General features: G+C 64.7%; 54 protein-coding genes, 1 tRNA gene, 1 pseudogene and 1 riboswitch (2 of these 57 running past the window's edge). Of the genes and pseudogenes, 30 read left to right on the forward strand and 26 right to left on the reverse strand.

Annotated features, from left to right (window positions below; genetic code table 11):
* From RFM98_RS14540 to RFM98_RS14560, 5 genes are all read left to right on the forward strand, one after another.
* Positions 1–1,296, forward strand: the 3' portion of a protein-coding gene (locus tag RFM98_RS14540; protein WP_320309520.1) for an efflux RND transporter permease subunit. Its footprint begins 1,863 nt before the window's first position; only the last 1,296 of its 3,159 coding nucleotides appear in the window; its start codon lies off the left edge, out of view; the stop codon is at positions 1,294–1,296.
* Positions 1,297–1,361: 65 nt separating this feature from the next.
* Positions 1,362–1,967 (forward strand): nitrile hydratase subunit alpha, encoded by a 606-nt coding sequence (nthA, locus tag RFM98_RS14545; protein WP_320309521.1) that lies wholly within the window; start codon positions 1,362–1,364, stop codon positions 1,965–1,967.
* A complete protein-coding gene (gene nthB, locus RFM98_RS14550; protein ID WP_320309522.1) occupies positions 1,964–2,623 on the forward strand; it encodes a nitrile hydratase subunit beta in 660 nt (219 codons plus the stop codon). Before nthA ends, nthB begins: the two co-directional genes overlap by 4 nt.
* On the forward strand, positions 2,610–2,960 hold the full coding sequence (locus RFM98_RS14555; protein ID WP_320309523.1) for a nitrile hydratase accessory protein: 351 nt from the start codon (positions 2,610–2,612) through the stop codon (positions 2,958–2,960). The genes nthB and RFM98_RS14555 overlap by 14 nt, the downstream gene beginning before the upstream one ends.
* A gap of 141 nt (positions 2,961–3,101) precedes the next feature.
* Complete coding sequence (locus tag RFM98_RS14560) at positions 3,102–4,229, forward strand: ATP-dependent DNA helicase (RefSeq protein WP_140807136.1); 1,128 nt, start codon at positions 3,102–3,104, stop codon at positions 4,227–4,229.
* Positions 4,230–4,277: 48 nt separating this feature from the next.
* Here RFM98_RS14560 and RFM98_RS14565 read toward each other — a convergent pair whose 3' ends face one another.
* Entirely contained in the window at positions 4,278–4,676 is a 399-nt protein-coding gene (locus tag RFM98_RS14565; RefSeq protein ID WP_320213228.1) for a SpoIIAA family protein, read from the reverse strand.
* A gap of 174 nt (positions 4,677–4,850) precedes the next feature.
* On the opposite strand from RFM98_RS14565, the gene RFM98_RS14570 reads away from it, so the two are divergent.
* The 4 genes from RFM98_RS14570 (at position 4,851) to RFM98_RS14585 (ending at position 10,728) form a co-directional block, all read left to right on the forward strand.
* On the forward strand, positions 4,851–5,591 hold the full coding sequence (locus RFM98_RS14570; protein ID WP_320309524.1) for a pyridoxine 5'-phosphate synthase: 741 nt from the start codon (positions 4,851–4,853) through the stop codon (positions 5,589–5,591).
* Between the two features lie 86 nt (positions 5,592–5,677).
* On the forward strand, positions 5,678–7,591 hold the full coding sequence (locus RFM98_RS14575) for a potassium transporter Kup (RefSeq protein ID WP_320309525.1): 1,914 nt from the start codon (positions 5,678–5,680) through the stop codon (positions 7,589–7,591).
* A gap of 146 nt (positions 7,592–7,737) precedes the next feature.
* Positions 7,738–9,654, forward strand: coding sequence for a potassium transporter Kup (locus RFM98_RS14580; RefSeq protein WP_320309526.1), 1,917 nt, complete (start codon positions 7,738–7,740; stop codon positions 9,652–9,654).
* Between the two features lie 33 nt (positions 9,655–9,687).
* On the forward strand, positions 9,688–10,728 hold the full coding sequence (locus tag RFM98_RS14585) for an SDR family oxidoreductase (protein ID WP_320309527.1): 1,041 nt from the start codon (positions 9,688–9,690) through the stop codon (positions 10,726–10,728).
* Positions 10,729–10,763: 35 nt separating this feature from the next.
* Here the strand turns inward: RFM98_RS14585 and RFM98_RS14590 are convergent, their stop codons facing one another.
* Positions 10,764–11,657 (reverse strand): SDR family oxidoreductase, encoded by an 894-nt coding sequence (locus RFM98_RS14590; RefSeq protein WP_320309528.1) that lies wholly within the window; start codon positions 11,655–11,657, stop codon positions 10,764–10,766.
* A 134-nt stretch (positions 11,658–11,791) separates the two neighbouring features.
* Between RFM98_RS14590 and RFM98_RS14595 the strand changes: the two genes are divergently transcribed.
* Both RFM98_RS14595 and RFM98_RS14600 read left to right on the forward strand, forming a co-directional pair.
* Positions 11,792–12,199: a winged helix-turn-helix transcriptional regulator gene (locus tag RFM98_RS14595; protein WP_320309603.1), complete on the forward strand. Its 408-nt coding sequence runs from the start codon at positions 11,792–11,794 to the stop codon at positions 12,197–12,199.
* Between the two features lie 126 nt (positions 12,200–12,325).
* Positions 12,326–13,555 (forward strand): FAD-dependent oxidoreductase, encoded by a 1,230-nt coding sequence (locus tag RFM98_RS14600; RefSeq protein ID WP_320309529.1) that lies wholly within the window; start codon positions 12,326–12,328, stop codon positions 13,553–13,555.
* Here the strand turns inward: RFM98_RS14600 and RFM98_RS14605 are convergent.
* Together RFM98_RS14605 and RFM98_RS14610 are read right to left on the reverse strand one after the other, a co-directional pair.
* Positions 13,509–14,228, reverse strand: a complete 720-nt coding sequence (locus tag RFM98_RS14605) for a glutathione S-transferase family protein (protein ID WP_320309530.1) — start codon at positions 14,226–14,228, stop codon at positions 13,509–13,511. The genes RFM98_RS14600 and RFM98_RS14605 overlap by 47 nt on opposite strands.
* Position 14,229: 1 nt before the next feature.
* Entirely contained in the window at positions 14,230–14,535 is a 306-nt protein-coding gene (locus RFM98_RS14610) for a Rieske (2Fe-2S) protein (RefSeq protein ID WP_320309531.1), read from the reverse strand.
* A 96-nt stretch (positions 14,536–14,631) separates the two neighbouring features.
* Between RFM98_RS14610 and RFM98_RS14615 the strand changes: the two genes are divergently transcribed.
* Positions 14,632–15,087 (forward strand): MarR family winged helix-turn-helix transcriptional regulator, encoded by a 456-nt coding sequence (locus RFM98_RS14615; protein WP_320309532.1) that lies wholly within the window; start codon positions 14,632–14,634, stop codon positions 15,085–15,087.
* A 21-nt stretch (positions 15,088–15,108) separates the two neighbouring features.
* On the opposite strand, the pseudogene RFM98_RS14620 reads toward RFM98_RS14615, so the two are convergent.
* Positions 15,109–15,402: pseudogene (locus RFM98_RS14620) on the reverse strand (anthrone oxygenase family protein); the annotation flags it as partial.
* 260 nt (positions 15,403–15,662) lie between these two features.
* Between RFM98_RS14620 and RFM98_RS14625 the strand changes: the two are divergent.
* Together RFM98_RS14625 and ilvC are read left to right on the forward strand one after the other, a co-directional pair.
* Entirely contained in the window at positions 15,663–16,316 is a 654-nt protein-coding gene (locus RFM98_RS14625) for a TetR/AcrR family transcriptional regulator (protein ID WP_320309533.1), read from the forward strand.
* A gap of 137 nt (positions 16,317–16,453) precedes the next feature.
* Positions 16,454–17,473, forward strand: a complete 1,020-nt coding sequence (ilvC, locus tag RFM98_RS14630) for a ketol-acid reductoisomerase (protein WP_320309534.1) — start codon at positions 16,454–16,456, stop codon at positions 17,471–17,473.
* Positions 17,474–17,713: 240 nt separating this feature from the next.
* On the opposite strand, the gene RFM98_RS14635 is transcribed toward ilvC, so the two are convergent.
* The gene (locus tag RFM98_RS14635) at positions 17,714–17,998 is read right to left on the reverse strand and encodes a PilZ domain-containing protein (RefSeq protein WP_320309535.1); all 285 of its coding nucleotides are present in this window, start codon (positions 17,996–17,998) and stop codon (positions 17,714–17,716) included.
* Between the two features lie 170 nt (positions 17,999–18,168).
* Positions 18,169–18,765: a BA14K family protein gene (locus tag RFM98_RS14640; RefSeq protein ID WP_320309536.1), complete on the reverse strand. Its 597-nt coding sequence runs from the start codon at positions 18,763–18,765 to the stop codon at positions 18,169–18,171.
* 163 nt (positions 18,766–18,928) lie between these two features.
* On the opposite strand from RFM98_RS14640, the gene RFM98_RS14645 reads away from it, so the two are divergent.
* A complete protein-coding gene (locus RFM98_RS14645) occupies positions 18,929–20,041 on the forward strand; it encodes an endonuclease/exonuclease/phosphatase family protein (RefSeq protein WP_320309537.1) in 1,113 nt (370 codons plus the stop codon).
* Between the two features lie 5 nt (positions 20,042–20,046).
* A complete protein-coding gene (locus tag RFM98_RS14650; protein ID WP_320309604.1) occupies positions 20,047–20,772 on the forward strand; it encodes a hypothetical protein in 726 nt (241 codons plus the stop codon).
* Positions 20,773–20,801: 29 nt separating this feature from the next.
* Here the strand turns inward: RFM98_RS14650 and RFM98_RS14655 are convergent, their stop codons facing one another.
* Entirely contained in the window at positions 20,802–21,875 is a 1,074-nt protein-coding gene (locus tag RFM98_RS14655) for a 1-aminocyclopropane-1-carboxylate deaminase (RefSeq protein ID WP_320213210.1), read from the reverse strand.
* Positions 21,876–22,022: 147 nt separating this feature from the next.
* On the opposite strand from RFM98_RS14655, the gene RFM98_RS14660 reads away from it, so the two are divergent.
* Complete coding sequence (locus RFM98_RS14660; RefSeq protein WP_320309538.1) at positions 22,023–22,499, forward strand: Lrp/AsnC family transcriptional regulator; 477 nt, start codon at positions 22,023–22,025, stop codon at positions 22,497–22,499.
* Between the two features lie 42 nt (positions 22,500–22,541).
* Here the strand turns inward: RFM98_RS14660 and RFM98_RS14665 are convergent, their stop codons facing one another.
* The 3 genes from RFM98_RS14665 to RFM98_RS14675 are packed head-to-tail and all read right to left on the reverse strand — an operon-like array spanning position 22,542 to position 25,753.
* On the reverse strand, positions 22,542–23,759 hold the full coding sequence (locus tag RFM98_RS14665) for an ABC transporter permease (RefSeq protein WP_320309539.1): 1,218 nt from the start codon (positions 23,757–23,759) through the stop codon (positions 22,542–22,544).
* Positions 23,756–24,463: an ABC transporter ATP-binding protein gene (locus RFM98_RS14670; RefSeq protein ID WP_320309540.1), complete on the reverse strand. Its 708-nt coding sequence runs from the start codon at positions 24,461–24,463 to the stop codon at positions 23,756–23,758. Before RFM98_RS14670 ends, RFM98_RS14665 begins: the two co-directional genes overlap by 4 nt.
* Before the next feature lie 3 nt (positions 24,464–24,466).
* Positions 24,467–25,753: an efflux RND transporter periplasmic adaptor subunit gene (locus tag RFM98_RS14675; protein WP_320309541.1), complete on the reverse strand. Its 1,287-nt coding sequence runs from the start codon at positions 25,751–25,753 to the stop codon at positions 24,467–24,469.
* Positions 25,754–25,885: 132 nt separating this feature from the next.
* Here RFM98_RS14675 and RFM98_RS14680 point away from each other — a divergent pair, with 132 nt between their 5' ends.
* The 3 genes from RFM98_RS14680 (at position 25,886) to RFM98_RS14690 (ending at position 28,234) form a co-directional block, all read left to right on the forward strand.
* Complete coding sequence (locus tag RFM98_RS14680; RefSeq protein ID WP_320309542.1) at positions 25,886–26,788, forward strand: PhzF family phenazine biosynthesis protein; 903 nt, start codon at positions 25,886–25,888, stop codon at positions 26,786–26,788.
* Positions 26,789–26,950: 162 nt separating this feature from the next.
* A tRNA-Lys gene (locus RFM98_RS14685) sits at positions 26,951–27,026 on the forward strand.
* 371 nt (positions 27,027–27,397) lie between these two features.
* Positions 27,398–28,234 carry a hypothetical protein gene (locus RFM98_RS14690; protein ID WP_320309543.1) on the forward strand — a complete coding sequence of 279 codons (837 nt, stop codon included), beginning with the start codon at positions 27,398–27,400 and terminating at the stop codon, positions 28,232–28,234.
* Between the two features lie 218 nt (positions 28,235–28,452).
* Here the strand turns inward: RFM98_RS14690 and cobT are convergent, their stop codons facing one another.
* Genes cobT through cbiE form a run of 7 tightly spaced genes read right to left on the reverse strand, consistent with a single transcriptional unit; the run spans position 28,453 to position 34,771 of the window.
* Positions 28,453–29,478 carry a nicotinate-nucleotide--dimethylbenzimidazole phosphoribosyltransferase gene (gene cobT, locus RFM98_RS14695; RefSeq protein WP_320309544.1) on the reverse strand — a complete coding sequence of 342 codons (1,026 nt, stop codon included), beginning with the start codon at positions 29,476–29,478 and terminating at the stop codon, positions 28,453–28,455.
* 24 nt (positions 29,479–29,502) lie between these two features.
* Complete coding sequence (gene cobS / locus RFM98_RS14700) at positions 29,503–30,270, reverse strand: adenosylcobinamide-GDP ribazoletransferase (RefSeq protein ID WP_320309545.1); 768 nt, start codon at positions 30,268–30,270, stop codon at positions 29,503–29,505.
* Positions 30,267–31,583, reverse strand: a complete 1,317-nt coding sequence (locus tag RFM98_RS14705) for a cobyrinic acid a,c-diamide synthase CobB (RefSeq protein WP_320309546.1) — start codon at positions 31,581–31,583, stop codon at positions 30,267–30,269. Before RFM98_RS14705 ends, cobS begins: the two co-directional genes overlap by 4 nt.
* Positions 31,580–32,395, reverse strand: a complete 816-nt coding sequence (gene cobA, locus RFM98_RS14710; protein ID WP_320309547.1) for a uroporphyrinogen-III C-methyltransferase — start codon at positions 32,393–32,395, stop codon at positions 31,580–31,582. The genes RFM98_RS14705 and cobA overlap by 4 nt, the downstream gene beginning before the upstream one ends.
* The gene (gene cobM / locus RFM98_RS14715) at positions 32,392–33,156 is read right to left on the reverse strand and encodes a precorrin-4 C(11)-methyltransferase (RefSeq protein ID WP_320309548.1); all 765 of its coding nucleotides are present in this window, start codon (positions 33,154–33,156) and stop codon (positions 32,392–32,394) included. Before cobM ends, cobA begins: the two co-directional genes overlap by 4 nt.
* Positions 33,153–33,539 (reverse strand): cobalamin biosynthesis protein, encoded by a 387-nt coding sequence (locus tag RFM98_RS14720; protein ID WP_320309549.1) that lies wholly within the window; start codon positions 33,537–33,539, stop codon positions 33,153–33,155. Before RFM98_RS14720 ends, cobM begins: the two co-directional genes overlap by 4 nt.
* A complete protein-coding gene (gene cbiE / locus RFM98_RS14725; RefSeq protein WP_320309550.1) occupies positions 33,536–34,771 on the reverse strand; it encodes a precorrin-6y C5,15-methyltransferase (decarboxylating) subunit CbiE in 1,236 nt (411 codons plus the stop codon). The genes RFM98_RS14720 and cbiE overlap by 4 nt, the downstream gene beginning before the upstream one ends.
* Position 34,772: 1 nt before the next feature.
* Between cbiE and RFM98_RS14730 the strand changes: the two genes are divergently transcribed.
* Entirely contained in the window at positions 34,773–35,540 is a 768-nt protein-coding gene (locus RFM98_RS14730; protein WP_320309551.1) for a cobalt-precorrin-6A reductase, read from the forward strand.
* Here the strand turns inward: RFM98_RS14730 and RFM98_RS14735 are convergent.
* The 8 genes from RFM98_RS14735 to RFM98_RS14770 form a co-directional block, all read right to left on the reverse strand.
* Positions 35,504–36,268: a precorrin-3B C(17)-methyltransferase gene (locus RFM98_RS14735; RefSeq protein ID WP_320309552.1), complete on the reverse strand. Its 765-nt coding sequence runs from the start codon at positions 36,266–36,268 to the stop codon at positions 35,504–35,506. The two genes, RFM98_RS14730 and RFM98_RS14735, sit on opposite strands and share 37 nt — an antisense overlap.
* Entirely contained in the window at positions 36,265–37,014 is a 750-nt protein-coding gene (locus RFM98_RS14740; RefSeq protein WP_430682310.1) for a precorrin-2 C(20)-methyltransferase, read from the reverse strand. Before RFM98_RS14740 ends, RFM98_RS14735 begins: the two co-directional genes overlap by 4 nt.
* Positions 37,015–37,034: 20 nt before the next feature.
* Positions 37,035–37,667, reverse strand: a complete 633-nt coding sequence (locus tag RFM98_RS14745; RefSeq protein WP_320309554.1) for a precorrin-8X methylmutase — start codon at positions 37,665–37,667, stop codon at positions 37,035–37,037.
* A complete protein-coding gene (gene cobG / locus RFM98_RS14750) occupies positions 37,668–39,164 on the reverse strand; it encodes a precorrin-3B synthase (protein WP_320309555.1) in 1,497 nt (498 codons plus the stop codon).
* Positions 39,161–42,754: a cobaltochelatase subunit CobN gene (locus RFM98_RS14755; RefSeq protein WP_320309556.1), complete on the reverse strand. Its 3,594-nt coding sequence runs from the start codon at positions 42,752–42,754 to the stop codon at positions 39,161–39,163. Before RFM98_RS14755 ends, cobG begins: the two co-directional genes overlap by 4 nt.
* Before the next feature lie 17 nt (positions 42,755–42,771).
* Positions 42,772–43,809, reverse strand: coding sequence for a cobalamin biosynthesis protein CobW (cobW, locus tag RFM98_RS14760; protein ID WP_320309557.1), 1,038 nt, complete (start codon positions 43,807–43,809; stop codon positions 42,772–42,774).
* A gap of 2 nt (positions 43,810–43,811) precedes the next feature.
* Positions 43,812–44,240, reverse strand: coding sequence for a DUF1636 family protein (locus RFM98_RS14765; RefSeq protein WP_320309558.1), 429 nt, complete (start codon positions 44,238–44,240; stop codon positions 43,812–43,814).
* 41 nt (positions 44,241–44,281) lie between these two features.
* Positions 44,282–44,485: riboswitch (cobalamin riboswitch) on the reverse strand.
* Positions 44,486–44,514: 29 nt separating this feature from the next.
* Positions 44,515–45,714, reverse strand: coding sequence for a winged helix-turn-helix domain-containing protein (locus tag RFM98_RS14770; RefSeq protein WP_320309559.1), 1,200 nt, complete (start codon positions 45,712–45,714; stop codon positions 44,515–44,517).
* Positions 45,715–46,046: 332 nt separating this feature from the next.
* On the opposite strand from RFM98_RS14770, the gene RFM98_RS14775 reads away from it, so the two are divergent.
* The 9 genes from RFM98_RS14775 to nuoH all read left to right on the forward strand — a co-directional run.
* Positions 46,047–46,412 (forward strand): NADH-quinone oxidoreductase subunit A, encoded by a 366-nt coding sequence (locus tag RFM98_RS14775; protein WP_320213181.1) that lies wholly within the window; start codon positions 46,047–46,049, stop codon positions 46,410–46,412.
* Complete coding sequence (locus RFM98_RS14780; RefSeq protein ID WP_013531090.1) at positions 46,403–46,984, forward strand: NuoB/complex I 20 kDa subunit family protein; 582 nt, start codon at positions 46,403–46,405, stop codon at positions 46,982–46,984. Before RFM98_RS14775 ends, RFM98_RS14780 begins: the two co-directional genes overlap by 10 nt.
* Before the next feature lie 4 nt (positions 46,985–46,988).
* Positions 46,989–47,594, forward strand: coding sequence for an NADH-quinone oxidoreductase subunit C (locus RFM98_RS14785; RefSeq protein WP_320309560.1), 606 nt, complete (start codon positions 46,989–46,991; stop codon positions 47,592–47,594).
* Positions 47,595–47,603: 9 nt separating this feature from the next.
* Positions 47,604–48,794 carry an NADH-quinone oxidoreductase subunit D gene (locus tag RFM98_RS14790; RefSeq protein ID WP_320213169.1) on the forward strand — a complete coding sequence of 397 codons (1,191 nt, stop codon included), beginning with the start codon at positions 47,604–47,606 and terminating at the stop codon, positions 48,792–48,794.
* On the forward strand, positions 48,795–50,135 hold the full coding sequence (locus RFM98_RS14795; RefSeq protein ID WP_320309561.1) for an NADH-quinone oxidoreductase subunit E: 1,341 nt from the start codon (positions 48,795–48,797) through the stop codon (positions 50,133–50,135).
* Positions 50,136–50,145: 10 nt separating this feature from the next.
* Positions 50,146–51,450 carry an NADH-quinone oxidoreductase subunit NuoF gene (nuoF, locus tag RFM98_RS14800; protein ID WP_320213167.1) on the forward strand — a complete coding sequence of 435 codons (1,305 nt, stop codon included), beginning with the start codon at positions 50,146–50,148 and terminating at the stop codon, positions 51,448–51,450.
* A 75-nt stretch (positions 51,451–51,525) separates the two neighbouring features.
* Positions 51,526–52,200: a helix-hairpin-helix domain-containing protein gene (locus tag RFM98_RS14805; protein WP_320309562.1), complete on the forward strand. Its 675-nt coding sequence runs from the start codon at positions 51,526–51,528 to the stop codon at positions 52,198–52,200.
* A gap of 74 nt (positions 52,201–52,274) precedes the next feature.
* Positions 52,275–54,356, forward strand: a complete 2,082-nt coding sequence (gene nuoG / locus RFM98_RS14810) for an NADH-quinone oxidoreductase subunit NuoG (protein ID WP_320309563.1) — start codon at positions 52,275–52,277, stop codon at positions 54,354–54,356.
* A gap of 2 nt (positions 54,357–54,358) precedes the next feature.
* Positions 54,359–55,153, forward strand: partial view of an NADH-quinone oxidoreductase subunit NuoH gene (gene nuoH / locus RFM98_RS14815; protein WP_320309564.1) — the 5' portion only. Its footprint extends 249 nt past the window's final position; 795 of the gene's 1,044 nt are visible here — the first part of the coding sequence; it begins with the start codon at positions 54,359–54,361; its stop codon lies beyond the right edge, outside the window.

Genomic DNA, 55,153 nt, shown 5'->3' on the forward strand with positions numbered 1-55,153 from the left:
ATCGAGAAGGTGCTGTCGGATCTGAGGCGCCAGCTGGCGGGCGTGGCGGGCATCGAGACCTATATGCAACCGGTGCAGAACCTGCGGCTCGGGTCGCGGTCGTCGGCCAGCGCCTACCAGCTCGTGGTTCAGGGGCTCGATACCGGCCAGACCGATATCTGGGCGCAGAAGCTCAATGACGCGATGGCGGCGGACCATACCAACTTCACGGATGTCACCAGCGATCTGCAGAACAATTCCCTGCAGGCGTCGCTTGTGGTCGACCGCGACAAGGCCGCCCAGCTCGGCATCGACACCGACACGCTGCGCTCCGCCCTCTATGGTGGCTTCGGCACCGACCAGGTCTCGACGATCTTCGGTTCGGCCGACAGCTATCAGGTCATCACCGAGCTCGATCCCAAGATCGAATGGTCGCCCGAGCGGATGCTCGCCATCCAGGTGAGGACGGCGAGCGGCAGTCTGGTGCCGCTTGGCGCCTTCGCCCGTGTCGACCGCACCGCCGGCGCCTTGACGGTCAACCAGCTTGGACAGCTGCCCGCGGTGACGATCTCCTACAATCTGCCGCAGGGTGTTTCGCTCGGTGATACGGTGACCCGCATCGATCGGCTCAAGGAACAGATCGGCATGCCGACGGCGATCTCGACCAGCTTTGCCGGCACCGCCAAGACCTTCCAGGATTCGCTGGCCAACCAGGGCCTGCTGATCGGCGGGGCCATCCTGACGATCTATATCGTGCTCGGCATGCTCTATGAGAGCTTCATCCACCCGCTCACCATCCTCACCGGCCTGCCTTCGGCGGTGCTGGGCGCGGTGGTGGCGCTGCGCTTCGCCGGGATGGACCTTTCGGTGATCGCGGTGATCGGCATCCTGATGCTGATCGGCATCGTCAAGAAGAACGGCATCATGATGGTCGACGTCGCGCTGGAGCTCAGGCGACAGGGCATGTCGGCGAAGGAGTCCATCCACAAGGCCTGCCTGATGCGTTTCCGGCCGATCATGATGACGACACTTGCCGCGTTGATGGGCACGTTCCCGATCGCGCTCGGCACCGGCGCCAGCGCCGAATTGCGGCAGCCGCTCGGCGTCGCGGTGGTCGGCGGCCTGCTCGCCTCGCAAGCGCTGACGCTGTTCGTCACGCCGGTCATCTACGTCTATTTCGAAAACTTCTCCGGCTGGCTGCTCAGCTTCTCGTCCAAGAATAGCCGGCCGACACTGCATGCGGTCGAAAGCAGCGAGCAGCCCTCGCTGTTCGACGCCGAGGAAGAGGCCGAACCGAAAAAGGTGGCCGCCGAATAGGCCGCTGTTTTCTGGCCCAAGGCGTCGTACTTGCGACGGTGCGCCGGCAATCCTAGTCTGTGGCCATGTCCCGCGACCATGACCACGACAACGAGCTCGATCCGTTCGCGGCGCGCGTGCGCGCGCTAGAAACGATCCTGACCCAGAAAGGCCTGATCGATCCGGCAGCCATCGACGTCATCGTCGACACCTATGAGACGAAGATCGGTCCACGCAACGGCGCCAGGGTGGTGGCGAAGGCCTGGAACGATTCGGCTTATGCCGACTGGCTCAAGCGTGATGCGACGGCGGCGATCGAGAAGCTCTCCTATTCCGGCCGCCAGGGCGAGCACATGCAGGCCGTGTTCAACACCGAGGAGACGCACAACCTCGTCGTCTGCACGCTCTGCTCCTGCTATCCGTGGTCGGTGCTCGGCCTGCCGCCGGTCTGGTACAAGGCGCCGCCTTACCGCTCGCGGGCAGTGATCGATCCGCGCGGCGTGCTCGAGGAGTTCGGACTGACGCTGCCGAGGACCAAGAAGATCCGCGTCTGGGATTCCACCGCCGAGCTTCGCTACCTCGTGGTGCCGATGCGGCCGAAGGGGACCGAAGGCTGGAGCGAGGAGCAACTCGCCGAACTGGTCAGCCGCGATGCGATGATCGGCACGGCATTGGCGAGGCAGCCGACATGAACGGGCCGCAGGATCTCGGCGGGCAGATGGGTTTCGGGCCGGTCGCGCCCGAGAAGGATGAGCCCTATTTCCATGCCGCCTGGGAAAGGCGGGCGCTCGGCGTCACGCTGACGGCCGGCGGCATGGGCGCCTGGAACATCGACGAAAGCCGCCATGCGCGGGAATCGCTGCATCCCGCAGACTATTATTCATCGAGCTACTACCAGATCTGGATCAAGGCGCTGGAAACGCTGCTGAAGCGCCACGGCTTCGTCACCGAGCGCGATCTTGCCGCCGGCAAGGCGGTCGACGCGGCCGCGACGCCGAAAAGGGTGCTGAAGGCGGCGGATGTGCCGGCCGTGCTCGCCAAGGGCGGGCCATGCGACCGGCCGGTCGCCACACCGGCGCGTTTCCGGGCGGGCGATCGCGTACGGACGAAGAATTTCAACCCGACCGGACATACGCGGCTGCCGCGCTATGCGCGCGGCAAGACCGGGACGATCGAGGCCGTGCGCGACGGCTTCGTCTTTCCCGACAGCAACGCGCATGGCAAGGGCGAGAACCCGCAATGGGTCTACACCGTGGTCTTCGACGGGAGCGAGATCTGGGGCGAGGGCGCCGACCCGACGCTGACCGTCTCGATCGACGCCTGGGAGAGCTATCTTGAGCCGGCCTGACGGCGCGTTGCCGGCCGGCTTCGACGAGCCGGTCTTCGCCGAGCCGTGGCAGGCGGAAGCCTTTGCCATGACCGTGGCGTTGCATGACAAGGGCTTGTTTTCGTGGAGCGAATGGGCGGAGGCTCTGTCCGTCGAGGTGAAGAAGCCGGGCGCTGCCAGCGACGGCCATGACTATTACGAGCATTGGCTGGCGGCGCTGGAGACACTGCTCTCGCAAAAAGGGGTTGCCGGCAAGAATGATGTCGATGCGCTCGCCGCCGCCTGGGAACGCGCCGCGCATGCCACTCCGCACGGCAAGCCGATCCTGCTGGAAAACGATCCAGCCGCAGGCACATAGATAGTCACCAGGTTTGTTCTCTTTACGTTCTCGTTTGTGGATGATAGCCTGAGCTGTCGGCGGCGCTTAATGCGCGGCCGATGACGTTGAGATGATGGCGGCAGTCTTGTCTTTCCCTTGCGAATCCGGTCTCTCGCGCTGATGGAATTCTCTCCCCAACAGGACGAGGCTCTGAAAGCGGTCGGGCGCTGGCTCAAGGAGGGCCGGCCGCAGGTCTTCCGGCTGTTCGGCTATGCCGGCACCGGCAAGACGACGCTGGCGCGCTATTTCGCCGAGCATGTCGACGGGCAGGTGCAGTTCGCCGCCTTCACCGGCAAGGCGGCGCAAGTGCTGCGCTCGAAGGGCGCGACCAACGCCCGCACCATCCATTCGCTGATCTATAGGCCGAAGGGCGAGGAATCGGTTGCCGACGAGGTGACCGGCAAGACCTCGATGTCACCGACCTTTTCGCTCAACCGGCAAAGCCCGATCTCGCGCGCCAAGCTCGTCGTCATCGACGAATGCTCGATGGTCGACGAGCAGCTCGGCCGCGACCTGCAGAGTTTTGGCACGCCGATCCTGGTGCTGGGCGATCCGGCGCAGCTGCCGCCGATCTCGGGCGGCGGCTTCTTCACCGAGCACGAGCCGGATGTGCTGTTGACCGAGATCCACCGGCAGGCGCGCGACAATCCGATCATCCGGCTGGCGCTCGACGTGCGCGAAGGCCGCGAATTCATGCATGGCGATTACGGCACGGCGCAGGTGATCGGCAGGGAAGGCGTCAACCAGGATCTGGTGCTCAAGGCCGACCAGGTGCTGGTCGGCACCAACCGCACGCGCCGGCGCTATAATCAAAGGCTACGCGAGCTGAAGGGGTTCAACGCCGACTTCCCGCAGGCGGGCGACAAGCTGGTCTGCCTGCGCAACGATCCGGCCAAGGGGCTGCTCAACGGCTCGCTGTGGAAGGTGATGACCTCGTCGCGCGAGACCGTGAAGCCCGGCATCAACCTTCTGGTTTCGCCGGAAGAGGATGATCCAGACCGCGGCGTCGCCAAGATCAAGCTGCTCAAGGCGGCTTTCGAGGATCCGGATGCCGAGATTCCCTGGCAGCAGAAGAAGCGTTTCGACGATTTCGACTATGGTTATGCGCTGACCGTGCACAAGGCGCAGGGCTCGCAGTGGAACGACGTCGTGCTGTTTGACGAGAGCTGGGCGTTCAAGGAGACCCGGCAGCGCTGGCTCTATACCGCCATCACGCGCGCCGCCGAGCGGCTGACGGTCGTGCGCTAGGGTTGTTGGAATTCAGGTGAGGCCGGCCTGACCTTAATCTCAACAACCCTAATCCGTCGGCCTTGCGCCAAGCCATTGCCAGGCTGCATCTTCGTCGTCGGCGTCAAAGCGTTTGAATTCGAAAGGCAGCGCCTTCGGGAAGACGCCGGTGACGAGAGAAGCCCATTTCGGCTTGCCGATGACCGCGCAGCGCACGACGTGTTCCATCGCGTCGGCCATGCCCTGCTTGAGCGTATCTTGCGAAATGTTTGCCCAATCCACGCTCTCATGGTCCGTCAACCGCACCAATACGTCGATCCTCGGATGGAGCGCATAGGCGGCCTCCAGCAGGCCGAACAGATTTTCCGCGTCGGCCGGTGAGACATCACCGACGACATCGATGGCGAAAAGCGCGTCGCGGTTGGTTTCGATGCGACGGATCGCCGGCACGGCTTCGAGGAAATTCACTGGCAAATCCTTGTGTTAGAGCAATTCCAGGAAAAGTGCGAAGCGGTTTTCCGTCCGGAATTGCGTTAAAACAGAGAGCCTTAGCCACGATCCATCCCTTGGAACACTCGAAACCCTCTATCTGTTCCCTTTAAAGGCGGTATAGATGCCCGCCGACCCACTGGACCTCCGTTCATGCCTGCGAAGCTTTCGGTCAATCTCAATGCCGTCGCCATGCTGCGCAACCGTCGCGACCTGCCATGGCCGAGCGTTGCCGGACTTGGCCGCATCGCGCTTGCCGCCGGTGCGCACGGGCTGACAGTGCATCCCAGGCCCGACGAGCGGCATACCAGGCACTCCGACCTGCCCGAGATCAGGGCGCTGATCGACGATGAGTTTCCCAAGGCGGAGTTCAACATCGAGGGCTATCCGACCGAGGATTTCCTGGCGCTTGTCGAGAAGAGCCAGCCCGAGCAGGTGACGCTGGTGCCGGACGACCCGGCGCAGGCAACCTCGGACCATGGCTGGAACTTCGTCGCCCAGGCGGCGTTCCTGACACCGATCGTCAAGCGGTTGAAGAAGGAGGGGTTTCGCGTGTCGCTGTTTTCCGATGCCGACCCTGCGGGCGTGAATGCGGCTCGCGATACCGGCGCCGACCGCATCGAGCTCTATACCGGCCCCTATGGCGGCTTCCATTCCGATTCCGAAAAGGCGGCGAAAGAACTGGAAAGATTGGGAAAAACCGCGGACGCCGCATTCGCGGCCGGGCTTGGCGTCAATGCCGGCCACGATCTCACGGTGAAGAACCTGCCGGCATTGGCCAGACGCATCCCGGCATTGGCCGAAGTATCGATCGGACATGGGTTGACAGCGGATGCGCTGGAGTATGGCATGGCTGGCACGGTCGGGCGGTTCTTGAAGGCCTGCGGATGGTAGGGCGCCTTGCGTAGTTTCTGCACTTTTGGTGCGTCCCGCGCGTTGCGCCGAACTCGGAGCGTGGCGAATCGGGTGAAGTGGTGCTCATGGTGCTAGCCAACGCCAGCGAAACGGAATCCCTCGAACGTTCGAGCCATGCCGAAAGCGAGCGGCAGCACAGCACCAAGGTTCTCATGCTTGGCGCGCTGGGCGTCGTCTATGGCGATATCGGCACGAGCCCGATCTATGCCTTCCGCGAGGCGTTGCATGCCTCGTCGAGTTCGGTTGCCCGCCATGATGTGCTTGGCGTGCTGTCGCTGATCGTCTGGGCGCTGACGATCATCGTCACGATCAAATATGTCGCCTTCGTGCTCAGGGCCGACAACAAGGGCGAGGGCGGCACGCTGTCGCTGATGTCGCTGGCCCGCAGCGCCTATCCCCCGGGCGCAAGGCTCATCCTGGTGATCGGTCTGTGCGGCGCAGCATTGTTCTTCGGGGATTCGATCATCACGCCGGCGATCTCCGTGCTGTCGGCGGTCGAAGGCCTGGAGGTCATCACGCCGGCGCTCGATGCCTATGTGGTTCCGATCACGCTGGTCATCCTGGCGGTGCTTTTCGCCGTGCAGCGCTTCGGCACGGGCAAGGTGGCGGCGGTGTTCGGGCCGGTGACCGCGACATGGTTCGTGGCGATCGGCGCGGCCGGCCTCTACCACATTGTCGATGATCCATCGGTTTTCCTGGCGATCAATCCGTATTACGCGGTCTATTATCTGGCCACAACGCCGACAGGCGCCTTCGTCACCGTAGGCGCCGTTTTCCTGGCGGTTACCGGCGCCGAGGCGCTCTATGTCGACCTTGGACATTTCGGTCGCAAGCCGATCGTGATTGCCTGGTTCGCAATCGTTTTCCCGTGCCTGCTGCTCAATTATTTCGGGCAAGGCGCCTTCGTGCTCTCGCATGGCGGCAAGCCCACCAACCCGTTCTTCCAGATGCTGCCCGAATGGGCGCTGATGCCGATGGTCGGCCTGGCGACGGCAGCCACCGTCATCGCCAGCCAAGCCGTCATTTCCGGCGCCTTCTCGCTGACCAGGCAGGCCGTGCAGCTCAACCTGTTGCCCCGCATCGAGGTGCAGCATACCTCCGAGATGCAGAGCGGCCAGATCTATATGCCGAGGGTCAATCTACTGGTCGCGCTCGGCGTGATGCTTTTGGTTGTCGGTTTCGGCAGCTCGAGCGCGCTGGCGTCGGCCTACGGCATTTCGGTGACCGGCGAGATGCTGATGACGACGGTGCTCTTGTTCGTCGTCATGCGCTGGCTCTGGAAATGGCAGTTGGCGCTCGCTTTGGCGCTGGTGGTGCCTTTCGGCGTCATCGATCTCGGCTTCTTCTCGGCCAATGTCGTCAAGATCGTCGAAGGCGGCTGGGTTTCGATCACGGTCGCCTCTCTGATGGGGCTGATCATGTGGACCTGGATCCGCGGCACCCGCTATCTGTTCGACAAGACGCGACGCAACGAGATCCCGCTCGACTTCCTTGCGGTCAATCTGTTGAAGAAGAAGCCTCAGCTGGTGTCGGGCACCGCCGTGTTCCTGACGAGCGATCCGTCGAGCGCGCCGACGGCGCTGATGCACAGCCTCAAACACTACAAGGTGCTGCACGAAAAGAACGTCATCCTGTCGGTGGTGACGGCGCCGCAGCCAGTGGTGCCCGACAGCGAACGCGTCAAGATGGAGACGGTCAACGAGCTGTTCATGCGCGTGACGCTGACTTTCGGCTATATGGAGCAGCCCAACATTCCGCGTGCTTTGGCCATCTGTCGCAAGCAGGGCTGGAAGTTCGACATCATGACGACGTCGTTCTTCCTGTCGAGGCGCTCGCTGAAGGCTTCGCCCAATTCCGGCATGCCGGTCTGGCAGGACCGGCTGTTCATCGGCCTGGCTCGCTCGGCGGCGGACGCGACGGAGTATTTCCAGATTCCGACCGGACGCGTGGTCGAGATCGGCACGCAGGTCGCTATCTGACCTTCAAGCCGGCACTTGGCGCGATAGATCGAATGGACCGGGCAGGCCTAGCCCTGCGGTGGCGGCATGGGAGCCCTAACGCTAGGGCACTTGATATTGCACTGCAGCAAGCGTAGAGCACCGCGCGTTTTATCGGAGTGTCGTCCATGGCCCTTGCCAATGGTGCTGAGGCAGAATCCGCCGACCAATCGAGCCACGCGGAAGTTGAACAGCACAGCACCAAGGTGCTTATGCTGGGGGCGCTCGGTGTCGTCTATGGCGATATCGGCACCAGCCCGATCTACGCGTTCCGCGAGGCATTGCATGCTTCGTCGGGTGGCGATGTCGCCAATCGGGCCGACATTCTCGGCGTTCTCTCGCTGATCATCTGGTCGCTCACCATCACGGTCACCATAAAATACATCATGTTCGTGCTGCGCGCCGACAACCGCGGCGAGGGCGGCGTGCTGTCGCTGATGGCGCTGGCGCGCAGCAGTTTCGCGACACGTTCCGCGATTATCCTGGCCATCGGTATCGTCGGCGCCTCGCTCTTCTTCGGCGATGCGGTCATCACGCCAGCCATCTCGGTGCTATCGGCGGTCGAAGGCATGAATGTCGTCACGCCGGCCTTCCAGCCTTACGTCGTTCCGCTGACGCTGCTCATTCTCGCCATGGTGTTTGCCGTGCAGAGGTTCGGTACTGGTGGCGTCGGTCTGGTATTCGGCCCGGTGACGGCGGTCTGGTTTCTGGCCATCGGCCTGTCCGGCCTCAATCACATCATCGACGATCCGGAAATCCTGTGGGCCATCAGCCCGCATTATATCGTGGCTTTCCTGATCAATTCACCCGACGTGTCCTTTGTCACCATCGGCGCCGTCTTCCTGGCCGTCACCGGAGCCGAGGCGCTCTATGCCGATCTTGGTCATTTCGGCCGCAAGCCGATCGTGCTGGCATGGCTGGCGATCGTGTTTCCGTGCCTGCTTTTGAACTATGCGGGGCAGGGCGCCTTTGTGCTCGCCAAGGGCGGCGTGGTCGGCCACCCGTTTTTCGAAATGAACGAGGGCTGGGCGCTCATCCCGATGGTGGTGCTGGCTACGGCGGCGACCGTCATTGCCAGCCAGGCTGTCATCTCCGGCGCCTATTCGCTGACGAGGCAGGCGGTGCAGCTCAACATGCTGCCTCGGCTCGAAATCCTGCATACGTCGGAAAAGCAGTCCGGGCAGGTTTACATGCCGCGCGTCAACATGCTCTTGGCGCTTGTGGTGATGCTGCTGGTGGTCGGTTTCGGTGAGTCCAGCAAGCTGGCTTCGGCCTACGGCATCTCGGTTACCGGCAACATGCTGGTGACGACGACGCTGCTCTTCGTCGTCATGACGCGCATCTGGAAATGGAACATCTGGCCGGCAGTCGCGCTGACGGCATTGTTCGCGCTCATCGACGTTGGCTTCTTCGCCTCCAACATCGTCAAGGTGTTCGAAGGGGGCTGGGCTTCGCTGGCCGTGGCCTTCGCCATCATCCTGGGCATGTGGACCTGGGTGCGCGGCAGCCGGTACCTTTTCGACAAGACGCGCCGCAACGAGATCCCGCTCGACTTCCTCGCGGCGAACCTCCTGAAGAAGAAGCCGCAACTCGTATCCGGCACGGCCGTGTTCCTGACCAGCGACCCGCTCAGCGCGCCGACGGCGCTGATGCACAGCCTCAAGCACTACAAGGTGCTGCACGAAAAGAACGTCATCCTGTCGGTGGTGACGGCGCCGCAGCCCGTGGTGCCCGACAGCGAGCGCGTCAGGATGGAGACGGTCAACGAGCTGTTCATGCGCGTGACGCTGACTTTCGGCTATATGGAGCAGCCGAACATTCCGCGTGCCTTGGCCATCTGCCGCAAGCAGGGCTGGAAGTTCGACATCATGACGACGTCCTTCTTCCTGTCGCGGCGCTCGCTGAAGGCCTCACCCAATTCCGGCATGCCAATCTGGCAAGACAGATTGTTCATCGGCCTTGCGAAAACGGCGGCGGATGCGACAGAGTACTTCCAGATCCCCACGGGGCGCGTCGTCGAAATCGGCACGCAGGTCGCCATCTGAGGGGCTGCAACGCGTAAGGGTCGGGAGGCGGGCATGAGCGGCGAGTTGGTGCTTGTGACCGGCGGGTCCGGCTTCCTCGGCGCTCATTGCATCCTCGCGCTTTTGAACGCGGGCTACCGCGTGCGCACGACCGTCCGCTCGGCCAAGCGCGAAGCCGATGTTCTTGCCATGTTGAAGGTCGGCGGCGCCGAGCCCGGCGATGCGCTTTCCTTCGCCTATGCCGATCTCATGAGCGACAAAGGCTGGGCGGAAGCAGTCGGCGGGTGCCGATACGTTCTCCACGTCGCTTTGCCTTTTCCGCCCGGCGTGCCGAAGCATGAGGACGACCTGATCGTCCCGGCCAGGGAAGGGGCGTTGCGGGTGCTGCGGGCCGCGCGCGATGCCGGCGTCGAACGTGTCGTGCTCACCTCGTCCTTTGCCGCCATTGGCTACGGCCAGGTGCCGGTCGCCGGCCACCCGTTCACGGAAGAGAACTGGACCAATCTATCGCAGAAGGTAAGCGCCTATGTGAAATCGAAGACGCTTGCCGAGCGGGCGGCTTGGGATTTCATTGCCGCCCAAGGCGGCGCGTTCGAACTGGCGGTCGTCAATCCGGTCGGCATCTTCGGACCGGTCCTGGGACAGGATCATTCGACGTCGACGGATTTCATCAGGCGTCTGATGGATGGCGAGATGCCGGGCCTGCCGCGCATGGTGTTCGGCGTGGTCGATGTGCGCGACGTGGCGGACCTGCATCTGCGCGCCATGACCAATCCCGCCGCCAGGGGCGAGCGGTTCCTGGCCATCAGCGGCGATTTCATGACGATGCTGGAGATCGCGCGGACGCTGAAGGCGCGGCTGGGCAACGCAGGGTCGCGCATTACGACGAGAGTGCTGCCGGACTGGCTGGTCCGGATCGTCGGGCTGTTCGACGGGCAGGCCGCCCAGATCGTGACGGAACTGGGCAAGCCGAGGAACGCAACGAGCGCCAAGGCCATGCGCTTGCTCGGCTGGACGCCGCGATCGCGCGAAGAGGCGCTGGTCGCGACGGGCGAAAGCCTGATCCGGCTTGGGCTGGTCAAACGGTCGAAGTGAAGCGCGCCTGAGCGGCTCTCTCAGGCGCGTCTGTTTCAGCCGAGCAGGGCAGCCTTGTTCGCTTCGAGGAACTGCTTCAACGTCCGCGATTTGCGGCCCGAAAGTCGTTCGACGGCATCGGTAACCTCGCTTATCCGGCCGGCGCGCGTGTTTGCGTCGAAGGAGACGATGATGCGGGCGAAATCTTCGGGAACGCCGGCCGCTTTCACCCCTTCGGTCAGCGCCTCGTCTGGCAGTTGGATGACTTCCAGCGGCTTGCCGGTGACTTCGCTCACCAAAGCGGCGATCTCGCCGACGGTATAGGCCTGAGGGCCGGTCAGCGTGTAGATCCTGCTCTCTTTCGTGCCGGACGCAAGGCCGGCGGCAATGGCGGCCGCCATGTCGTCGCGCGCACCGTGGGCGATGCGTCCGTCGGCGGCCGAGGTGTACCACTTGCCCGCCGCAATGGCGTGCGGCAGCGCCATGAACAGGTTCTCCTGATACCAGCCGTTGCGGAAGATGGTGTAGGCAATCCCGCTCGCCTTGATCGCCTGCTCGGTGCCGTAGTGGTCGCCGGCAAACAGCACCGGCGAGCCGGGCTCCGGATTCGGCATCGAGGTGTAGAGCAGGTGCGAAACGCCTGCCGCCTTGGCCGCGGCCACCGCAGTCTCATGCTGCTTCAGGCGCCGGCCCGTCTTGAGGTCGAGGTCGCCGGTCGAGATGATCAGCACCCGGTCGGCGCCTTCGAATGCCTTCTCCAGCGAGGCCCTGTCGTTGAAATCGGCGGCCCTGACGACGACGCCGCGCGCCGCGAGATCCGCGAGGTTTTCAGGATTGCGGGTGGCGGCGATGATGCTCGCCGGCGCAATTTTTTGCGCATCCAGCAAGTGGTTGATGACGGCGCGGCCAAGCTGGCCGGAGGCACCGGTGACGAGGAGGGTTTCGGTCATGGGAGGTTCCTGAATTGCGCCGATTGGCGGGTGCTGTTGGTGGTCTCGAAAAGAGACCAGCACTAAATTAGGAATTGACCCCCGGCCGTAAAGAAGGCAGTTTTTCGGGAGGTAGGCACAGGCAGGGAACCATGATGGACGGCAAGATCGTCAATCTGAAATCGAAGATCGAGATCTACAAAGCCATGACGGACGGCGCCAATTTCGCCGATTGCCCGGTTCGCGATGTCATGCATGGCATCAACGGCAAATGGAGCCCGCTGCTGGTCATGGCGCTTGCGGAGAAGCCCTACCGCTTTGGCGAGTTGCGGCGGCTGGTTCCCGACATCTCGCAGCGTATGCTCACTCAGACGCTGCATGAGCTGCAACGCGACGGCTATGTGCATCGCGAAGTGTTCCCGACCAAGCCGCCGAGTGTCGAATACAGCCTGACCGATCTCGGACGATCGATGTTCGTTCCGCTCTATCATCTCGTCCAATGGGCCGAGCTCAATCATGACGCGGTGCGCGACGCTCGGGCCGCGTTCGACGCCCGGATCTGAGCCTGGTCTCTTGCCGGCGGTAAGCGTCAAAGCGCCAAGTTGATTGGGCGCCAAGTCGATCGGGCGCCAAGTTGATTTGGCGCCGTCAATCAGGGATTGTGCCCGCCGGTCGGGTGTGGGCGGGCAATGAGCAAGAATCTCGATATCGCGATTGCCGGCGCCGGTCCGGCCGGGCTGGCGGCAGCGCTCTATCTCAAGCGGGCAGGGCACCGCGTCACCATTTTCGAGCGCTTCGACGAGCCGAAGCCTGTCGGCTCCGGCCTCATCCTGCAGCCGACCGGACTGGCCGTGCTTGCCGATCTCGGCCTGCTCGATGAGATGCTTTCGCTTGGCAGCCGCATCGAGCGGCTGCACGGCACCGATGCCAAGAGCGGACGAACGGTGCTCGAAGTCCGCTACGATGCGCGCCGTGGCCGCCGCTTCGGCCTCGCGGTACACCGGGCGGCGTTGTTCGGGGTGCTCTACCGCGCTGCCTCGCGCCAAGCGATCGCCATCGAAACCAATGTCGAGGTCGAGGCGCTGGAGACGGCTGAGCGGGCGACGCTCGTTTGCGGCAACGGCAGGCGGCTGGGACCATTCGACCTCATTGTCGATGCCAGCGGCGCGCGCTCAAAGCTGCGGCAATATCTCGGCGATCCCGCCATGCCGCGGCCGCTCACTTATGGGGCATTCTGGGCGTCGCTCGGCTGGCGGGACGGCTTCGACAAAAGCGCGCTGCTGCAGCGCTACGACAAGGCAAGCATCATGATCGGCGTGCTGCCGATCGGCCGGCCGGAGCCTGGCGCGCAAGACATGGCGGCCTTCTTCTGGAGCCTCAAGCCGGCCGATGCCGAACAGATAAAGTCCAAGGGGCTCGATGCATGGAAAGCGAGGGTGGTTTCGGTGTGGCCTGAGTGTGAGGCTTTCACCGGCCAGATCGACAGTTTCGAGCAGCTCTCTCTCGCCCGCTATGGCCACCACACAATGACGCTGCCGGCCGGCCGGCGGCTTGCCGTCATTGGCGACGCCGCGCATTCGACCAGCCCGCAACTCGGGCAAGGCGCGAACATGGCGCTGCTCGACGCGGCCGCGCTCAGCCATGCGCTGGCGCGGACGAACAGCATCGATGAAGCGCTGCAGACCTATGCGGGCGCACGCCGTTGGCATGTGCGCCTCTTCCAGGCACTGTCGCTGTCGCTGACGCCGTTCTACCAGTCGGACTCCACCACCTTGCCCTTCATCCGCGACCGATTGGTGGCGATCGCGGCGAGGATCCCGCCGGGACCGCAATTCCTCGCCGCCATGGTCGCCGGAACGGTGATCGATCCGTTCAGGCGGATCGGGCTTGCGGAGTTGCAATGGCCTGCAGCCGGATGATCCCGGACAGATAAGATTGCTTTGCCCGAAGAAAGGCGTGCAGCCGCTGCGGATAGTCCGGGCCGACGGCTTCTTTGACCGATCGCCGTTCGCTCAAGGCCTCGCGCCAGGCCTGGACGAGCGGCTTGCCGTCGAGAATGCTGAAATCGCCGATGCGGTCGAAGGTGTCGAAATAGCGGAAGACCGGCCCGTAAACGGCATCGACCAGCGAGAATCGATCTCCGGCGAACCACGGACCGCTTTGCCTTGCCGACAATTCCGCCTCCACACGCGCGAACATTCCGGACAAGCCTCTGCTTTCATGGAGGAAAGTGGGTTCAGCGGCAGCGGAATAAAAGCGACCTATGGCATTGAGGATGGCCGAGCCGAATTCGATCCAGGCGCGGTGCCTGGCCCGCGTCAGCGGATCGGCCGGGTGCAAGGGATTGGCCTCTGTCTCCTCGAGGAATTCGAGGATGACGGCGGATTCGAAAATGATTTCTTCCGCATTGCGGTGCCGGACGCGCAGCAACGGCACCTTGCCGAGCGGCGAGATGGCCTTGAACCAATCCGGCTTGTTGGAGAGGTCGACATCGACCCGTTCGAACGGGACGCCTTTCTCCGCAAGCGAGATCGCCGCGCGCTGGACGTAGGGGCACAAGTGATGGCTGACGAGGGTGAGCCTGGCGGGCATCTCATTCTCCCCAGACATAGTTGAGCGCGTCGTTCTCGACCCGGGTCGACAGGAACATCAGGCATGAGCCCTTTGGCGCCGGGCCTTCGAGGCGCTCGCCGCTTTCCATGTCGAACTTCGCCCCGTGCCACTGGCAGACGAAAGCGCCGTCCTTGCAGTCCAGCGGTCCGCCGAAATGCAGGCAGACATTGGCCGCGGCGCGGATGCGCTCGCCACTGCGCCAGACATGGACCTCACGCCCGAAGAAGGGCGCGATCAGGCTGCCGGTTTGCGGGATATCGGCGATCTTGCAGATTTCATGTTTCATCGGGTTGCTCCCTATCAATGCATCTGCATCTATATGGATGCAAATGCATCGATCGTCAAGCTTGATGCAATTGCATCTATTGCTTAAGCTGTCGCGATGACGAAAACATCGCCATCACCAGAAGCCGTCACCGCCTGGGCGCGCCTCATGCGCGTCTCACGCCAATTGGTCGAAAGGACCGAGGGTGCGCTGAAAGCCGGCGGGCTGCCGCCGCTCGCCTGGTACGACGTGCTGCACGAGCTTGCGGAGGCGGGCGAGGGAGGACTGCGGCCGTTCGAGCTGATCGATCGCGTTCTCTTGGCACAGTATGGCGTCTCAAGGCTGCTGGCGCGGCTGGAAGAGGATGGCCTTGTGGAAAAGCTGCCGGTCTCGGATGACGGCCGGGGTCAGACGGTGCGCATCACGTCAAGCGGTCGGGACATGCGCCGCCGTATCTGGGCTGTCTATGGCGCCTCGATCGCGGAACTGATGGGCGACAGGCTTTCAGCCGAGGATCTGGAGATGCTTGCGGGGTTGCTCGGGCGGTTGCGCGATCCGCCAGTCACGGACTGAAATCCATGAGCCGACGAGCTTTCACGGCAGATGCAAGGCCCATAGAAATGCGATCGTCGCCAGCGCGCCGAGCGCGACACGAACCAGATGCATCCTTCCCCACCTGACGATCAAGGACCTCGCCTGAGAATTGGCGGCCTCGGCATCCATCGCCTCCAGCATCCGGTTCGTCGGCATCATCACCAGCAGCGTCCATGGCCAAGGCAGAATGATGAACAGCGCACCGGCAAGATAGGCCGACGCGCCGGTCAGCCACCAGGCGATCAGGCCGAGAACGCAGGCGATCATGGCAATCGAGGCCTGTATGGCAGCGCCGCGCTTATAGGAGGGCTGTCATTCGCGCAGCAACGCCTGGTCATCGAGGCCAAGCCGCGCCGGCTGCTCCGCGACGCTGACTTAGGTAGCGGCACCGGTGAAGGCGGCGGCTACAGCCAGGGCAAGCAGACCGACTAGCATCTCATCCCTCCGGCAAGGAAATGGAAAATAGGGCTTGCAAGGCACCGGGCAATACGGCATAGAGGCCGAACCGTAACGTACGGTACGCTTCCGTCTTGTTGACGTGCCCGAGGGAAAACGTGTTGCACAGCGTGCAGGATATCGACACAAGCGAAGCGCTGACGGAGCGCCAGCAGGCCGTTCTGGATGCGGCACTTCGCCTGCTGGTCGAGGAGGGCGACAACCTGACCATGACCGCGGTGGCGCGGCGGGCAAGCTGCTCCAAGGAAACGCTCTACAAATGGTTCGGCGACCGCGACGGGCTGCTGACGGCGACGGTGCAGTGGCAGGCCTCCAAGGTGCGCGTGGCGCCGGTCGATCGCAAAGGGCTCGACCTTGCTTCGTTGACAGCGAGCCTCGAACGCTTCGCATCCGACTGGCTCAAGGTGATTTCCAGCGACACCTCGATCGCGCTCAACCGCGTCGCGGTCAGTCATGCCGGTTCGGGCAAGGACGATCTCGGCGCCGTCGTGCTGCAGAACGGCCGCTTTGCCTTGGCGAAGCGCCTGAAGCCGGTGCTCGAAGCCGGACGGGAGGCCGGGCTGCTCGACTTCGAGGACGCCGAGACGGCGTTCCGGACCTTTTTCGGCCTGGTCGGCCGCGACGTGCAGATCCGTCTGCTGCTCGGCGACCGGGTGGAATTGACTGGGGCGACGATCGGCGGCGATGCCCGCCGCGCGACGCAACAGTTTCTCGCTCTTTTCGGAGCAAAAACCGGGCCGCGAGGCCCTTAGAGCCGGATGGTTTCAGGTCAAGTGGATCTGAAATCTGAATCCGGTTCTAAATCAAAGAGATAGAGCATGATGTCGTCCGAAAGCCGCTTCACACTTTTCGGCATCCTGCTCTAGCTTCAAACGGGAAGGAACACCAAATGCGTGTCTATTACGATCGTGATGCCGATCTCAATCTGATCAAGGGCAAGAAGGTTGCCATTATCGGCTATGGCAGCCAGGGCCGCGCGCATGCGCTCAACCTCAAGGAGTCCGGCGTCAAGGAAATCGCCATCGGTCTCAAGCCCGGTTCCGCCACTGCCAACAAGGTCGAGGCCGACGGGCTCAAGGTGATGAGCGTGGCGGATGCCGCCAAATGGGCCGACCTGATGATGATGGCCACGCCCGACGAATTGCAGGCCGACATCTACAGGAACGAAATCGCGCCGAACATCCGTGACGGTGCCGCGATCGCCTTCGCGCATGGCCTCAACGTGCATTTCGGCTTGATCGAGCCGAAGGCTTCGGTCGACGTCGTGATGATCGCGCCGAAGGGTCCGGGCCACACGGTGCGCGGCGAATATCAGAAGGGCGGCGGCGTGCCGTGCCTGGTCGCCGTCAACCAGGACGCTTCGGGCAATGCGCTCGACCTAGCTCTGTCCTATGCCTGCGGCGTCGGCGGCGGCCGTTCGGGCATCATCGAGACCAACTTCCGCGAGGAATGCGAGACTGACCTGTTCGGCGAGCAGGTCGTTCTGTGCGGCGGCCTAGTCGAGCTGATCCGCGCCGGCTTCGAGACACTGGTGGAAGCCGGCTACGCGCCGGAAATGGCCTATTTCGAGTGCCTGCACGAGGTGAAGCTGATCGTCGACCTGATCTATGAGGGCGGTATCGCCAACATGAACTACTCGATCTCGAACACCGCCGAATGGGGCGAGTACGTCTCGGGTCCGCGCATCATCACCGCCGAGACCAAGGCCGAGATGAAGCGCATCCTGAAGGACATCCAGACCGGCAAGTTCACCTCGGAATGGATGCAGGAATATCGCGCCGGCCTGTCGCGCTTCAAGGGCATCCGCCGCAACAACGACAGCCACCAGATCGAGGACGTGGGTGCCAAGCTGCGCGCCATGATGCCATGGATCGCCAAGAACAAGCTGGTCGACAAGGCGAAGAACTAAGGCGATCCACGTTTTTCTTGCGTTGCGCGTCCTCGGGCTATGCCCTGCGGTCGCGCAGGTGATCGCCAAGAACAAGCTTGTCGACAAGGCGAAGAACTAAGGCGATCCACGTTTTTCTTGCTTGCGCGTCCTCGGGCTTCGCCCTGCGGTCGCGCGGGTGATCGCCAAGAACAAGCTTGACGGGGCCGGCGGAGCGATCCGCCGGCCTTGCTTTGCCAGGCAGTCTGATCGGGTGCGGGTTTAGCCGTAGTGCCAGTGCGGCTTGGGCTCGGTGCCGGTGAACTCGACGCCAATGCGATCCTCGCGGCGCCAGCGCACCACGGCCCTGTAGCCAATGCCGTCGATCGGCACATAGAGCAGGAATTCGTCCGGCACGCGTGCGTCGATCGGCACTTTCAACTCCGCGCCCTTGGAATGCATGTTGCGCACCGTGCATCTCACCTCGGAATTGTTGATGCCGGTCAGGATTGCCGCGCCCTTCAGCACGCGCTGCCGATGCTGGATTCTGAGTTCGTTTTCGGTCATTGCAGGGTACGTCCTGGCGAATTTTTCGCCGCGAATCGGCATGTGGAGCCCCGGCATGGATGAATAGGCGCCGTTCATAAATTTAGGGTTATCGCGATCGCGGGCACAGGGTTGCGGCAAAACAAAACGGCGCCGCGATGGGCGCCGTTTCGTTATTCCTGCCGGCCGGCTCAGATATAGGGCGAAATGCACTGCCTGCGCGGGCCGTAATTGGGCTGGAAGGTGTTGTCCCAAGCCCGATACGACCGGTAGCGGTCGTAGCACCACCGAACATGCGACCTGGACAGCCGCTCGGTCCGGTAAATACGCCGCGGCTGGTAGTAGCGCGGATAGGGATCGTAATAATAAGGATCGTAGTAGTTGTTGTTGTAGGCCAGGCTGCCCAAGCCCAGGCCGAGCCCCAGCCCAAGGATGGCCGCCTCGCCGCCATCGAAATCGCGATGATGGCGATGGTGCCGCCAGCGCCAATTGCCATCGCCGCCATTCCAGTTACGGGAGAAACTGCGCTCGCGGAAATTGTCGTTGCGCCATCTTAAATCGCGGCCGCGCCAATCGCCGCCGCGCCGCCAGCGCCAGTCATACATAGTCTGCCGGTCGTTGCCGCCGGCCCAGCTGTCGCGGACGGGAATGATATTGGGCGCGGCCGTAGCGGTCGCCGCCGAGAGGTCGGGCTGCAGGATCGGGCCGGCAATCGAAGGCACCGTCAGCCCAGCAACGAGACCCAAGGCCACAAGGCCGGATCCGAGGGAAGACAAGAGCGGTTTCATTTCACACTCCACAAAGTAGGGCCCCACGCCCAGAACACTTCGGAATGGGCCTATTGATGGGACTTTCCATCTGAACGGAAGATGAACAGAAAGGTTCCGTCAACCATGCCGAGCATGCGCCGGCTCTTGTTTTCACTCTCGCTTGCGGGCAAAGGTCACCGCCATGTCGCTGCGTCTCGCCACCTTCAATGTCGAGAACCTGATGAACAGGTTCGATTTCTCGGGCTATCGCAACCAGCTCAATGAAGACCGCACGCTGGCGCTGTTCGACATCCAGAGCGAGGCCGAGTACCGGATGCTTGAACAGGCCCGCGCGATCGCCCAGTCCGACGACACCCGCCAGTTGACTGCACTCGCCATCGCAGCCACCCGCGCCGACATCATCTGCATGCAGGAGGTCGACAATATCGAGGCGCTGAAGGCGTTCGAATATGGCTACCTGTTCAAGATGGTCGGGCGGGGCTACCGGCAGAAATACACCACCGCCGGCAATGACACGCGCGGTATCGATGTCGCCCTGATGATGCGCAACGAGACCGCGCAAGGGCAGCCGATCGAGTTCGGGCGCATGACCAGCCATGCCTATGTCACCTTCGAACAATTCGGCCTGTTCACGCCGGAGCTTGCCGCGCTCGGATATCTTGCGAGCGAACGTATTTTTCGCCGCGACTGCCTGGAGATCGACCTGAAGGTCGGCAACGCGCCGCTCACGCTCTATCTCGTGCATTTCAAATCGATGGGTCCGCCGCGCAACGGGCTGGACGGCCGCGAGGCGTCAATGCCGTTGCGCATTGCCGAGGCGCAGGCGGTGCGCCGCATCATCGAGGAAAGGTTCGGCAAGGACCATGCCGCCGACAAGCGCTGGGCGATCTGCGGCGACATGAACGACTACCGGCAGCGCGTGAAGATCGATAGCGAGGCCATCGATGGCTACCGGTTCGAGGTCGTCGACGAAGCCCGGTCCTCGATCAATACCCTGACCGCCGGCGGCTTTTGCGAGAACGTCGTAGAGCGGCGCCCGGAGATGGACCGCTGGACCTTTTACCACACACGAGGCCCGGAGGAGCGGCATCTCTGCCAGCTCGACTATATCCTCCTGTCGAAGGCGCTGGCCGCGAAGAACGCCACCGCCGTTCCAGAGATCATTCGCAACGGCCAACCCTGGCGCACCATCTTTCCGCCGGGGCAGGACGTCGAGCGGTTTCCGCGCGCCGGCTGGGACAGGCCGAAAGCGTCGGACCATTGCCCGGTGGCGATCACACTGGACATGGCGTGACCGGCTTGAGTTTCGATCTGCCACGCAACGTCATCCTGCCGGTCGACGCGATCGACGTGCGGCTCGATCCCGCCCCGCATCCATTCGCGTTGAGCAACGCAGAAGCGATCGCCGAGAACTGGCGACAGGAAACTGCGGCCAATCCGGCGTTGTTCGACGGCACCGTGGTGCTGCTTTCCGAGCTTGCTTACCGGGACAACCGCCTGTTCGGCCGCTGCCACGCGGTGAAGTTTTCGACCTTCATGCTGTGGCGCAAGCGGCGCGAGAATTCCGGAGCCGAGCACGCCTACGCGCATGCCATGCTCGTCGCCGGGGACAACGCGCTGGTGGCGATCCGCATGGGACCGCACACGGTCAATGCCGGCCGCGTCTATTTCGCCGCCGGCTCGTTCGAACCGATCGACTTCCGTGACGGCCTGGTCGATGCCGACTTCAACATGATGCGCGAGGTCAGCGAGGAGACCGGGCTCGACCTGTCGACGGCCGAACGCGGGCGCCGCTGGTACGCGCTATCGAGGGAAACCGGCACGGTGATCTTCCGCCGCTACCGGGTTGCCGAGCCGGCCGACGAGTTGGCGCGCCGCATCAGTGCCTTCGTCACCACCGAGGCGGAGCCGGAGATTGAGGGGCCGGTCATCATCCGCGATGCCACCGATCTGCCCGACGGCTTGATGCCGCACATGAAGTCGCTGATCGAGTGGCATTTCGCGGGCACCGACAAGGTTTCCTGACCTGCGGCATCGGTGCCACCGCGGGCGCCCTATGGAAAAAGCGGTGGCAGCGCGTCGTCATGCGGCGCGCTTCTCCGGGGGGCGCCGTCATCCTTGTAATAGTAGCTGTAACCGTTGATGGCCGGCGCGCCGCCGAGATGCGCATAGAGAATTCTCGAGCCTTCGGGGAAGAAGCCCTTCCTGGTCAAGTCGATCAGGCCCTGCATCGACTTTCCCTCGTAGACCGGATCGGTGATCATCGCCTCGGTACGGGCCGCCAGCCGGATCGCCTCATTCGTGGCGTCCGACGGAACGCCATAGGCCGGATAGGCATAGTCGGGATTGATCACGATTTCGTCCTCCCGTACGGCGCGCCCCAGCCCGACGAGAGCGGCGGTGTCGTCGACGATGCGGCGGACCTGCGCGCGGGTCTGGTCGAGTGTGCCGGAGGCATCGATGCCGATCACCCGGTCGGCGCGGTTTTGCGCGGCGAAGCCGACGATCATGCCGGCCTGGGTCGAGCCGGTCACGACGCAGACGATGATATAGTCGAAGGCAAAGCCGAGCTCGCTCTCCTGCCTTGCGACCTCTTCGGCAAAGCCGACATAGCCCAGACCGCCGAACTTGTGCACCGAGGCGCCTGCAGGAATAGGGTAGGGCCTGCCGCCGGCATCCTTCACCGACTGGATCGCATCCTGCCAGCTTTTGCGAATGCCGATGTCGAAGCCGTCGTCGACAAGCCGGCTGTCGGCGCCCATCAGGCGCGTCAGCAGGATGTTGCCGACCCGGTCGTAGACCGCATCATAGTGCGGCACCCATTTCTCTTGGATCACCACGCATTTCATGCCGATCTTGGCCGCCGTCGCGGCGACCATGCGCGTGTGGTTCGACTGCACGCCGCCGATCGACACCAGCGTGTCGGCGCCGGACGCAATCGCATCGGGCACGATATATTCGAGCTTGCGCAATTTGTTGCCGCCCATTGCCAGCCCGGAATTGCAATCGTCACGCTTTGCGTAGACCTGCACTTTTCCGCCGAGCGCCGCGCTGAGGCGCGGCAGATGCTCGATCGGCGTCGGGCCAAAGGTCAGCGGATATCGTTCAAACTTGTCGAGAAGTGACATCAACCTGTCTCCGCCGTGTTCGTTTTTCGATACGCGAAGAATAGACGAATTGGAGCGAAAGGTGCTCTCGAAGGGGTCTCGGTTTTCTTGCATCCTCGCAAAGGAATGGACTACATTTAGCTTGATCGTTCAGCAAAGTCGGCACAAATGGAAGAATCTTCCAACCAGATTTTCGACCGGATCGACATCAAGATCCTACGGGCTCTTCAGGCCGAGGGGCGGCTGACCAATGCCGAGCTGGCAGCCCGCGTGAATGTCAGCGCCGCCACATGCCATCGGCGCACGCAACGCCTGTTCGAAGAGGGCTACATCACCGGGGTCAGGGCGGAGATCGCGCCAGCCGCGGTCGGGCTCGGCGCGCTGGTCATGGTCGGCGTCGTACTCGACCGCTCGACACCTGAAAGCTTCGCCGCTTTCGAGGAGGCTGCCCTCAAGCTCAAGGAGGTCCTGGATTGCAATCTCGTGGCCGGCGACTTCGACTATCTGTTGAAGATACGCGTGCGCGACATGGCGGATTTCAACAAGCTGCACGGCCAGAAGCTGATCGCGCTGCCCGGCGTTCGGCAAACCAGGACTTTCTTTGTCATGAAAGAGGTCAAGGAGAATGCGAGGCTGCCGTTTTGACAGTCCCGCAATTCCGAAGGCGCGGCAAAGGCCGTGCACGCTTTATTCATGCCTGAGCGCGTCGATCGGATCGAGGCGGGCGCCGCGCAGCGCCGGGAAGAAGCCGAACACCATGCCGATCAGCGCCGAAAAGCCGACGGCAAGCAGCACGACGGCGGGACTTGGCGCGAAGGGTATCGTCAGCGCCATCGCGGCGAGGCCGGCCAGCGAGAGCCCGATCAGGATGCCGATGATGCCGCCAAGCAGCGACAGCACCGTCGCCTCGACCAGGAACTGGATGAGGATGTGTCTTTCATGCGCGCCGATGGCCAGCCTGATGCCGATCTCGCGCGTGCGCTCGGTGACCGAGACCAGCATGATGTTCATGATGCCGATGCCGCCGACCAGGAGGCTGACGCCGGCGACTGCGCCCAGCATGCCGGTCATGGTGGTGGTGGCGCTCGTCATCGCATCGGCGATCTGGGTCATGTCGCGGATGGCGAAATCGGCATCGCGGTCCGGCGTGATGCGGCGCGTGTCGCGCAAAATGTCCTCGACGCGCGGCTGCAGCTCTGTGGTCGGCGTGCGGTCGTCGGCGGCGATGTAGATGTTGTCGATGTCGCGGTTGCCGGCGATCCGCCGTTGATAGGCATGCAGCGGCATCAGCACGACATTGTCCTGGTCCTGGCCGAAGCCGGTATAGCCCTTGGGCTCGAGCAGGCCGATGATCTTGCAGGAGGTGCGGTTGACGCGGATGATCTCGCCCTCCGGATCGCCGGCGCCGAAGAATTGCTGGCGCACCGTTTCGCCGATCAGGCACACACCGGTGCCGGCGCGCGTTTCGGAATCGCTGAACGACCGTCCCGACACCAGTTTCCAGTCGCGGGCATCGAGATAGGCGCTGTCGGTACCGGTCACGCCCGAGGTCAGGCTTTCGGTGCCGAAGATGACGCGGACCTGTTTTTGCGAAGCGGGCGAAATCGCGCGCGCGCCGCTCAGATGCGCAACGAGCGCGGTGACATCTTTTTCGGCCAGCGGCCGCACCGCCTGGTCGAGACCTCCCGGTCCGCCTGGCCCCGCCGGGCGGCCGGCGCGAACGACGAGCAGGTTGCTGCCGAGCTTGGAAATATCGGCCTTGACCTTCTCCGTGGTGCCGGAGCCGATGGTGAGCATGGCGATAACGGCCGCGACGCCGATGACGATGCCAAGCAGCGTCAGGAACGAGCGCAATACGTTGCGGCGGATCGAGCGCAGCGAGAGGCGGACGGTTTCCCAGATCATGCCGCTGCCTCCGCCCTCAACGTATCGGAGGCGACATGGCCGTCGAGGAAGCGGATGGTGCGGCCGGCATAGTCCGCGACATCGGCCTCATGCGTGACCATGACGATGGAGAGCCCGAGATCGGCGTTGAGCCTGGTCAGCAACTCCATGATCTCGTGCGTGCGCGCCGTGTCGAGATTACCGGTCGGTTCGTCAGCGACAAGCAGCATCGGCCTGGTGACGATGGCGCGGGCGATCGCCACGCGCTGCTGCTGGCCGCCCGAAAGCTCGGCAGGCGTGTGGTGCTCGCGCCCGACAAGGCCGACCTCGGCCAGCGCCTGCATGGCGAGATCGCGGCGCTCGCGCGCGGCAACGCCGCGATAGATCAGCGGCAGCTCGACATTTTCCGCGGCGGTCGTGCGCGGCAGGAGATTGTAGCCCTGGAAGACGAAGCCGACATAGAGGTTGCGCAGCAGGGCGCGGCGGTTGCGGTCGAGCCGGCCCGCGTCGACACCCATGAAGCTGTAGGTTCCGGCCGTCGGGGTATCGAGGCAGCCGATGATGTTCATCGCGGTCGACTTGCCCGAGCCGGAGGGGCCCATGATGGCGACGAATTCACCGCGCCGGATGGCGAGATCCACGCCGGCAAGCGCATTGACGCGGGCTTCGCCTTCGCCGTAGCTTTTCCAGACCTTGTCGAATGTGATGAGCAGGGGAGCCGACACCGGTCAGCTCCGCTGCTGGGCGCCGGTGATGACTTGCGCGCCCTCGTCGAGGCCGGACGTGATCTCGGTCAACTCGCCGTCGGTCGAGCCGATTTTGACGTTGACGGGATGCGGCCTTCCGTTCTCCAGCACGTAAAGCGTGCGCGAGCCGTCGGTCGGCGCCTTCGTCGCCTCGCGCTGCCGGTTGGGGCGCCCCATGCGGCCGGTGAAGAGGTCACTCAGGCTCCAGCCGCGGTCCGCCCGTTGCATCGGGCGATAACGGAAGGCAGTGGCGGGAACGGTAAGCACGCCCTTGGCCTGCCGGGTGACGACTGAAACCGTTGCCGTCATTCCGGGCCTCAAGAGAAGCTCGCCATTGTCGACTTCGAGGCGCGCTTTGTAGGTGACGACGCCGTCGGTGGTGACCGAGGCGTAGGAGATGTCGCGGATCTCGGCGTCGAAGGGCCGGTCCGGGAAAGCGTCGACGGTAAAGCGGGCATGCTGGCCGGGCTTCACCGCGCCGATATCGGCCTCGTCGACCGCGGCCTGCAATTCCATGTTCCTCAGGTCGGCAGCGATGACGAAGAGCACAGGCGCCTGCAGCGAGGACGCGACCGTCTGGCCGGGATCGACCGTGCGCGTCAGCACGATGCCGTCGATCGGCGCATAGATGGTGCTTTTCGCGAGATCGGTCTGCTGCGCCTTGAGGTCGGCCTGGGCGATGGCCAGATTGGCCTCGGCGCTGTCGAGTGCCGCCTTCGAACGATCGCGCGTCGCGGTCGCCGCTTCGAGCGACTGGTCCGTCGCCATGCCGCGCTTGGTCAGCGCGTTGGCGCGCACCACGGCGTTCTCGTTTTCCTGCAAGGTCACCTTGGCATCCTCGACGGCCGCCGCGGCCGCCTTGGCGGAGGCAGTGGCGCGCTCGATCTGGACCTCCAGCTTGGCGGTGTCGAGCGTCGCCAGCACGTCGCCCTTCTTGACCTGCTGGTTTTCACTGGCAGCGACCGAGCGGACGATGCCGGAAAGCTCGCTGGAGATGTCGACCTGGGTCAGCGGCTGCAGCGTGCCCGTTGCCGACACTTCGACGGTGAGGTCGGCCGTCGCGGCCGGGACGGTGGAATAGTCGATCCTGGGCGGCGCGGCGGCAAACCATTGATAGGAGGCAATGGCGGCCGCGACGATCGCTATCGCCAGCAGCGCGTAGACCCAGAAGCGGCGACGCTTGCGGCTTACGCCCTTGCGGTCGAGCCCGAGCGCGGCCTCTATGGAAGTATCCGATTCCGCGTTTGGCGGATTGACAAGCTGGTCCACGCCGGACCCCTATGCTGAAAATCGATGTCCCTATCCCTGCACAAATCAGGCCTTAAGGTTCGAATTTCAAATTAAATTTCCCTCATGTTGGGATTCAGGCAGAAATTCGAGGCGAGGCGAAAGGTCTTCTCCATGGCGCGCAATTACTTGCTTTACGATGTGTTTACCACCGAACGGCTGGCCGGAAATCCGCTTGCGGTGGTGCTCGACTGCGATGGGCTTGACACTACCGGCATGCAGGCGATCGCGCGCGAGTTCAATCTTTCCGAGACGGTGTTCGTGCTGCCTGCCGACAATCCTAAGCACCGCAACCGTATCCGCATCTTCACGCCCGACTATGAAATGCCTTTCGCGGGGCATCCGACGGTGGGCTCGGCGATCGCGCTGGCCGAGCTCGCCGGCGAAGCGACCGGCATCTTCGTGCTGGAGGAGAATATCGGACCGGTGCGTTGCGCAGTGAGCAAGCATGACGGCTCGACCTTCGCCGAGTTCGATCTGGCGAAATTGCCGGAACAGCTGGAGCTCAAGGCCGACCCGGAAGCGATCGGCGCGGCGCTCGGCCTTGCCCCGCACGAGATCGGCTTCGAGAATCACCGCGTCGCCTTCTGGTCGGCCGGCGTGCCCTACGTCACCATTCCGGTTGCGGACCTTGAAGCGGCGGCCAAGATCAGGCTCGACAACCAGGCGTGGTCGGAATTGGCACCCCGCAAGAGCGAATGGGCCATGGCCAGCCCGTATGTCTATTGCCGCGAGCGGGTCCACCACGACAGCGCCTTTCATGTGCGCATGATCGTGCCCGGCAGTCCGTCCTACGAAGATCCCGCAACCGGTTCGGCCGCCGCGGCCTTCGCCGGCGCCATCATGCATTTCGACGCCCCGACCGACGGCACCGCGCAGCTCTGGCTCGAGCAGGGGCTGGAAATGGGCCGGCCGTCGCGCATCCGGCTCGAGCTCAACGTCGATGGCGGAAAACTGGCCTCCGCGCGCATCGGCGGCCACGCCATCAAGGTGGCTGAAGGCAGGTTGTTTGTCTGACGCCTGCGGGCTTTTTTGAGCGAGCATGATCTTTTCCGAAAACCGGAATCCACTTTTCGGGATCATGCCATGTCGATTTGTCGGGAAATGATCCGGCAGGGCTAGACATCACCGAAAGCGGCGGCTATATGCGCCGCCGACGCTGGGTTTTCCCGGCGGTGTGGGTGTGTAGCTCAGTTGGTAGAGCAGCTGACTCTTAATCAGCGGGTCCACAGTTCGATCCTGTGCACACCCACCATCTAGTTCCTTGTTTTCCTAGTGTTTTACGCCTCCGGAAAAGACTTTGTCTTTTTCGGATCCCAACAGGTCGCTGCTCCGAAGTATGGGCGTGGGGTTGCTTTCGACCCGTCCTGCGATCACGGCGGCTCCTGCGGAATCGCCAGCGAAGGCAGAAGAGAAAAGCTACCGCCACATTGGAGTCTGCCCCGAGGGTATGGACGCTTTCGCTCGTGCGCAATATGGATGGGGATGTGGCCTGTCGTGGCGCTCACATTTTCGCTGCGTCGCGAAGGCAGACGACGAGACGTTCGTTCAATGATGCTGCGCCGGGCGAGTTGGCCTTTCGATTGACGCCGCCCTGCAAAAGTGTCGATTTAAGGGGAACTGGTCATGACCGACAACAAGCCGGCCGCAGACGTCACCAAGGATTGGCAAGCAACGCAGGGCCAGAAGTCCGCCGCCACGCGCCTCCGCCTTTTCGCCGCGCTCTCGTGGATCGTCGCCATTGGCGGCGAGATTGCCGGGATCGTCTTGTTTTACCAGCACAAGTTCGACCAAGGGAACCTGCCGCTGCTGATCGGCATTCTGGTCGGAATCGCGATTTTCGCAATCGCCGGTAACTTGCTGTGGAAGGCAGCAAACCGTCACGACCCGGCCCGAGCATCCGACACGGCCAGGTTCTTCTTCCAAAACCAGCTCGGCGCGATCATCACGCTGATTGCCTTTCTCCCGCTGATCTTCCTTATCCTCACCGACAAGAACATGGATCCGCAGACCAAGAAGGTTGCCGGGGGCGTCGGTGCTGCGCTGGCCGTGCTCGCGACGGTAATGGGGGTCAGCTTCAAGCCCCCGTCGGTCGAGCAGTACACCCAGGACATGAACACGTGCGCGGCCCAGATCAGGGCCGGGCAGCCGACCACGGCCTGTTCGCCCGATGTCGCCGCCCAGGCTCAGGAGATCGCCACAGATACTTCTGCGGTGACCGCGGCGACGAAGGACGCGAGTCACCCTGCCGGTCAGGATGTCGTGTACTGGATCGCGCCGGAAAACGGTGCCGCGAAGTCCTCCGAACCGCATGTTTTCCACCTCTGCGCCGCCGTGAGTCCGCTGAAGGATAAGACCGTGAATAGCGGCTCCGTGACGGAGGCCTATGCGCAGAACGCCATCCGCATCACGAAGCAGATCGAGATGGAACAGAAACAATGCGGGTTCGCCGCCTCGCAATGAACCCGCCCGCGCGATCGCTCGCGTCCCAACCGAGCGACATTGCCCCTTAAAGCGCGTCGCGCTGAACCGGATTCAGGCGACGCGCTTTAAGTCCTTGTTTTGATGCATGTCGTTGTCCCAGAACCGCGCACACTTCTGGGCGACATGCATTAGACCCTTCGAAGATTGACTGGGCGTTTCACCGTTTCGCGCAAACGGCGAAACGCCCCCTCTCTATTCTACTTCTCCGAAACGCCGGCCTCGGCGAAGCTTGCCATCCTGGCATGGCATTCGAGCGCCGAGCGGACGATGTTGACGGCAAGGCAGGCGCCGGAGCCTTCGCCGAGGCGCATGCCGAGGTCGAGCAGCGGCGGCAGGCCGAGCGCTTCGAGCAGGCGGCGGTGACCGGCTTCGGCCGAGACATGGGCGGCGATGGTGTGGGCTAGGCCGGTCGGGTGGAGCCTGGCCAGCGGCGCCACGGCGGCGGTGCAGACGAAGCCGTCGAGCAGCACCGGCACGTTGTTTTTACGCGCGGCAAGCGTGGCGCCAAAGATGGCGGCGAGTTCCCGTCCGCCCAATGCGGCGGCGATCTTCAGGGGGTCGGACAGCGAATCGGCGTGGCGCTTGAGGCCTGCCTCGATGGCAACGACCTTGCGCTGCAGCCCGGCATCGTCGACGCCGGTGCCGCGCCCGGTCCATTTTTCAGCGCCGCCGCCGAACAGCGCCGTCGAGATAGCGGCCGCCGGCGTGGTGTTGCCGATACCCATCTCGCCAAAGCAGACGAGGTCGAGGTCGTTGGTCACCGCGTCGTAGCCGGCCGAGACGGCGGCGAGGAAAGCCTTCTCGTCCATCGCCGGCGTTATCGTGAAATCGCCGGTCGGATGATCGAGATCGAGCGGGATGACATCGAGCCTGGCGCCGGCAATACGCGCGAGCTGGTTGATGGCCGCACCGCCGCCGGCGAAATTCGCAACCATCTGGACGGTGACTTCGGACGGATAGGCCGAGACGCCCTGCGCCGTGACGCCGTGATTGCCGGCGAAGACGAAGACTTTGACCGCGTCGAGCTTCGGCATGTCGCGGCCCTGCCAGCGCCCCAGCCAGGCGGCGATCGATTCGAGACGGCCGAGGCTGCCTGGCGGCTTGGTCAGCGTGTCCTGGCGGCGGGCGACGGCACCAGCCGACGCATCGCTGCCGGCGGGGAGGTCGAGGCAGGCGGCGCGAAGGTCTTCGAGGGATTTGAAGGACGTTTTTTGGGGGGACATGGGGGCAAAGTCTCCGAAAGAGAGTCAGGAAAGGCAAACGGAAGCAACGAGCAGCACCGCGATCTCGCCGAGTTGCTGCAGCGCGCCGATCGTGTCGCCGGTCTGGCCGCCGATCTGGCTGAGGCAAAGCGCGCGAAAGGCGGCGAAGAGCAGGCCGAGCAGAATGAGCGCGGCGATCGCGCCGCCGAGACCGAGCGCCAGCAGCGCCGCCGCGCCGAGCGCCGCACCGACGATTGCGGTTTCGCGGGTGACGGTGCCGGCGCCCGCCGACAGTCCGTCGCTGCGGGCCGGCGGCAAAAGATACATGAAGGCGCCAAACAGGCCGCGCGAGGCGGCATGTGCGGCAAGCAGCGCCAGGAAGACGTGGCCGGGGCCGGCCAGTTGCGAAAGCGCGCTCCAGCGGATGAGCAGCGAGATGCCGAGAGCCGCGGCGCCATAGGCGCCGATGCGGCTGTCGCGCATGATCTCCAGTTTCCTGTCGCGTGTCCTGCCGCCGCCGAAGCCGTCGGCGATGTCGGAAAATCCATCCTCGTGCAGGCAGCCGGTGACGAGCATCGTCGCGGCGAGCGCGAGTGCTGCGGCCTGTCCGGTGGCGAGGCCGAGGACAGCGGCGATGGCGTAGACGAGCGCGCTGATGATCGCCACCGCGAGACCGGCGAAGGGTGCTGCCCAGATCGCGTCGGCAAGGTTGCGGCCGCCGAAATCGCTCGATGGCAACCTCAGCCTGGTGAAGAAGACGAGGCTGAGGCCGATATCGTCGAGCACTTGCCGGGGTGCGGAAGGGCCGCTCATGCGCCCCTCGCTATGGCATGGAAGAAGGTGCCGCTGACATGGCCGCGCCGGTAGCCCGAGGCGCCGAGCGGGTTGCCCTGGCCATCGGCGAGGTCGGCCAGGGGCTCGTCATTGCCGGCAGCAAGCATCTGCGCATAGTGGAATTCATGGCCACGGATTACCGTGCCCTCCGGCCCCAACGGGCAGGCGGCGCGCAACCGCGCCTCGCGATAGCCAAGGTTCATCTTGCGCCTGGCGAAGCTGGTCGAATGTCCGAGCAGGCCAAGCATCTTGTGACTCTCACCGTCCGCGTCCTCCAGCACTTCGCCCAGCACCATGAAGCCGCCGCACTCGCCATGAACCGGCTTCGCCGCCGCAAAGCGCGCCATTCCTGTCTGGAAATTCGTCGCGGCCGCGAGCTTGCCGGCGTGGAGTTCGGGATAGCCGCCGGGAAGCCAGCAGACATCGCAGTCCTGCGATGGGGCCTCGTCGGCAAGCGGCGAGAAGGGCAAAATCTCGGCGCCGGCCTTGCGCCAATGCGTGGCGACATGCGGATAGAGGAAGGTGAAGGCGGCGTCTTCCGCCAGCGCGATGCGCTGTCCAGGCGGCTGCAAGGCATCGCCGAAGTCGCCGGCCGCCGGCTCCAGCGGGGTCGCCAGCGCCAGGATGGCGTCGATGTCGAGCGACTTCTCGACCATGTCGGCCAGCCGGTCGAGATGCGTCATCAGGTTCTCGTACTCGCCGGCCTGGACGAGGCCGAGATGCCGTTCCGGCAGGTTGAGCGTCGGATCGCGCAGGATGGCGCCGACCACCGGCAGGCCGATCGCTTCGATTGCGTCGCCCGACAGGCGCCGGTGGCGTTCGCTGCCAAGGCGGTTGAGCACGACGCCTGCCATGCGCACGTCCGGATCGTAGGTGGCAAAGCCCTTGGCGACGGCGGCGGCCGTGGTCGACTGCCCGGAAACGTCGAGCACCAGAAGGACAGGCAAGCCATAGAGCCGGGCGAGATCGGCGGCCGAGCCGGAGCGGCCTTCCGGCGCGGGGATGCCATCGAACAGGCCCATGGCGCTTTCGAGGATCACGTATTCGGCATCATCCGTTGCCTGCATGGCCAGCGCATTGAGCAGGGAAGGCGACATCGCCCAACTGTCCAGATTGACGCCGGAGAGGCCGGTGGCAGCGGTGTGGAAGCCCGGGTCGATATAGTCGGGTCCCGACTTTGCGCCGCGCACCTTCAGTCCACGCCGGGCGAGCGCGCGCAACAGGCCGATGGTGACGCTGGTCTTGCCCGAGCCCGAACGCGGCGCGCCGATGATGATCGCGCGCGCCGTCATGTGCCGCCCACCAGTGCCGCGCGCATGGCGACGATGCCGCCGACCACGATCAATGCCGGCGAGGCGAGCCCGGCGGCCGCGGCCTCCTCGGCGATGGTCGCCAGCGTGGCGACGACGATGCGCTCCCGCGGCGTGGTCGCCGCGACGATCACCGCGGCGGGTGTCGACGGTGCTAGGCCGCCCTCGAGCAGTTTTGCCGCGATCACCGGCAGATTGGCCATGCCCATATAGACGACGACCGGCTGGCCGGTGCCGGCGATCGCCGCCCAGTCGATGTCGTCATCGGTGCCAGCGGCATGGCCGGTGGCGAGGATGACCGCCTTGTTGATGCCGCGCATGGTGGCGGGAATGCCGGTGGCGGCCAATGCACTGAGACCGGAGGTCAGGCCGGAAAGCACCCGGAACGGAATGTTGTCGCCTGCGAGCGCCAGAGCCTCTTCGCCGCCGCGGCCGAAAATATAGGGATCGCCGCCCTTCAGCCGCACGACGCGGCGGCCTTCGCGCGCCAGCCGCACCAGAAGGGCATTGATGTCATCCTGCTTCATCGAGGGCTGGCCGCCGCGTTTTCCAGCGTAGAAGAGCTCGGCGCCTTGGGCGACCGCCACGACATCGGGCGAGACAAGGGCGTCATAGACCAGCGCGTCGCACTGCCCGAGCGCGGCCAGCACCTCAAGCGTCAGGCAGCCGGGATCGCCGGGGCCGGCGCCGGCCAGCCAGACATGGCCGGGTTCCAGCTCGCGCGGCTTGAAGTTCAGCCGCGCCAGCGCCTGCTCCACCGTTGCCCGTCCGTTTGTATTGGCGCTGCCGTTCACAATCCGTCCCGTCCGCGAAAACGCCGCTGGTAGTGGGCGTCGTAGAGTGAGCTTTCGCCGAAATCCTGCGCGGCCAAGGCGCTGCCGACGAAGATGATCGCCGTGCGCTCCATCGGATTTTCCGCCAGTTGCGCTTCGATGGTACCCAGAGTGCCGGTCAGGATGCGCTCGTCCGGCCAGGAGGCTCGGAAGACGACCGCGACCGGGCATTCGGCGCCGTAGAGCGGCGTCAAATCGGCAACGACGCGGTCGATGGCATGGATGGCAAGATGAATGGCGAGCGTGGCGCCGGTACGGCCGAAGCCGGCCAGCGTCTCGCCGGGCGGCATTTTCGAGGCGCGGCCGGAGACGCGGGTCAGCACCAGGCTTTGCGCGAGTTCTGGGATGGTGAGCTCGCGACGAAGTGCTGCCGCCGCCGCCGCGAAAGAGGGCACGCCGGGCGTCAGCGTGTAGGGGATGCCGTGCTTTTCCAGGCGCCTGATCTGTTCGGCGACGGCGCTCCAAACGGAGAGGTCGCCCGAATGCAGGCGCGCGACATCCTGGCCGGCCTTGTGTGCGGCGACGTATTCGGCCTCGATCTCGTCCAGCGACATCGGCGCGGTGTCGATCAGCTTCGTGCCGGGCGCGCAGTGCTCCAGAAGCTCCGGCGCGACGATCGAGCCGGCATAGAGGCAGACCGGGCAGTTCGCCAGCAAGCGGCTGCCGCGCAAGGTGATGAGGTCGGCAGCACCGGGGCCGGCGCCGATGAAATGGACGGTCATGCGGCCCCTCCGCCGAGAGCGATGGCGCAGGTCACAGGCCCGACCACGGTGCGCGGTCCGAGCAGTTTTGCACCTTTTCCGGCCGCAGCCAGTGCCGAGGCCTCGGAAACCGACGGCGTGCCGGCTTGCGCCTGCGACGCTTCGGATCGGCTGATCGTGTCGGACGAGACCGCCTGCAGCGCGGCCTCGGACATGACCAGCACGGGGAGGTCGAGGTCGCGACCGGCAAGGAAGATTGCCTGCTCGTCGCGCTTGATTTCGCCGGTCGCCAGCGCCGACAGCGCGGCCATCGCCAGCCCATGCGCTTCAAGCGCGGTCTCGACAGCAGCGCGCACGTCGCTTGCCGTCACGCCTCTACGGCTGCCGATGCCCGCGACCATCATGGTTTTACCCAGCTCCACTGCGTGACCGGCATGGCCGGACGCCAGGCCTGCATGGACCCCACCGGTGCAGCCCGCGACAGCGCGATGCGGGTAAGGTCGCCGCCGCGCCTGTTGTATTGATCAAGCAGCAGCGCCTCCATCTCCAGCGTCACCGCGTTGGCGACCAGCCGGCCCCCGGCACGAAGCGCCTTGATTGCCTTCTCCAGAACGCCGGCATCGCTGCCACCGCCGCCGATGAAGATCGCATCCGGCGTCGCCAGTTTGGCAAATGCCTTGGGCGCGGCGCCTTCGACCACGACAAGGCCGGGCACGCCGCAATGCGCGGCGTTGCGGGCGATGCGGGCGGCGCGTTCGCTGTTGGCCTCGACGGCGATGGCGCGCAGCGAAGGGTGGGCCATCATCCATTCGATTCCGATCGAGCCGGAACCGGCGCCGATGTCCCACAGCAACTCACCGCGCCGTGGCGCCAGCACGGACAGGGTGATGGCGCGGATCTCGCGCTTGGTGATCTGGCCGTCATGCTCGAACAGATGATCGGCAAGGCCGACGGTCAAGGGCAGGATGCGCGCATCCGGCGTCGGTTCAATTTCAAGCGCCAGCACGTTGAGGGGATTGATGTTTTTGAGACCGAAGGCATCGGCGCGGGAGGTTCGATGCGCTTCATCCGCACCACCGAGTGCTTCGAGAACCGTCAGCCGCGAAGGGCCGAAGCCGAGTTCGTCAAGCAGCCCAGCGATGGCCGCCGGTGCGTCGCCGTCCGATGTCAGGGCAAGGATACGAGCGCCCGGATGAAGCAGCGGACGGATCAGATCGATCGAATGGCCGTGCAGCGAGATGGTCTCGATGTCCTGCAGCGCCCAGCCGAGGCGCGATGCAGCCAGCGACAGCGAGGAGGGCGCCGGCAGGACGAGCATGTGTTCCGGCTTGACCTTGCGCGCCAGCGTCACGCCGACGCCATGGAAGAACGGGTCGCCGGACGCGAGCACGCAGATTTTTTTGCCTTTGAGCGCCAGCACGTCGCGCATTTCGGCATCGAATGGCGTCGGCCAAGTGCGCGCCTCGCCCTTGGCCAAGTTTGCGACGAGAGCAAGATGCCGCTTGCCGCCGAAGACGACTTCGGCCTGCGCAATGCGCTGCTTGGCCTCGTCGCCGAGACCCGCTACACCGTCCTCGCCGATGCCGACGATGGTGAGCCACCTTGAGCCGGCGGCGCGCGGACCCTTAGCAGGCATGATGACCCACCGTATCCTGATCCTCGGCGGAACGACGGAAGCCCGGCAACTGGCGGGAAAGCTCGCTGGCCGCGAGGATTTCTCGGTCGTGCTTTCGCTGGCTGGGCGCACCGAAAGCCCGGTCGCGCAAGGCGTGCCGGTGCGTGTCGGCGGCTTTGGCGGCGCGGACGGGTTGGCCGCCCATCTTCGCGAGGAGCGCGTGGATCTGCTGATCGACGCCACGCATCCATACGCCGCGCGTATCTCGGCCAACGCCGCTGATGCGGCGCGGCAATCCGGCGTACCGATCCTTGCGCTGCGGCGTCCCGGCTGGGAGCCTGTCGCGGGTGATCGCTGGACGCTGGTCGACAATGTCACTGAGGCGGCAAGCGCGCTTGGCACGCCGCCGCGCCGCGCTTTCCTCGCGATCGGCCGGCAGGAGGCCGCCGCCTTCGAGGCTGCCCCGCAGCACCGCTATCTGATCCGCAGCGTCGATCCCGTCGAGCCGAAGCTCGCGGTGCCCGATGCGCTGTACCTCCTGGCGCGCGGGCCGTTTTCCGAAGCGGATGAACGGGCGCTGCTCGAAAAATACGGGATCGATGCTGTCGTTTCCAAAAACAGCGGTGGCGATGCAACTTACGGCAAGATCGCCGCGGCGCGGGCGCTCGGCATCGAGGTGGTCATGATCCGCCGACCGGCCTTGCCGGACGTCGCTTCGGCCCCAACCGTCGATGCGCTGGCGCGAAAAGTCGATCATCTTTTCGACCCCGTTGCCGAACGCGGCGTATAGACCAGCGCGGGCTTTTCGCCGCGCTTGATGATGCGGGTCTCAGGTGAGCCGATGATGATGCAGGTCGACATGTCGGCCTTTTCCGCATCGGCATCCGCCAACAAAAACACCTCGATGCGCTCGTCGGGCCGGCCGGCGGCGCGGCCGAAGATCACCGGTGTGGTGCCGGGCAGGATCGCTTTCAGGCATTCGAAGGCGCGGCCGAGCTGCCAGGGGCGGGCTTTGCTGATCGGGTTGTAGAGCGCGATGACGAAGCCGGCTCCGGCCGCCGCCAGCAGGCGCAGCTCGATCAGGTCCCACGGCTTCAGATTGTCGGAGAGCGAGATGGCGCAGAAATCATGGCCGAGTGGCGCGCCGATGCGGGCGGCAACCGCGAGCATGGCGGTGACGCCGGGAACCACGGCAAGGTCGATTCCTCGCCATTCGGCGGGACCGGCTTCGATCGCCTCGCAAACGGCCGCGGCCATGGCAAAGACGCCGGGATCGCCGCCGGAAACGACTGCGACGCTATGGCCCTCGGCCGCCTTGGCCAACGCCTCGTTCGAACGGGCGAGCTCTTCGCGGTTATCGGAAGCGATGCGCATCTGGTCCGGCCGCAGCTCAAGCCGGTCGAGATAGGGTTTGTAGCCATAGAAGATCGAAGCCTCGGCCACCGCTTGGCTGGCCTGCGGCGTGACCTGGTCGGCATTGCCGGGACCGAGGCCGATGACTGTAAGGCGACCGCTCATGGCTTTGCCCCGTGGGCTCCGGGGCGGGCCGACCAGCCGGCGACCAGCACGATGGCGAAGTAGGGCGCCTTGTCGTCCAGCTTTTCGGCAAGCCCCATCGAGGCGCTGCCCGGCATGGTACCGCGCTCGACATAGACGGCCTTTGCCAGCTTGCCGGTCGCTTCCAAAGCGCGCCGGATCTTTGGCAGGTTGCGGCCGACCTTCATGATGACAGCGGCATCGGTGTCGGCCAGCCGACGCGTCAGCTCGAACTCGCTCATCGTGCCCGGCAGCACGGTCAGCACGTCGTCGCCCTGCACGATCGGCAGGCCTGTCGTCGACCAGCAGCCGGACATGGCTGTGATGCCGGGGATGACTTCGGTCGGGAAGCGATGCGCCAGGCGCACATGCAGATGCATGTAGGAGCCGTAGAAGAGTGGATCGCCTTCCGACAGCACGGCCACCATCCTGCCGGCGCCGAGATGTTCGGCGACCTGTTCGGCGGACTGCTCGTAGAAATCGGTGATCTGCGAGCGGTAGTCGTCGTGATCCTTGTCGATCTCGGTCGTCACCGGGTAGAGCAGCGGCACTTCGATCATGTCCGGCCGGAAGCGCGCCTCGACGATGGCGCGCGCATTGCTGTTGTTGCCGCGCTTGGCGAAATAGGCGACGACGTCGGCCTCGGCCAGCGCGCGCGCCGCTTTCAGCGTCAGAAGCTCTGGATCGCCCGGGCCGGTGCCGACGCCAATAAGACGGCCTTTTGCCAAACCTTCTTTAACAGGCGCGTTCACAGACCTGGCCTCGCCAATGAATTGAGCGCGGCGGCGGTCATGGCGCTGCCGCCGAGCCTGCCGCGCACGATGGCATAGGGCACGCCATAGGAATTCTCGGCCAGCGCATCCTTGGATTCGGCGGCACCGACGAAGCCGACAGGCATGCCGATGATCGCTGCAGGCTTCGGCGCGCCGTCGCGCAGCTTTTCCAGCAGGTAGAAAAGAGCGGTCGGCGCGTTGCCGATGGCGACGACCGATCCGGCGATACGCTCGCCCCAGAGGTCGATCGCCGCAGCCGAACGGGTGTTGCCGATTTCCCTGGCGATCTCGTGCGTGCGCGGGTCGCGCAACGTGCAGATCACCTCGTTGCCGGCCGGCAGGCGGGCGCGGGTGACGCCGTGGGCGACCATCTCGGCGTCGCAGAAGATGGGCGCGCCGGCGGTGAGCGCCGCGCGGGCCGCATCGACAAAGCCGTTGGAGAAAACAAAATGGCTGGCGGCCTCGACCTGGCCGCAGGCATGGATCATGCGGATCGCGACATCGGCCTCGGATTCGGAAAAGCGCGAGAGGTCCGCCTCGGCGCGGATGATGGCGAAAGAGCGCTCATAGATCGCGTTGCCGTCGTGGATATAGTCGTAGGCCGCCATTCACTGGTTCCGTCGATAGAGTTCGGCGATGCCGGCCGCGCTGAGCCTTGCCAGGCAGGCAGCGGCGGTTTCGCCAGGATGTCGTGCGTCGCGGATCGCCGCCGCAATGCCGGCGACCCCGCGCGCGGCGTCATAGCCCGGCCTGTATCCGGCAGGAAGGGCCTTTGCCGTCCCGTCCACGACAAGTCCGGCTCCGTTTTCGTCGCCGACCAGGGTCAGCGCCGCCTTGCCCGGATGCGCGCAGCCCTTGGCACAGCCGGAGACGTGCAGGGTGAGGGAGGTGTCGAGGAGGTCGGCGCATTCGGTTGCGATCGTCTCGGCGATGGCGCGGGTGGCGATGCGGCCGGAAGCGCAGGCCGGCGTGCCGGGACAGGCGGCGATGCGGGTGCGCGGGTCGGATGCGTCGGTGACAAAGCCGAAGGTCGCGGCGGCCGATTGCAAGGAGGAGCACGCTGTGGGGGAGAGGCTGAGGAAGAGCAGGGCGCGGCCTGGGGCGAGGCGGATCTCGGGGGAGCCGAGGTTCGAGGCTTGTGCGGCGAGTTCGATAAGGTTTTGGGCCGATATGCTGCCGTAGGGCAGGGCGATGCCGAGGGCTTGGGTGTCGCCTAGGTCGAAGGTGCCTACGGGACTTCTTAGAGGCTGGCGTTCCTGCGCACCCCCCTCTGTCCTGCCGGACATCTCCCCCGCAGGGGGGGAGATTGACTTGTCGCGGCCGACTTCGCCAATCGCAAACGCTGCGTCAGTTTCGAACAAAGGAGGAGTGCCGACGGCGGAGCTGCTAATCTCCCCCCTTGCGGGGGAGATGTCCGGCAGGACAGAGGGGGGTGTGACGGAGTGCCAACTTGCGAGTGAAGTGAGCTGCCGATCCGACAAATCCCGCGTATGCGTCTCGCGGCCCTTTTCCGCGACCATCCTCAACGCCGCCACAGCGATATCGCGCGCAGCGTCCGCATCGACGGTCACGAGCGGCCTTGCACTGCGCGCGTCACCGCTAACCGAAACGCTCCAAAGGACGCTTGCGCCGGCCCGAACCGCTTTAAGCCTCATATCGGCCGTCAGCGCGTCCATGCTCAATTGCCCGCCGCCATCGACAACCACCGACACTTTCGGCCCCAGCCGTGCCGCCAGCCCAACCTCTTCAATCGCCGCCCTGATCCACCCCGCCAGCGGTCTAGGATCAGCGATCTCCTGCGGATCGATCCCTGCCAGCGGCCCTGTCTCGACCGGAACGCCGCTGCGCACTGCAATGCCCAGCGCATCCACCTCCGCCGCCAGCAACCGCGCGCTTTCCGCCGTCAGGCCGCGGATCTGCAGGCTGCCGCGCGCGGTCACTTCCATAATGCCGTTGCCGTGGCGCAGAGCGGATTCGCCGAGTCCGATCAGCGACTTGGGCGAAAGCCCTCGATCAACCGGATTGAGCCGCACCAGCAGCCCGTCACCGGTCTGCATCGGCGCGCTGAGGGCAGGGCAGGCGCCGCGGCGCGAAAACGCGTTCATGACGCCACCCCGCTTGCCTGGGCCTCGGCGATCAAGGCGGCGAGATCGTCGTCGATGGAATTGCGCAGCGGATGCCAGAGGCCTCGCCGCCGCGCCGACAAGAAGCGCTCGGCGATAATCTTTGCCGCCGCCGGGTTCTCGCGCAAAAGGAAGGCGCGGACGTCCGGGTCGCCGACATAGGCGTCGTGCACCGCCTCGATCAACGCGCCCGATATGGCATGCGTTGTCTCGGCGAAGCCGACCAGACGGTCGACCGTTTCGGCGAATTCCGAGGCGCCGCGCGGGCCGTGGCGCATCTGGCCGGCGATGAAGCGCTGATTGACGGCGCGGGCCCGCACCACGCGCGATACCGCTTCGCTCACCGAACGCGGCTTCGGCTTCTTGGGGTCGGTCGTGTCGAGCACGATGACGTCGGCATTCCTCCCAAGAGCTGCAAGCGCGGCTGAAAACCCGCCGATAAAAGCGACATCGGCCGAACCTTCGAGGATGTCGCGGCCGGGGTCGTCTCCCGTATGGACGAGAAGATCGGCTTCGGCGATCCGGCCCTCGAAGGCGCCGGGCGCGGCAATCGCTTCGCCGTCGGCGCCGCCATAGGCGTGCGAGGTGGCGTCGAGATAGGCGCGGCCGATCTCTTCGCGCGCACCCCATTCGCCGCGCGACAGCAGATCCTCGACGCCAGCGCCGTAAGTGCCGGGCGAAGTGCCGAAAATGCGCGGGCCGACCTTGCCTTGAACGCGGGTCGCGGCAGCGAGCGGGTTTTCCGCATCGTCCTCGTCACGGCCGGCGACCGCGTTGGCGGCAGCATCGATCAGCGCGATCTGGGTCGGGAACATGTCGCGGAACAGGCCGGAAATGCGCCAGGTGACGTCGACGCGCGGGCGGCCGAGTGCTGCCGGCGGCAGCACCTCGATGCCGGTGACGCGGCCGGTCGCCGCATCCCATTGCGGCCGGCAGCCCATCAGCGCCAGGCCTTGCGCGATCTCCTCGCCGCCGGTGCGCAGCGAGGCCGAGCCCCAGAGGTCGATCACCAGCGAGCGCGGCCAGTCGCCATGGCTTTGCATATAGCTGCGCACGACTTCTTCCGCCGCCGCCTGGCCGAGGTCATAGGCCGTCGGCGTCGGCATGGTGCGCGGGTCGGAGGTGAAGAGGTTGCGGCCGGTGGGCAGCACGTCGGCCCGGCCACGCGCCGGCGCGCCGGCCGGGCCTGCCTTGATGTGGCGGCCGTCGAGCGCATCGAGCAGGGCAGCCTTTTCGGCCGCAGCACTTTGCCGGCGCTGCGGATCGGCTTCGTCTTCCGGCGCGCGGCCGTAGACATGCAGCCCGTCCTTGACGGCGAAATCCTTGAGGTCGCAGAGCCAGGCGTCGATGCGGCGCAGCGCTTCGTCCGGCGCGTCGGTTCGGGCCACGCCGGCTTCAGAAGCGAGGCCAGTCTTCTGTGCCGTCTCGACGATGAGCCTGGCCAGCCGGTCGCGGCGACGGCGGTCGAGGCCGTCGGCCTGGGCATATTCATCGACCAGCCGCTCGAGCCGCTGCTGAGCCTCGTCGAGACCGGCGCCGGCCAGCGGCGGCGGCAGATGGCCGAGCGTCACGGCCGAGATGCGGCGCTTGGCCTGCGCCGCTTCGCCCGGGTTGGAAACGATGAAGGGATAGATGACCGGCAGCGAGCCGGTGACGATCTCGGGGAAGCAGCTCTCGGAGAGCGCGACCGTCTTGCCCGGCAGCCACTCCAGCGTGCCGTGCGCGCCGATGTGGACGATGGCGTGCACGCCAAGGGATTTGCGCAGCCACAGGCCGAAAGCGATGAGACCGTGACGCGGGGGGAGGGTCGGATCGTGGTAGTCGGCGCGGCGATCGGCCGAGCCGCCGCGATCGGGGGCGAGCGCCACTGTGATGTTGCCGAAGGTGGCGGCGCGGAAGGGGAATTTGGTGGACGTTGGCGCGTGAACACCCCCCTCTGTCCTGCCGGACATCTCCCCCGCAAGGGGGGAGATTGAGCTCTCATCACTGCCTTCGCCAATCTCCAGCGTCGCAAGGCTGGCGCCGTCGGCAAAACTGCCGATCTCCCCCTCTGCGGGGGAGATGTCCGGCAGGACAGAGGGGGGTGCCTCGCGCAACCTTATCTCGTCTTCTGCTTGGCCCCATGCGGCCTCAACCGCAACTGTAGCGGCCGTCGGCAATTCAGTTGAAAAGGAGAGATAGTCGTCAAGCCTTATCGAATGGCCGGAAGCCCCCAGCGCATCAAGCAACCCACGCGGCGTTTGCGGAATCCCCTCAACCGCATAGCCCTGTTCCTTCAGGTCGTGCAGCATGGCAAGCACGCTCGACGGCACATCCAGCCCAACGGCGTAGCCCGTACGCCCTGGCGCGCTCGGGTAATCCGGAATCAGGATCGCCAATCTGCGCTCGGCCCGCTCTGTCCGCTGCAGGCGAACGAATGCCGCAACGCGCCTGGCGACCTGCGTTACGCGATCCGCCTCCGGCCGGTTGGCGAAAGCGCGGTGGCCAAGCGCCGGGTCGGTTTCGATTTCACCCTTGAACGAGATCGCGCCGGCGAGGATACGGCCGTCGAGCTCGGGCAACACGACATGCATGGCGAGATCGGCGGGGGCGAGACCGCGCTGGTTCTTTTCCCAGACCTCGCGCCTCGTCGTGGCGACGATGACCTGGAAGACGGGCACGCCGGCGCGGTCGAACAGGGTTTCGGCACCGGGTTCCGCGCCGGAGGCAAAGGCCGTGGCGGTGACGATCGCGGCGGGGCTTAGCGAGGCGAGGGCGGTTTCGACGAAGGCGAGCGACGCCGGGTCCTTGAGGCTGGAAACGAAGATCGGGACGGGCGTCATGCCATGCGAGCGCAGCGCTTCGGCCAGCGCGTCGATCGGTGCCACGTCGGCGGCTAGCAGCATCGAGCGGTAGAAGAGGATGGGGACGACGCCGACATTGTTGGCGTCGAGTTTCGTCACACTCCCCTCTGTCCGGCAGGACAGAGGGGGGTGCGAAGGAACGCCGGCGTTTGAAAGGTCCGGCTTCTCCACAACCCCCAGCCCAGACTGATAATACCCCGCTTTCGGCACGCTGACCGGCTCGGCCACGGCCGCCTCAGCCCCAGCAAGCCGCGCCAGCCTGTGCACCAGCGCCACCATGTTCGCCGGGCCGCCTTCGCGGAAATAGCCGAGCAAGGCGTCCAGCTCCTCGCGCGGCAGGGTCGAGCTTTCGATCAGCCGCTGGTCCTCGTCATGGCTTTCGCCGGGCAGCAGCGCCAGCTTTATGCCACGCTCGCGCGCGACCGCGGCGAGCTGGTCGCAGCCGTAGCGCCACCAGTCATAGCCGCCGAGGATGCGGACAAGGACGACCTTGGCGTGGCGTGCGACGCTGTCAATCCACAGATCGACCGACATCGGGTGGCGAAGGTCGCGAAGGGCGGCAAGCCGCATTGACGGCAACCGCGCGGCGCCCGCCTTCCAGGCGGCGGCGAGGCCGGCGAGATCGCTGTCGGTGAAGGACAGCGCCGCGACATCCGCAGGCGTCTGCCTGAGGTCGATCGGCTCGGCGAGGTCGTCGAGCGAAGCGGATGTGGTGGTGAGGATATGCATCGCTTATCGTGTTGGCCTCAGCCGGCGAGGATACGCTCGATCGCCGGACGGTTCAGCCCCTTGAGGCCGATGACGACGAGCCGCGAGCGGCGGTCGTCCTCGGCCGTCCAGGGGCGGTCGTAGTAGTGGTTGACGCGTGGGCCGACCGCCTGGAGCAGGAGGCGCATCGGCTTGCCGCCGACCTCGACGAAACCTTTGACGCGCAGCACGTTTTCCTGCTCGGCGGCAAGGGCGACGCGTTTTGCCAATTCGTCCGGGTTGGCGATCGAGGGAATGTCGACAATGAAGGTGTCGAAGTCGTCATGCTCGTGGTCGAAGGCGCCGTCATGATGCGACTTGCGGTTCTCGATGTCGTCCTCGACGGCGAGACCGAGGCCGAGCAGCACGGACGGGTCGACCTTGCCGTGCGATGTCGGCACGATTTTCACGGCGCGGGCGGAGTGCTCGTTGATGACGGCGTTGGCGCGGGCAGAGCCGGCGGTGTCCATCAGATCGCTCTTTGACAGGATGATCAGGTCGGCGCAGGCGATCTGGTCCTCGAACACCTCCTCGACCGGATCGTCATGGTCGAGCGTCACGTCCGCCGCGCGCTGCGCCTGCAGGGCGTCCATGTCGGCGGAGACGCGGCCGTCGGCCAGCGCCGGACCATCGACCACGGCGATGACGCCGTCGACCGTCACGCGGCTCTTCACACTTGGCCACTGAAAGGCCTGGACCAGCGGCTTCGGCAAAGCCAGGCCCGAGGTTTCGATCAGGATGTGATCGACCTTCGGCGTGCGCGACAGGATCTGGTCGAGCGCCGGGACGAAATCATCGGCGACGGTGCAGCAGATGCAGCCGTTGGCCAGTTCGACAATGTTTTCCTCAGGACAGGTATCGATGCCGCAGCCCTTCAGGATTTCGCCGTCGATGCCGATGTCGCCGAATTCGTTGACGATGATCGCAATACGCTTGCCGCCAGCGTTTTCCAGAAGATGGCGGACCAGCGTCGTCTTGCCGGCGCCGAGAAAGCCGGTGACGACCGTGCAAGGAACACGGGAAACGGAAGCGTTCATGGTCAGTCCTTCAGCATGTCGAGGGGAGGGATGCGGGCAACGAGGCCGCGCTTGAGGGATTCGGGACGGCCACGCCACGGGATCAGGCCATCGGTCGAGGTGGCGAAGAGCTTTGCGCCGGCGACGAGATCGGCGCCGCTGGTCGTATTCAAGTCGCCGAAGACGTAGCTCCAGCAGCCGTCGCGCAGCAGCGCGGCGCTTAGGCGGCGCTTGCAATTGCCGAGGCATTCGACAGTGCGGATGCGGATTTTCTCGCCCGATGCCGCGCAGCGCGCATCTTCGGCCAGCAGCGCGCCGGCGCGCTGCTGCGCGTCCGAACCGGTTTCGTCGCGGCAGGATGAGCAGACGATGACGGTCACGCCAGCCAACGCGTCGGGATCGCTGGACGCATTGTCCGCTGTGCCAGCCGAAAAACTGCCGTTGTGGTCCAAAAAACCATGCTCCTTGCCCGGAAACCCGCCGGGCGATCGGATTCAAAAAGTCTCAGACGGCAGGTCTCCTGGCTCGCGGGTCGTCACCCTGAATGCCGCCTTCCCGGGAACATCCCAGTGGTTTTCGGCCGGGGCTCGTCGCTTACAGTTGCGGGGACAGCCGCGGATTTGGGTTTTCGGCCCGCACCGCATTCCCTCTTGGCCCTTGCCGTTGCGGGCAAGGGACCGTCTGGGCCGGATTTAGGCTTTTGCAGGCGACAGTGTCAACGCACGGCTACGACACCGCGATGTCGGCCAGCGGCTGCCCCAGATCGCCGGCGGGCGTTACCTCGATGCGTTCCAGGCCGAGCCAGCCTTGCATCTGCTTCAGTTCTTCGAACAACTGGGCGGCCGTGTCGGGCGGAGCGCCGGGCTCGGCATAGGTGGCGTGGACGCGCAGCACGCTGGCCGGGCGGTCGGCCCTCAGATCGACACGGGCGACGATCCGGTCGCCGAGCAGGAAGGGCAGCACGTAATAGCCGTATTGGCGTTTTTCGGCCGGCGTGTAGATCTCGATGCGGTAGCGGAAGTCGAACAGCTTTTCCGTCCGCGTGCGCTCGAAGACGACTGGATCGAAAGGCGCGAGCAGGGCGCGCGCTTCGATTCGGCGCGGAAAGCGTGCGTCCTTGTGAAGATAGGCGGTCTTGTCCCAGCCTTCGACCTTCACCGGCAGCAATTCGCCCGTCTCGACCAGTTCCCCGATGCGGTCTTTCGTGTCGCCCGGCGCCAGGCGAAAATAGTCGCGCAGGTCGCCATAGGTGGCAATGCCATGGGCGCGGGCGGAAATGCGCAGCAATTCGCGATGCGCGTCCTCGACCGAGGGGACGGGCAGGTCGAGCACGGCCTGCGGCAAAACGCGCTCGGGCAGGTCGTAATAGCGTTCGAAGCCGCGCCGGTAGGCGGTGGTGATACGGCCGGCCCAGAACAGCCACTCAAAAGCGTGCTTGGCCTCGCTCCAGCCCCACCAGCCGCCATTACCCTTGTGGCCCTCGATGTCGGATGCGGCGATCGGCCCGCGTTCGGCGACTTGCGCGTAGATCTCGTCGATCGTCGTTTTGCGTTCACGGCCCCATTTCGCCAGGCCGAGATACATCTCGTCGCCCTGCTCGGCGCGCTGCATGCGCCAGCGCATCAAAGGATAGGTCTCGACGGGCAGAAACGACGCCTCATGCGCCCAATATTCAAAGACCGCGCGCTTGCGGGTGACCGCGGCGTTGTCGAGCAGCGCAAGCGGGTAGGGACCGAGACGCGAATAGAGCGGCATATAATGAGCGCGCACCACGGCGCTTACGGAATCGATCTGCAACAGGCCGGTTCGCGAAAGCACACGCGCAAGGTGCCGGCGATCCGGAACGCCACCGGGCCGAGGGTCGTTGAACCCTTGCGCACCCAGCGCGATGCGCCTGGCCATGGCGAGCGAGATTTTCTCCTTCATCAAGGTACCCTTGCCGCGATCGTCCGTCGGATTTTTAGCCGGTGATTCCGGCCATGCTAGCAGGCAAATGGCGGGAGATATGTCAGGAGAGAAAAGTGGAGTAAAAAGTGAAGGAAATCAAACAGGAGCGGATCGGACCAGTTTCTTCCGATATGGCGTCCAGGGCCGCGAATTGAACAAGGTTTGACTTGCGTCACCGAAACCGCTGCGCTAACCCTCGCCGCGTTGCAGCATGGGCCCCTTAAAACGGTTCAGCGGTTAAACTGTCACGCTTCCGCATTAGAGTTCGTTGCTGTAATCAAAGTGAACTGCCCCCGAAGGAAAGCCGCCGCATGAGCGCACTCCTGAGTTCGTATCTGCCCATCGTCCTGTTCATCGCCGTGGCGACGGTCGTCGGTCTGGCGCTTCTCGTCGCCCCCTTCCTGGTGGCCTACCGCAGTCCCGATCCGGAAAAGCTTTCCGCCTATGAATGCGGATTCAACTCGTTCGACGACGCCCGCATGAAATTCGACATTCGCTTCTACCTGGTGTCGATCCTGTTCATCATCTTCGACCTCGAGGTCGCCTTCCTGTTTCCGTGGGCGGTGTCCTTCTCCAAGCTCGGCATGCTCGGCTTCTGGTCGATGATGGTGTTTTTGGCGGTGCTGACCATCGGCTTTGCCTATGAATGGAAAAAAGGAGCGCTGGAATGGGATTGAACGACAGTTCAGGCACCCTCGTCGCGCCGAAGCCCAAGGGCATCATCGATCCCAACACCGGCAGGCCGGTGGGGGAGGACGATCCCTTCTTCCTCGAAATCAACAATGAACTGGCCGACAAGGGCTTCCTTGTCACCTCGACCGAAGCGCTGATCACCTGGGCGCGCAGCGGCTCGCTGATGTTCATGACCTTCGGCCTCGCCTGCTGCGCGGTCGAGATGATTCACACCTCGATGCCGCGCTATGACTCGGAGCGTTTCGGCGTTGCGCCGCGCGCGTCCCCGCGCCAGTCCGACATCATGATCGTCGCCGGCACGCTGACCAACAAGATGGCGCCGGCGCTGCGCAAGGTCTACGACCAGATGCCGGAGCCGCGCTACGTCATCTCGATGGGCTCCTGCGCCAATGGCGGCGGCTACTACCACTATTCCTACTCGGTGGTGCGCGGCTGCGACCGCATCGTGCCGGTCGACATCTATGTGCCCGGCTGCCCACCGAGCGCGGAAGCGCTGCTCTACGGCATTCTCCTTCTGCAGAAGAAGATCCGCCGCACCGGCACGATCGAGCGGTGAGCCGATGACCCAAGCGTTGAACGAACTCTCCACCTATCTCGGCGAGAAGCTCTCTGGCCGCATCGGCGAAGTCGTGCTTGCGTATGGCGAGCTGACGGTCTCCGTCGACCCCGGCAATCTGGTCGAGGTGGCGACCTTCCTGCGCGACGATCCGCGCTGCCAGTTCATCTCGATCATCGACATCTGCGGCGCCGACTACCCGTCGCGCGCCAAGCGCTTCGACGTCGTCTATCACCTTCTGTCACCGAAGCAGAATGTCCGTATCCGCCTCAAGGTCCAGGCCGACGAGGAGACGCTAGTGCCGTCGCTGACCGGCGTCTATCCCGGTGCCGACTGGTTCGAGCGCGAGACCTACGACCTTTATGGCGTGCTGTTTTCGGGTCATCCGGACCTGCGTCGCATTCTCACCGACTATGGTTTCGAGGGCCATCCGCTGCGCAAGGACTTCCCGCTGACCGGCTTTGTCGAGGTTCGTTACGACGACGAGGCCAAGCGGGTCATCTACGAGCCGGTGGAATTGAAGCAGGAATTCAGAAACTTCGACTTTTTGAGCCCGTGGGAGGGAACGGACTACGTTCTGCCGGGCGATGAGAAGGCGAAGGCAAATTGAGGCGCCACCATGGCTGAAACCTCCGTTCGTAATTTCAACATTAACTTTGGGCCTCAACACCCTGCAGCGCACGGTGTTTTGAGGTTGGTTCTCGAGCTGGACGGCGAAGTCGTCGACAGAGTCGATCCGCATATCGGCCTTCTGCATCGCGGCACCGAGAAGCTGATCGAGGCCAAGACCTACCTGCAGGCCGTGCCTTATCTCGACCGGCTCGACTATTGCGCGCCGATGAACCAGGAGCATGCCTTCGCTCTCGCGGCCGAGCGCCTGCTCGGCATCGAGGTGCCGAAGCGCGGCCAGTTGATCCGCGTGCTTTATTCCGAGATGGGCCGCATCATGTCGCACATCCTCAATGTGACGACGCAGGCGATGGACGTCGGCGCGCTGACGCCGCCGCTGTGGGGCTTCGTCGAGCGCGAAAAGCTGATGGTGTTCTATGAGCGGGCCAGCGGCTCGCGCATGCATGCGGCCTATTTCCGGCCCGGCGGCGTGCACCAGGACCTGCCGCAGAAGCTGGTCGAGGACATCGGCAAGTGGATCGATCCGTTCCTGAAGTCGATCGACGATCTCGACGCGTTGCTCACTGGCAACCGCATCTTCAAGCAGCGCAATGTCGATATCGGCACGGTGTCGCTGGCCGACGCCTGGGCCTGGGGCTTTTCGGGCGTGATGGTGCGCGGCTCGGGCGCTGCCTGGGACCTGCGCAAGTCGCAGCCTTATGAATGCTATTCCGAGATGGATTTCGACATCCCGATCGGCAAGAACGGCGACTGCTACGACCGTTACCTGGTGCGCATGGAAGAGATGCGCCAGTCGGCCAAGATCATGCGCCAGTGCGTCGATCTCCTGCTCGGCAAGGAAAGCACCGGTCCGGTGTCGAACCTCGACGGCAAGGTGGTTCCGCCCAAGCGCCAGGCGATGAAGCGTTCGATGGAAGCGCTGATCCATCATTTCAAGCTCTACACCGAAGGCTATCGCGTGCCGGCCGGCGAGGTCTATGCGGCCGTCGAGGCGCCGAAGGGCGAGTTCGGCGTCTATCTCGTCTCCGACGGCACCAACAAGCCCTACCGCTGCAAGCTGCGCGCGCCCGGCTTCGCACATCTGCAAGCCATGGATTTCCTGTGCCGCGGCCACATGCTGGCCGACGTCACCGCCGTGCTTGGCTCTCTCGACATCGTGTTTGGTGAGGTCGATCGCTAAATGTCAGTCCGCCGTCTCGCAGATGCCAGCGTCCAGCCAGCCTCCTTCGCCTTCAACAAGGCGAATGCGGCGGCGGCGCAGCAGTGGATCGCCAAATATCCGAAGGGGCGCGAACAGTCGGCCATCATCCCGCTGTTGATGATTGCGCAGGAGCAGGAAGGCTGGGTCACCAAGGCGGCGATCGAGACGATCTGCGACATGCTCGGCATGCCGCGCATCCGCGGCCTCGAAGTCGCGACCTTCTACACGCAATACCAGCTCAACCCGGTCGGCACCCGCGCGCATATCCAGGTCTGCGGCACAACGCCCTGCATGCTGCGCGGCTCGGAAGCGCTGATGGACGTCTGCCGGTCAAAAATCCATCACGACCAGTTCCACACCAACGACAAGGGCACGCTGTCGTGGGAGGAGGTCGAATGCCTCGGCGCCTGCGTCAACGCGCCGATGGTTATGATCTTCAAGGACACCTTCGAGGATTTGACGCCTGAGCGGCTGGCCGAGATCATCGATCTCTATGATGCCGGCAAGGGCGCCGAGGTTAAGCCCGGCCCGCAGAACGGCCGTATCGGCTCCGAGCCGGCCGGTGGCCTGAAGACGCTGACCAGTGAAAAGGCGATCCTGAAGTCGACGCGCGACAAGGAAGCCAAGGCTGCAGCGAAGGCGGCCAAGGATGCCGCCGCGGCGGCACCAGCTGCGGCTGCTGCCAGCGTCGTCTCGCAGGCGGCACCTGCTCCGGCCGCGCCCGCGGCTCCGGCACCCGCCGCGCCGCCGGCCTCCGGCCCGGTTGCGCCGTCCAAATCCGCCAAGCCGAAGACCCATGCGGCTGAAACCAGCCCGGCGCTTAACACGCCGTCGCCGGTCAAAGTCGCCTCGGCCACCGAGAACGGCGCCAGCGTCAGGGCGCCGCGCCATTCGGCTGCGAATGCCAACCAGGCCGATCCGGAAGTCGAGGCTGTTTCAAAGCCGCGCAGCGGGCCAAAAACGAAAACCGAACCGGCCACCGCCTTCAAGGCACCGGAAACAAAGCAGCCTGTCGCCAAACCGACGAAACCTTCGCTCGAGGACAAGAACCGCCCGGCCGGTATCGAGCGTCCGGTAACGGTCGATGACCTCAAGCTGATCTCCGGCGTCGGGCCGAAGATAGAAGCCATCCTGCATACGCTTGGCATTTACACTTTCGCCCAGGTAGCAGCCTGGAAGACGGCCGAGCGCGAATGGGTCGACGGCTATCTCAACTTCCGCGGCCGCATCGAGCGCGACGACTGGGTGAAGCAGGCCAAGGCGCTCGCCAAGGGCGGCGTCGCCGAATACATCCGCGTCTTCGGCAAGAAGCCGGTCTGAGGGACGAACAATGCTTCAGGACAAAGACCGCATCTTCACCAACATCTACGGCCTGTTCGACAAGTCGCTGGCCGGCGCGCAGTCGCGCGGCATTTGGGACGACACGCCGGGCCTCGTCGCCAAGGGGCGCGACTGGATCGTCAACGAAATGAAGGCGTCCGGCTTGCGCGGCCGTGGCGGCGCCGGGTTCCCGACCGGTCTGAAATGGTCGTTCATGCCCAAGCAGAGCGACGGCCGGCCGAGCTACCTCGTCGTCAACGCCGACGAATCCGAGCCAGGCACCTGCAAGGACCGCGACATCCTGCGCAACGACCCGCACACGCTGGTCGAGGGCTGCCTGGTTGCCGGCTTCGCCATGGGCGCGGTCGCTGCCTACATCTATGTGCGCGGCGAGTTCATCCGCGAGCGCGAGGCGCTGCAGCGCGCGATCGACGAGGCCTACGCGGCCAAGCTCATCGGCAAGAACAACACATCCGGCTACGACTTCGACGTCTATATGCATCACGGCGCCGGCGCCTATATCTGCGGCGAGGAGACCGCGCTGCTCGAAAGCCTCGAGGGCAAGAAGGGCCAACCACGGCTCAAGCCGCCGTTCCCGGCCAATGTCGGCCTCTATGGCTGCCCGACGACGGTCAACAATGTCGAGTCGATCGCCGTGGCGCCTACCATCCTGCGCCGAGGGGCGGCCTGGTTCTCGTCGTTCGGCCGGCCGAACAACGCCGGCACCAAGCTGTTCTGCGTGTCCGGCCACGTCAACAACCCGTGCACCTTCGAAGAAGCGATGTCGATCCCGTTCCGCGAACTCATCGAGACGCATTGCGGCGGCATTCGCGGCGGTTGGGACAATCTGCTGGCGGTCATCCCGGGCGGCGCGTCGGTGCCGCTGGTCCCGGCCGAGCAGATCATGGACGCGCTGATGGATTTCGACGCGCTGCGCGATCTCAAATCCGGCCTCGGCACCGCGGCTGTCATCGTCATGGACAAGTCGACGGATATCGTGAAGGCGATCGCCAGGCTCTCCTACTTCTACAAGCATGAGAGCTGCGGCCAGTGCACGCCGTGCCGCGAAGGCACAGGCTGGATGTGGCGGGTGATGGAGCGGCTGGTACGCGGCGAGGCGCAGAAGCGCGAGATCGACATGCTGCTCGACGTCACCAAGCAGGTCGAGGGTCACACGATCTGCGCGCTGGGCGATGCGGCGGCCTGGCCGATCCAGGGCCTGATGCGGCATTTCCGCGGCGAGGTGGAACGCCGCATCGACGAGTTTTCGCGCAACGCGCACCGGGTCGAGCCGGTGATGGTTGCGGCGGAATAGGACTTTGAAATACGGGCTTGGCCCGACGACTGAAAGCAGGGGCGGGGCATACGAAGAAACGACCAGGAGATCTCTATGGCGCCGTATTCGATACCCTATCCGTTCATGCCTGATTTGGACCAGCTCGAGAAGATGAACCAGGACCTGACCAAGATGATGCCGAAGGAGATGGCCAGCGCTGTCAACCTTCTGGCGCATCCGGTCGCGGGTGCTGCCGCGATGTCGGCGATCAGCATCGGTCTTGCCAACCATGCCGTCGGCATGTGGATGGGCGCGTTCACCGGCGCGCTGGAAGCGTCGCAACGCATGTTCCAGCCTTTCCTCGACGACCTCGAGGCGCAGAGCGAAGCGGCAGCCAATTCGTCCAAGGCACGCAAGGCAGCCGAGACGCTGATCGCCAAGGCGCAGACCTTCGCCAAGGATGTGACCGACATTGCGGCGACCGCTACCGAGAAGGCGCTCGGCGCCGACGCTGTCGATGAGCCGGCCGCGCCCGGGCTGATGCCCGAGGATTTCAGGCAACCGAAAGCCGTCGACAGGCCGGCGAAGCCGTCGGATCTGAAGGCGATTTCGGGTATCGGACCGAAGCTGGAGAAGGTGCTCAACGGCCTCGGCATCTGGACCTATGGCCAGATCGCCGCCTGGACGTCGCAAGAGATTGCCTGGGTGGAAGATTATTTGTCGCTCGCCGGCCGTATCGGCCGCGACGACTGGACCGCCCAAGCAGCGGCGCTCGCCGCGGCTAAGTGAATTGAAGTGCCGGGCGCGGCTTAAGTCGCGCCCGGAAATAGAGATTGCGGGACATCCGCGAGGGTTTGAGGCGAATGGCAAAGCTCAAGGTCGACGGGAAAGAGATCACGGTACCCGACCACTACACGCTGCTGCAGGCGGCCGAGGATGCCGGCGCGGAAGTGCCGCGCTTCTGCTTCCACGAGCGGCTGTCCATCGCCGGCAATTGCCGCATGTGCCTGATCGAGGTGAAGGGCGGCCCGCCCAAGCCGCAGGCGTCCTGTGCCATGGGCGTGCGCGACCTGCGCCCCGGCCCGAATGGCGAGCCGCCGGAAATCTTCACCAACACGCCGATGGTCAAGAAGGCCCGCGAAGGCGTGATGGAATTCCTGCTGATCAACCATCCGCTCGATTGCCCGATCTGCGACCAGGGCGGCGAGTGCGACCTGCAGGACCAGGCGATGGCCTTCGGCGTCGATTCCTCGCGCTACCACGAGAACAAGCGCGCGGTCGAAGACAAGTATATCGGCCCGCTGGTCAAGACGGTGATGAACCGCTGCATCCACTGCACGCGCTGCGTCCGCTTCACCACCGAGGTCGCCGGCATCTCCGAGCTCGGCCTGATCGGCCGCGGCGAGGATGCCGAGATCACCACCTATCTCGAACAGGCGATGACGTCGGAGCTGCAGGGCAATGTCATCGACCTTTGCCCGGTCGGCGCGCTGACCTCCAAGCCGTTCGCTTTCCAGGCGCGGCCGTGGGAGTTGACCAAGACGGAATCGATCGACGTCATGGACGCCGTCGGCTCGGCGATCCGCGTCGACAGCCGCGGTCGTGAAGTGATGCGCATCCTGCCGCGCGTCAACGAGGCGGTGAATGAGGAGTGGATCTCCGACAAGACCCGCTTCATCTGGGACGGTCTGCGCACGCAGCGCCTCGATCGGCCGTATGTGCGCAAGAACGGCAAGCTGGCAGCAGCAAGCTGGGCGGAAGCCTTTGCGGCCATCAAGGACGAGGTGGGCAAGGCGGCGCCCGAGCGGATCGGCGCGATCGCCGGCGATCTCGCGGCCGTCGAGGAAATCTACGCGCTTAAGCTTCTGATGGCCGCTCTCGGTTCGAAAAACATCGACTGCCGCCAGGATGGTGCCGCGCTCGATCCGTCGCTCGGCCGCGCCAGCTACATCTTCAACCCGACCATCGAGGGCATCGAGCAGGCCGACGCGGTGCTGATCATCGGCGCCAATCCGCGCTTCGAGGCCTCGGTGCTCAACGCCCGCATCCGCAAGCGCTGGCGCGTCGGCAATCTGCCGGTCGGCGTGATCGGCGAGATCGGCGACACCCGCTACGATTACGATCTCATCGGCGCCGGCCCGGAATCGCTGAAGGACCTTGCCGACGGCAACGGCAGGTTCTTCGAGGTGCTGAGCAAGGCCACGCATCCGTTGATCATCGTCGGCCAGGGCGCGTTGGCGCGCCCGGATGGCGCCGCCGTGCTCGGCCAGGCAGCCAGGCTCGCGGCCGCCGTCAACGCGGTCACCGCCGACTGGAACGGTTTTGCGGTGCTGCACAACGCCGCGGCCAGAGTCGGTGGCCTCGATGTCGGCTTCGTGCCCGGCCAGGGCGGCAAGAATGTTGCCGGCATGCTGGGCGATACGGATGTGCTGTTCCTGCTCGGCGCCGACGAGATCGACATGGCCAAGACCGGCGGCGCCTTCGTCGTCTATATCGGCACGCATGGCGATGCCGGCGCGCATCGCGCCAATGTCATCCTGCCTGCGGCTGCCTACACGGAAAAGTCCGGCACCTATGTCAACACGGAAGGCCGAGTGCAGCAGACCAATCGCGCAGGTTTCGCTCCAGGCGAAGCGCGCGAGGACTGGGCAATCCTGCGGGCGCTCTCCGACGTTCTCGGCAAGAAGCTGCCCTTCGATTCGCTGGCGCAGCTGCGCGCCAAGCTCTATGGCGAATTCCCGTATCTCGCCCGCATCGACCAGGTGCAGGCCGGCAGCGGCGACGATATCGCCAAGGTGGCGAAGCTCGGCGGCCGGCTGAACAAGGGCACTTTCACCTCTCCGGTGAAGGACTTCTATCTGACCAACCCGATCGCGCGGGCATCGGCCGTGATGGCTGAATGCTCGGCGCTGGCCAAGAGCGGCTTCAAGCAGGCGGCGGAATAAGCATGGACACCTTCTTCTCCTTCTACGTGCTGCCGGCGCTGCTGATTCTCCTGAAGTCGGTCGTGCTGATCGTCGTTCTTTTGATCTTCGTCGCTTACGTGCTCTATGCCGACCGCAAGATCTGGGCGGCGGTGCAATTGCGCCGTGGCCCGAACGTCGTTGGCCCGTGGGGAACGCTGCAGGCCTTCGCCGACCTGTTGAAGTTCGTCTTCAAGGAGCCGGTGATCCCGGCCGGCGCCAACAAGGGCGTCTTCCTGCTCGCGCCGCTGGTGTCGGCGGTGCTGGCGATCTCGGCCTGGGCCGTCATTCCGGTCAACGAGGGCTGGGCGATCGCCAACATCAATGTCGGCATCCTTTATGTCTTCGCCATCTCCTCGCTCGAGGTCTATGGCGTGATCATGGGCGGCTGGGCATCAAACTCGAAATACCCGTTCCTCGGCGCGCTGCGTTCGGCCGCGCAGATGGTGTCCTACGAAGTTTCGATCGGCTTCGTCATCGTCACCGTGCTGCTCTGCGTCGGCTCGCTCAACCTCTCCGACATCGTGCTGTCGCAGCAGGATGGTCTGGGCACGCGGCTCGGCCTGCCCAACACCTTCCTCGACTGGCACTGGCTGTCGCTGTTCCCGATGTTCATCGTGTTCTTCATCTCGGCGCTGGCCGAGACGAACCGTCCGCCGTTCGATCTGGTGGAGGCGGAATCGGAACTCGTCGCCGGCCACATGGTTGAATATTCGTCGACGCCGTTCCTGCTCTTCTTCCTCGGCGAGTATGTCGCCGTTGTCTTGATGTGCGCGCTG

The sequence above is a fragment of the Mesorhizobium australafricanum genome (assembly GCF_033977265.1).
In the GTDB taxonomy this organism is placed as follows: Bacteria; Pseudomonadota; Alphaproteobacteria; order Rhizobiales; family Rhizobiaceae; genus Mesorhizobium; species Mesorhizobium australafricanum.

Bases quoted from the DNA above. Each gene is read 5' to 3' on its own strand.
- nthA (WP_320309521.1), top strand. From the start codon at position 1,362: ATGTCCCGCGACCATGACCACGACAACGAGCTCGATCCGTTCGCGGCG.
- nthB (WP_320309522.1), top strand. From the start codon at position 1,964: ATGAACGGGCCGCAGGATCTCGGCGGGCAGATGGGTTTCGGGCCGGTC.
- RFM98_RS14560 (WP_140807136.1), top strand. From the start codon at position 3,102: ATGGAATTCTCTCCCCAACAGGACGAGGCTCTGAAAGCGGTCGGGCGC.
- RFM98_RS14570 (WP_320309524.1), top strand. From the start codon at position 4,851: ATGCCTGCGAAGCTTTCGGTCAATCTCAATGCCGTCGCCATGCTGCGC.
- RFM98_RS14575 (WP_320309525.1), top strand. From the start codon at position 5,678: ATGGTGCTAGCCAACGCCAGCGAAACGGAATCCCTCGAACGTTCGAGC.
- RFM98_RS14580 (WP_320309526.1), top strand. From the start codon at position 7,738: ATGGCCCTTGCCAATGGTGCTGAGGCAGAATCCGCCGACCAATCGAGC.
- RFM98_RS14585 (WP_320309527.1), top strand. From the start codon at position 9,688: ATGAGCGGCGAGTTGGTGCTTGTGACCGGCGGGTCCGGCTTCCTCGGC.
- RFM98_RS14590 (WP_320309528.1), bottom strand. From the start codon at position 11,657: ATGACCGAAACCCTCCTCGTCACCGGTGCCTCCGGCCAGCTTGGCCGC.
- RFM98_RS14595 (WP_320309603.1), top strand. From the start codon at position 11,792: ATGGACGGCAAGATCGTCAATCTGAAATCGAAGATCGAGATCTACAAA.
- RFM98_RS14600 (WP_320309529.1), top strand. From the start codon at position 12,326: ATGAGCAAGAATCTCGATATCGCGATTGCCGGCGCCGGTCCGGCCGGG.
- RFM98_RS14605 (WP_320309530.1), bottom strand. From the start codon at position 14,228: ATGCCCGCCAGGCTCACCCTCGTCAGCCATCACTTGTGCCCCTACGTC.
- RFM98_RS14610 (WP_320309531.1), bottom strand. From the start codon at position 14,535: ATGAAACATGAAATCTGCAAGATCGCCGATATCCCGCAAACCGGCAGC.
- RFM98_RS14615 (WP_320309532.1), top strand. From the start codon at position 14,632: ATGACGAAAACATCGCCATCACCAGAAGCCGTCACCGCCTGGGCGCGC.
- ilvC (WP_320309534.1), top strand. From the start codon at position 16,454: ATGCGTGTCTATTACGATCGTGATGCCGATCTCAATCTGATCAAGGGC.
- RFM98_RS14635 (WP_320309535.1), bottom strand. From the start codon at position 17,998: ATGACCGAAAACGAACTCAGAATCCAGCATCGGCAGCGCGTGCTGAAG.
- RFM98_RS14640 (WP_320309536.1), bottom strand. From the start codon at position 18,765: ATGAAACCGCTCTTGTCTTCCCTCGGATCCGGCCTTGTGGCCTTGGGT.
- RFM98_RS14645 (WP_320309537.1), top strand. From the start codon at position 18,929: ATGTCGCTGCGTCTCGCCACCTTCAATGTCGAGAACCTGATGAACAGG.
- RFM98_RS14655 (WP_320213210.1), bottom strand. From the start codon at position 21,875: ATGTCACTTCTCGACAAGTTTGAACGATATCCGCTGACCTTTGGCCCG.
- RFM98_RS14660 (WP_320309538.1), top strand. From the start codon at position 22,023: ATGGAAGAATCTTCCAACCAGATTTTCGACCGGATCGACATCAAGATC.
- RFM98_RS14665 (WP_320309539.1), bottom strand. From the start codon at position 23,759: ATGATCTGGGAAACCGTCCGCCTCTCGCTGCGCTCGATCCGCCGCAAC.
- RFM98_RS14680 (WP_320309542.1), top strand. From the start codon at position 25,886: ATGGCGCGCAATTACTTGCTTTACGATGTGTTTACCACCGAACGGCTG.
- RFM98_RS14690 (WP_320309543.1), top strand. From the start codon at position 27,398: ATGACCGACAACAAGCCGGCCGCAGACGTCACCAAGGATTGGCAAGCA.
- cobT (WP_320309544.1), bottom strand. From the start codon at position 29,478: ATGTCCCCCCAAAAAACGTCCTTCAAATCCCTCGAAGACCTTCGCGCC.
- cobS (WP_320309545.1), bottom strand. From the start codon at position 30,270: ATGAGCGGCCCTTCCGCACCCCGGCAAGTGCTCGACGATATCGGCCTC.
- RFM98_RS14705 (WP_320309546.1), bottom strand. From the start codon at position 31,583: ATGACGGCGCGCGCGATCATCATCGGCGCGCCGCGTTCGGGCTCGGGC.
- cobM (WP_320309548.1), bottom strand. From the start codon at position 33,156: ATGACCGTCCATTTCATCGGCGCCGGCCCCGGTGCTGCCGACCTCATC.
- RFM98_RS14720 (WP_320309549.1), bottom strand. From the start codon at position 33,539: ATGATGGTCGCGGGCATCGGCAGCCGTAGAGGCGTGACGGCAAGCGAC.
- cbiE (WP_320309550.1), bottom strand. From the start codon at position 34,771: ATGCCTGCTAAGGGTCCGCGCGCCGCCGGCTCAAGGTGGCTCACCATC.
- RFM98_RS14730 (WP_320309551.1), top strand. From the start codon at position 34,773: ATGACCCACCGTATCCTGATCCTCGGCGGAACGACGGAAGCCCGGCAA.
- RFM98_RS14735 (WP_320309552.1), bottom strand. From the start codon at position 36,268: ATGAGCGGTCGCCTTACAGTCATCGGCCTCGGTCCCGGCAATGCCGAC.
- RFM98_RS14745 (WP_320309554.1), bottom strand. From the start codon at position 37,667: ATGGCGGCCTACGACTATATCCACGACGGCAACGCGATCTATGAGCGC.
- cobG (WP_320309555.1), bottom strand. From the start codon at position 39,164: ATGAACGCGTTTTCGCGCCGCGGCGCCTGCCCTGCCCTCAGCGCGCCG.
- RFM98_RS14755 (WP_320309556.1), bottom strand. From the start codon at position 42,754: ATGCATATCCTCACCACCACATCCGCTTCGCTCGACGACCTCGCCGAG.
- cobW (WP_320309557.1), bottom strand. From the start codon at position 43,809: ATGAACGCTTCCGTTTCCCGTGTTCCTTGCACGGTCGTCACCGGCTTT.
- RFM98_RS14770 (WP_320309559.1), bottom strand. From the start codon at position 45,714: ATGAAGGAGAAAATCTCGCTCGCCATGGCCAGGCGCATCGCGCTGGGT.
- RFM98_RS14775 (WP_320213181.1), top strand. From the start codon at position 46,047: ATGAGCGCACTCCTGAGTTCGTATCTGCCCATCGTCCTGTTCATCGCC.
- RFM98_RS14780 (WP_013531090.1), top strand. From the start codon at position 46,403: ATGGGATTGAACGACAGTTCAGGCACCCTCGTCGCGCCGAAGCCCAAG.
- RFM98_RS14785 (WP_320309560.1), top strand. From the start codon at position 46,989: ATGACCCAAGCGTTGAACGAACTCTCCACCTATCTCGGCGAGAAGCTC.
- RFM98_RS14790 (WP_320213169.1), top strand. From the start codon at position 47,604: ATGGCTGAAACCTCCGTTCGTAATTTCAACATTAACTTTGGGCCTCAA.
- RFM98_RS14795 (WP_320309561.1), top strand. From the start codon at position 48,795: ATGTCAGTCCGCCGTCTCGCAGATGCCAGCGTCCAGCCAGCCTCCTTC.
- nuoF (WP_320213167.1), top strand. From the start codon at position 50,146: ATGCTTCAGGACAAAGACCGCATCTTCACCAACATCTACGGCCTGTTC.
- RFM98_RS14805 (WP_320309562.1), top strand. From the start codon at position 51,526: ATGGCGCCGTATTCGATACCCTATCCGTTCATGCCTGATTTGGACCAG.
- nuoG (WP_320309563.1), top strand. From the start codon at position 52,275: ATGGCAAAGCTCAAGGTCGACGGGAAAGAGATCACGGTACCCGACCAC.